The sequence below is a fragment of the Streptomyces sp. IBSNAI002 genome, from assembly GCF_052244475.1.
Classification (GTDB): Bacteria; Actinomycetota; Actinomycetes; order Streptomycetales; family Streptomycetaceae; genus Streptomyces.
In genome coordinates this window covers 1074041-1124503 of the sequence record NZ_JBQPXG010000002.1, presented here as the reverse complement: position 1 = coordinate 1124503, position 50463 = coordinate 1074041, and the positions used below count along the sequence as shown (strand labels likewise).

81 protein-coding genes and 1 pseudogene (2 of these 82 only partly in view) are annotated in these 50463 nt (G+C 70.7%); 7 read left to right on the top strand and 75 right to left on the bottom strand.

Features of this window, described 5'->3' with window-relative positions:
* Together ACTVZO_RS05565 and ACTVZO_RS05560 are read right to left on the bottom strand one after the other, a co-directional pair.
* Positions 1-657, bottom strand: the 5' portion of a protein-coding gene (locus ACTVZO_RS05565) for a glycerophosphodiester phosphodiesterase (protein ID WP_443297297.1). It extends 36 nt beyond the left edge of the window; only the first 657 of its 693 coding nucleotides appear in the window; the start codon lies at positions 655-657; the stop codon falls past the left edge of the window.
* Positions 658-848: 191 nt separating this feature from the next.
* Positions 849-1502, bottom strand: a complete 654-nt coding sequence (locus tag ACTVZO_RS05560; RefSeq protein ID WP_443297296.1) for a PadR family transcriptional regulator — start codon at positions 1500-1502, stop codon at positions 849-851.
* 49 nt (positions 1503-1551) lie between these two features.
* Here ACTVZO_RS05560 and ACTVZO_RS05555 point away from each other — a divergent pair.
* Positions 1552-1734: pseudogene (locus tag ACTVZO_RS05555) on the top strand (LLM class flavin-dependent oxidoreductase); the annotation flags it as partial.
* A 316-nt stretch (positions 1735-2050) separates the two neighbouring features.
* On the opposite strand, the gene ACTVZO_RS05550 reads toward ACTVZO_RS05555, so the two are convergent.
* Positions 2051-2257: a hypothetical protein gene (locus ACTVZO_RS05550; protein ID WP_443297295.1), complete on the bottom strand. Its 207-nt coding sequence runs from the start codon at positions 2255-2257 to the stop codon at positions 2051-2053.
* Between the two features lie 165 nt (positions 2258-2422).
* Between ACTVZO_RS05550 and ACTVZO_RS05545 the strand changes: the two genes are divergently transcribed.
* Positions 2423-2656 carry a helix-turn-helix transcriptional regulator gene (locus ACTVZO_RS05545; RefSeq protein WP_443297294.1) on the top strand — a complete coding sequence of 78 codons (234 nt, stop codon included), beginning with the start codon at positions 2423-2425 and terminating at the stop codon, positions 2654-2656.
* Positions 2657-2699: 43 nt separating this feature from the next.
* Here ACTVZO_RS05545 and ACTVZO_RS05540 read toward each other — a convergent pair whose 3' ends face one another.
* The 36 genes from ACTVZO_RS05540 to ACTVZO_RS05365 form a co-directional block, all read right to left on the bottom strand.
* Entirely contained in the window at positions 2700-2828 is a 129-nt protein-coding gene (locus ACTVZO_RS05540) for a hypothetical protein (RefSeq protein ID WP_443297293.1), read from the bottom strand.
* A 16-nt stretch (positions 2829-2844) separates the two neighbouring features.
* Entirely contained in the window at positions 2845-3399 is a 555-nt protein-coding gene (locus tag ACTVZO_RS05535) for a glycine-rich domain-containing protein (RefSeq protein WP_443297292.1), read from the bottom strand.
* 657 nt (positions 3400-4056) lie between these two features.
* A complete protein-coding gene (locus ACTVZO_RS05530; protein WP_443297291.1) occupies positions 4057-5226 on the bottom strand; it encodes a helix-turn-helix domain-containing protein in 1170 nt (389 codons plus the stop codon).
* A gap of 38 nt (positions 5227-5264) precedes the next feature.
* Positions 5265-5906 (bottom strand): HAD family hydrolase, encoded by a 642-nt coding sequence (locus ACTVZO_RS05525; RefSeq protein ID WP_443297290.1) that lies wholly within the window; start codon positions 5904-5906, stop codon positions 5265-5267.
* Positions 5907-6598: 692 nt separating this feature from the next.
* On the bottom strand, positions 6599-6946 hold the full coding sequence (locus ACTVZO_RS05520; protein WP_443297289.1) for a hypothetical protein: 348 nt from the start codon (positions 6944-6946) through the stop codon (positions 6599-6601).
* A 13-nt stretch (positions 6947-6959) separates the two neighbouring features.
* A complete protein-coding gene (locus tag ACTVZO_RS05515) occupies positions 6960-7343 on the bottom strand; it encodes a hypothetical protein (RefSeq protein ID WP_443297288.1) in 384 nt (127 codons plus the stop codon).
* 3 nt (positions 7344-7346) lie between these two features.
* Entirely contained in the window at positions 7347-8321 is a 975-nt protein-coding gene (locus ACTVZO_RS05510) for a hypothetical protein (RefSeq protein ID WP_443297287.1), read from the bottom strand.
* Between the two features lie 64 nt (positions 8322-8385).
* Positions 8386-8928 (bottom strand): hypothetical protein, encoded by a 543-nt coding sequence (locus ACTVZO_RS05505; protein WP_443297286.1) that lies wholly within the window; start codon positions 8926-8928, stop codon positions 8386-8388.
* Positions 8925-9461 carry a hypothetical protein gene (locus ACTVZO_RS05500; RefSeq protein WP_443297285.1) on the bottom strand — a complete coding sequence of 179 codons (537 nt, stop codon included), beginning with the start codon at positions 9459-9461 and terminating at the stop codon, positions 8925-8927. Before ACTVZO_RS05500 ends, ACTVZO_RS05505 begins: the two co-directional genes overlap by 4 nt.
* Before the next feature lie 8 nt (positions 9462-9469).
* Positions 9470-11779, bottom strand: coding sequence for a carbohydrate binding domain-containing protein (locus tag ACTVZO_RS05495; protein ID WP_443297284.1), 2310 nt, complete (start codon positions 11777-11779; stop codon positions 9470-9472).
* Positions 11776-14196, bottom strand: coding sequence for a hypothetical protein (locus ACTVZO_RS05490; protein WP_443297283.1), 2421 nt, complete (start codon positions 14194-14196; stop codon positions 11776-11778). Before ACTVZO_RS05490 ends, ACTVZO_RS05495 begins: the two co-directional genes overlap by 4 nt.
* A 132-nt stretch (positions 14197-14328) precedes the next feature.
* Entirely contained in the window at positions 14329-14757 is a 429-nt protein-coding gene (locus tag ACTVZO_RS05485; RefSeq protein WP_443297282.1) for a hypothetical protein, read from the bottom strand.
* A gap of 13 nt (positions 14758-14770) precedes the next feature.
* Entirely contained in the window at positions 14771-15274 is a 504-nt protein-coding gene (locus ACTVZO_RS05480; RefSeq protein WP_443297281.1) for a hypothetical protein, read from the bottom strand.
* Between the two features lie 2 nt (positions 15275-15276).
* The gene (locus ACTVZO_RS05475) at positions 15277-16263 is read right to left on the bottom strand and encodes a phage tail tube protein (protein WP_443297280.1); all 987 of its coding nucleotides are present in this window, start codon (positions 16261-16263) and stop codon (positions 15277-15279) included.
* The gene (locus tag ACTVZO_RS05470; protein ID WP_443297279.1) at positions 16263-16469 is read right to left on the bottom strand and encodes a hypothetical protein; all 207 of its coding nucleotides are present in this window, start codon (positions 16467-16469) and stop codon (positions 16263-16265) included. The genes ACTVZO_RS05475 and ACTVZO_RS05470 overlap by 1 nt, the downstream gene beginning before the upstream one ends.
* A 14-nt stretch (positions 16470-16483) precedes the next feature.
* Positions 16484-16948: a hypothetical protein gene (locus tag ACTVZO_RS05465; protein WP_443297278.1), complete on the bottom strand. Its 465-nt coding sequence runs from the start codon at positions 16946-16948 to the stop codon at positions 16484-16486.
* Positions 16949-17785: a hypothetical protein gene (locus tag ACTVZO_RS05460; protein WP_443297277.1), complete on the bottom strand. Its 837-nt coding sequence runs from the start codon at positions 17783-17785 to the stop codon at positions 16949-16951.
* Between the two features lie 13 nt (positions 17786-17798).
* Entirely contained in the window at positions 17799-18209 is a 411-nt protein-coding gene (locus ACTVZO_RS05455; protein WP_443297276.1) for a hypothetical protein, read from the bottom strand.
* Positions 18206-18493, bottom strand: a complete 288-nt coding sequence (locus ACTVZO_RS05450) for a hypothetical protein (RefSeq protein ID WP_443297275.1) — start codon at positions 18491-18493, stop codon at positions 18206-18208. The genes ACTVZO_RS05455 and ACTVZO_RS05450 overlap by 4 nt, the downstream gene beginning before the upstream one ends.
* Before the next feature lie 61 nt (positions 18494-18554).
* Positions 18555-20045 (bottom strand): phage major capsid protein, encoded by a 1491-nt coding sequence (locus tag ACTVZO_RS05445; protein WP_443297274.1) that lies wholly within the window; start codon positions 20043-20045, stop codon positions 18555-18557.
* 2 nt (positions 20046-20047) lie between these two features.
* Positions 20048-21049: an HK97 family phage prohead protease gene (locus tag ACTVZO_RS05440; RefSeq protein WP_443297273.1), complete on the bottom strand. Its 1002-nt coding sequence runs from the start codon at positions 21047-21049 to the stop codon at positions 20048-20050.
* Positions 21049-22422 (bottom strand): phage portal protein, encoded by a 1374-nt coding sequence (locus ACTVZO_RS05435; protein ID WP_443297272.1) that lies wholly within the window; start codon positions 22420-22422, stop codon positions 21049-21051. Before ACTVZO_RS05435 ends, ACTVZO_RS05440 begins: the two co-directional genes overlap by 1 nt.
* Positions 22423-22597: 175 nt before the next feature.
* Positions 22598-24100, bottom strand: a complete 1503-nt coding sequence (locus tag ACTVZO_RS05430) for a terminase (protein WP_443297271.1) — start codon at positions 24098-24100, stop codon at positions 22598-22600.
* Positions 24060-24320: a hypothetical protein gene (locus tag ACTVZO_RS05425; RefSeq protein WP_443297270.1), complete on the bottom strand. Its 261-nt coding sequence runs from the start codon at positions 24318-24320 to the stop codon at positions 24060-24062. The genes ACTVZO_RS05430 and ACTVZO_RS05425 overlap by 41 nt, the downstream gene beginning before the upstream one ends.
* Positions 24321-24590: 270 nt before the next feature.
* A complete protein-coding gene (locus ACTVZO_RS05420; protein ID WP_443297269.1) occupies positions 24591-25031 on the bottom strand; it encodes an AAA family ATPase in 441 nt (146 codons plus the stop codon).
* A 6-nt stretch (positions 25032-25037) separates the two neighbouring features.
* A complete protein-coding gene (locus ACTVZO_RS05415; protein WP_443297268.1) occupies positions 25038-25322 on the bottom strand; it encodes an HNH endonuclease in 285 nt (94 codons plus the stop codon).
* 14 nt (positions 25323-25336) lie between these two features.
* Entirely contained in the window at positions 25337-25915 is a 579-nt protein-coding gene (locus ACTVZO_RS05410) for a hypothetical protein (protein ID WP_443297267.1), read from the bottom strand.
* An 84-nt stretch (positions 25916-25999) separates the two neighbouring features.
* Positions 26000-26299 (bottom strand): hypothetical protein, encoded by a 300-nt coding sequence (locus ACTVZO_RS05405; RefSeq protein ID WP_443297266.1) that lies wholly within the window; start codon positions 26297-26299, stop codon positions 26000-26002.
* A complete protein-coding gene (locus ACTVZO_RS05400) occupies positions 26293-27318 on the bottom strand; it encodes a hypothetical protein (RefSeq protein ID WP_443297265.1) in 1026 nt (341 codons plus the stop codon). The genes ACTVZO_RS05405 and ACTVZO_RS05400 overlap by 7 nt, the downstream gene beginning before the upstream one ends.
* Before the next feature lie 9 nt (positions 27319-27327).
* Positions 27328-27717: a hypothetical protein gene (locus ACTVZO_RS05395; protein WP_443297264.1), complete on the bottom strand. Its 390-nt coding sequence runs from the start codon at positions 27715-27717 to the stop codon at positions 27328-27330.
* Between the two features lie 490 nt (positions 27718-28207).
* The gene (locus ACTVZO_RS05390; RefSeq protein ID WP_443297263.1) at positions 28208-28345 is read right to left on the bottom strand and encodes a hypothetical protein; all 138 of its coding nucleotides are present in this window, start codon (positions 28343-28345) and stop codon (positions 28208-28210) included.
* Positions 28346-28423: 78 nt separating this feature from the next.
* On the bottom strand, positions 28424-29011 hold the full coding sequence (locus ACTVZO_RS05385) for a hypothetical protein (RefSeq protein WP_443297262.1): 588 nt from the start codon (positions 29009-29011) through the stop codon (positions 28424-28426).
* The gene (locus ACTVZO_RS05380; protein WP_443297261.1) at positions 29008-29511 is read right to left on the bottom strand and encodes a hypothetical protein; all 504 of its coding nucleotides are present in this window, start codon (positions 29509-29511) and stop codon (positions 29008-29010) included. Before ACTVZO_RS05380 ends, ACTVZO_RS05385 begins: the two co-directional genes overlap by 4 nt.
* A complete protein-coding gene (locus tag ACTVZO_RS05375; RefSeq protein WP_443297260.1) occupies positions 29511-30371 on the bottom strand; it encodes a hypothetical protein in 861 nt (286 codons plus the stop codon). The genes ACTVZO_RS05380 and ACTVZO_RS05375 overlap by 1 nt, the downstream gene beginning before the upstream one ends.
* A 71-nt stretch (positions 30372-30442) precedes the next feature.
* Positions 30443-30736: a hypothetical protein gene (locus ACTVZO_RS05370; RefSeq protein WP_443297259.1), complete on the bottom strand. Its 294-nt coding sequence runs from the start codon at positions 30734-30736 to the stop codon at positions 30443-30445.
* Entirely contained in the window at positions 30733-31116 is a 384-nt protein-coding gene (locus tag ACTVZO_RS05365; RefSeq protein WP_443297258.1) for a hypothetical protein, read from the bottom strand. Before ACTVZO_RS05365 ends, ACTVZO_RS05370 begins: the two co-directional genes overlap by 4 nt.
* A 135-nt stretch (positions 31117-31251) precedes the next feature.
* On the opposite strand from ACTVZO_RS05365, the gene ACTVZO_RS05360 reads away from it, so the two are divergent.
* From ACTVZO_RS05360 to ACTVZO_RS05350, 3 genes are all read left to right on the top strand, one after another.
* Positions 31252-31578: a helix-turn-helix domain-containing protein gene (locus tag ACTVZO_RS05360; protein ID WP_443297257.1), complete on the top strand. Its 327-nt coding sequence runs from the start codon at positions 31252-31254 to the stop codon at positions 31576-31578.
* A gap of 79 nt (positions 31579-31657) precedes the next feature.
* Positions 31658-31990 carry a DUF6233 domain-containing protein gene (locus ACTVZO_RS05355; RefSeq protein ID WP_443297256.1) on the top strand — a complete coding sequence of 111 codons (333 nt, stop codon included), beginning with the start codon at positions 31658-31660 and terminating at the stop codon, positions 31988-31990.
* A gap of 23 nt (positions 31991-32013) precedes the next feature.
* The gene (locus ACTVZO_RS05350; protein ID WP_443297255.1) at positions 32014-32253 is read left to right on the top strand and encodes a hypothetical protein; all 240 of its coding nucleotides are present in this window, start codon (positions 32014-32016) and stop codon (positions 32251-32253) included.
* Positions 32254-32282: 29 nt separating this feature from the next.
* Here the strand turns inward: ACTVZO_RS05350 and ACTVZO_RS05345 are convergent, their stop codons facing one another.
* From ACTVZO_RS05345 to ACTVZO_RS05175, 35 genes are all read right to left on the bottom strand, one after another.
* Positions 32283-32555, bottom strand: coding sequence for a hypothetical protein (locus ACTVZO_RS05345; RefSeq protein WP_443297254.1), 273 nt, complete (start codon positions 32553-32555; stop codon positions 32283-32285).
* Positions 32556-32649: 94 nt separating this feature from the next.
* The gene (locus ACTVZO_RS05340; RefSeq protein WP_443297253.1) at positions 32650-33357 is read right to left on the bottom strand and encodes a hypothetical protein; all 708 of its coding nucleotides are present in this window, start codon (positions 33355-33357) and stop codon (positions 32650-32652) included.
* 93 nt (positions 33358-33450) lie between these two features.
* The gene (locus ACTVZO_RS05335; RefSeq protein ID WP_443297252.1) at positions 33451-33699 is read right to left on the bottom strand and encodes a hypothetical protein; all 249 of its coding nucleotides are present in this window, start codon (positions 33697-33699) and stop codon (positions 33451-33453) included.
* A complete protein-coding gene (locus tag ACTVZO_RS05330; RefSeq protein WP_443297251.1) occupies positions 33699-34193 on the bottom strand; it encodes a hypothetical protein in 495 nt (164 codons plus the stop codon). Before ACTVZO_RS05330 ends, ACTVZO_RS05335 begins: the two co-directional genes overlap by 1 nt.
* A gap of 100 nt (positions 34194-34293) precedes the next feature.
* The gene (locus tag ACTVZO_RS05325; protein WP_443297250.1) at positions 34294-34503 is read right to left on the bottom strand and encodes a hypothetical protein; all 210 of its coding nucleotides are present in this window, start codon (positions 34501-34503) and stop codon (positions 34294-34296) included.
* Positions 34500-34706 carry a hypothetical protein gene (locus ACTVZO_RS05320; protein ID WP_443297249.1) on the bottom strand — a complete coding sequence of 69 codons (207 nt, stop codon included), beginning with the start codon at positions 34704-34706 and terminating at the stop codon, positions 34500-34502. The genes ACTVZO_RS05325 and ACTVZO_RS05320 overlap by 4 nt, the downstream gene beginning before the upstream one ends.
* Positions 34703-34927, bottom strand: coding sequence for a hypothetical protein (locus ACTVZO_RS05315; RefSeq protein WP_443297248.1), 225 nt, complete (start codon positions 34925-34927; stop codon positions 34703-34705). The genes ACTVZO_RS05320 and ACTVZO_RS05315 overlap by 4 nt, the downstream gene beginning before the upstream one ends.
* A 2-nt stretch (positions 34928-34929) precedes the next feature.
* The gene (locus ACTVZO_RS05310) at positions 34930-35292 is read right to left on the bottom strand and encodes a hypothetical protein (RefSeq protein WP_443297247.1); all 363 of its coding nucleotides are present in this window, start codon (positions 35290-35292) and stop codon (positions 34930-34932) included.
* On the bottom strand, positions 35289-35792 hold the full coding sequence (locus tag ACTVZO_RS05305; RefSeq protein WP_443297246.1) for a hypothetical protein: 504 nt from the start codon (positions 35790-35792) through the stop codon (positions 35289-35291). The genes ACTVZO_RS05310 and ACTVZO_RS05305 overlap by 4 nt, the downstream gene beginning before the upstream one ends.
* Before the next feature lie 80 nt (positions 35793-35872).
* Positions 35873-36343 (bottom strand): hypothetical protein, encoded by a 471-nt coding sequence (locus tag ACTVZO_RS05300; RefSeq protein WP_443297245.1) that lies wholly within the window; start codon positions 36341-36343, stop codon positions 35873-35875.
* Between the two features lie 28 nt (positions 36344-36371).
* The gene (locus ACTVZO_RS05295) at positions 36372-36803 is read right to left on the bottom strand and encodes a hypothetical protein (protein WP_443297244.1); all 432 of its coding nucleotides are present in this window, start codon (positions 36801-36803) and stop codon (positions 36372-36374) included.
* Positions 36800-37219: a hypothetical protein gene (locus ACTVZO_RS05290; RefSeq protein ID WP_443297243.1), complete on the bottom strand. Its 420-nt coding sequence runs from the start codon at positions 37217-37219 to the stop codon at positions 36800-36802. Before ACTVZO_RS05290 ends, ACTVZO_RS05295 begins: the two co-directional genes overlap by 4 nt.
* 15 nt (positions 37220-37234) lie before the next feature.
* Positions 37235-37393, bottom strand: a complete 159-nt coding sequence (locus tag ACTVZO_RS05285; RefSeq protein WP_443297242.1) for a hypothetical protein — start codon at positions 37391-37393, stop codon at positions 37235-37237.
* Complete coding sequence (locus ACTVZO_RS05280) at positions 37393-37827, bottom strand: hypothetical protein (RefSeq protein WP_443297241.1); 435 nt, start codon at positions 37825-37827, stop codon at positions 37393-37395. Before ACTVZO_RS05280 ends, ACTVZO_RS05285 begins: the two co-directional genes overlap by 1 nt.
* A gap of 48 nt (positions 37828-37875) precedes the next feature.
* The gene (locus ACTVZO_RS05275) at positions 37876-38133 is read right to left on the bottom strand and encodes a hypothetical protein (protein WP_443297240.1); all 258 of its coding nucleotides are present in this window, start codon (positions 38131-38133) and stop codon (positions 37876-37878) included.
* 147 nt (positions 38134-38280) lie between these two features.
* Positions 38281-38898: a zinc finger domain-containing protein gene (locus tag ACTVZO_RS05270; RefSeq protein ID WP_443297239.1), complete on the bottom strand. Its 618-nt coding sequence runs from the start codon at positions 38896-38898 to the stop codon at positions 38281-38283.
* Positions 38895-39236: a hypothetical protein gene (locus ACTVZO_RS05265; RefSeq protein WP_443297238.1), complete on the bottom strand. Its 342-nt coding sequence runs from the start codon at positions 39234-39236 to the stop codon at positions 38895-38897. The genes ACTVZO_RS05270 and ACTVZO_RS05265 overlap by 4 nt, the downstream gene beginning before the upstream one ends.
* 651 nt (positions 39237-39887) lie before the next feature.
* Positions 39888-40157: a hypothetical protein gene (locus ACTVZO_RS05260; protein ID WP_443297237.1), complete on the bottom strand. Its 270-nt coding sequence runs from the start codon at positions 40155-40157 to the stop codon at positions 39888-39890.
* A complete protein-coding gene (locus ACTVZO_RS05255) occupies positions 40157-40384 on the bottom strand; it encodes a hypothetical protein (protein ID WP_443297236.1) in 228 nt (75 codons plus the stop codon). Before ACTVZO_RS05255 ends, ACTVZO_RS05260 begins: the two co-directional genes overlap by 1 nt.
* A gap of 307 nt (positions 40385-40691) precedes the next feature.
* On the bottom strand, positions 40692-41273 hold the full coding sequence (locus ACTVZO_RS05250) for a WhiB family transcriptional regulator (protein WP_443297235.1): 582 nt from the start codon (positions 41271-41273) through the stop codon (positions 40692-40694).
* Entirely contained in the window at positions 41270-41512 is a 243-nt protein-coding gene (locus ACTVZO_RS05245) for a WhiB family transcriptional regulator (protein WP_443297234.1), read from the bottom strand. The genes ACTVZO_RS05250 and ACTVZO_RS05245 overlap by 4 nt, the downstream gene beginning before the upstream one ends.
* Complete coding sequence (locus ACTVZO_RS05240) at positions 41509-42135, bottom strand: hypothetical protein (RefSeq protein WP_443297233.1); 627 nt, start codon at positions 42133-42135, stop codon at positions 41509-41511. The genes ACTVZO_RS05245 and ACTVZO_RS05240 overlap by 4 nt, the downstream gene beginning before the upstream one ends.
* On the bottom strand, positions 42132-42425 hold the full coding sequence (locus tag ACTVZO_RS05235; protein ID WP_443297232.1) for a hypothetical protein: 294 nt from the start codon (positions 42423-42425) through the stop codon (positions 42132-42134). The genes ACTVZO_RS05240 and ACTVZO_RS05235 overlap by 4 nt, the downstream gene beginning before the upstream one ends.
* A complete protein-coding gene (locus ACTVZO_RS05230) occupies positions 42425-43150 on the bottom strand; it encodes an exonuclease domain-containing protein (RefSeq protein WP_443297231.1) in 726 nt (241 codons plus the stop codon). Before ACTVZO_RS05230 ends, ACTVZO_RS05235 begins: the two co-directional genes overlap by 1 nt.
* Entirely contained in the window at positions 43147-44181 is a 1035-nt protein-coding gene (locus tag ACTVZO_RS05225) for a recombination directionality factor (RefSeq protein WP_443297230.1), read from the bottom strand. The genes ACTVZO_RS05230 and ACTVZO_RS05225 overlap by 4 nt, the downstream gene beginning before the upstream one ends.
* Before the next feature lie 17 nt (positions 44182-44198).
* Positions 44199-45035, bottom strand: a complete 837-nt coding sequence (locus ACTVZO_RS05220) for a hypothetical protein (RefSeq protein WP_443297229.1) — start codon at positions 45033-45035, stop codon at positions 44199-44201.
* Entirely contained in the window at positions 45032-45268 is a 237-nt protein-coding gene (locus ACTVZO_RS05215; protein WP_443297228.1) for a hypothetical protein, read from the bottom strand. Before ACTVZO_RS05215 ends, ACTVZO_RS05220 begins: the two co-directional genes overlap by 4 nt.
* The gene (locus ACTVZO_RS05210) at positions 45265-45492 is read right to left on the bottom strand and encodes a hypothetical protein (protein WP_443297227.1); all 228 of its coding nucleotides are present in this window, start codon (positions 45490-45492) and stop codon (positions 45265-45267) included. The genes ACTVZO_RS05215 and ACTVZO_RS05210 overlap by 4 nt, the downstream gene beginning before the upstream one ends.
* Positions 45489-45809 (bottom strand): hypothetical protein, encoded by a 321-nt coding sequence (locus tag ACTVZO_RS05205; RefSeq protein WP_443297226.1) that lies wholly within the window; start codon positions 45807-45809, stop codon positions 45489-45491. Before ACTVZO_RS05205 ends, ACTVZO_RS05210 begins: the two co-directional genes overlap by 4 nt.
* Complete coding sequence (locus ACTVZO_RS05200) at positions 45802-46059, bottom strand: hypothetical protein (RefSeq protein ID WP_443297225.1); 258 nt, start codon at positions 46057-46059, stop codon at positions 45802-45804. Before ACTVZO_RS05200 ends, ACTVZO_RS05205 begins: the two co-directional genes overlap by 8 nt.
* Positions 46052-46231 carry a hypothetical protein gene (locus ACTVZO_RS05195; RefSeq protein WP_443297224.1) on the bottom strand — a complete coding sequence of 60 codons (180 nt, stop codon included), beginning with the start codon at positions 46229-46231 and terminating at the stop codon, positions 46052-46054. Before ACTVZO_RS05195 ends, ACTVZO_RS05200 begins: the two co-directional genes overlap by 8 nt.
* The gene (locus ACTVZO_RS05190) at positions 46224-47084 is read right to left on the bottom strand and encodes a hypothetical protein (protein ID WP_443297223.1); all 861 of its coding nucleotides are present in this window, start codon (positions 47082-47084) and stop codon (positions 46224-46226) included. Before ACTVZO_RS05190 ends, ACTVZO_RS05195 begins: the two co-directional genes overlap by 8 nt.
* Positions 47081-47530 carry a DUF6197 family protein gene (locus ACTVZO_RS05185; protein WP_443297222.1) on the bottom strand — a complete coding sequence of 150 codons (450 nt, stop codon included), beginning with the start codon at positions 47528-47530 and terminating at the stop codon, positions 47081-47083. The genes ACTVZO_RS05190 and ACTVZO_RS05185 overlap by 4 nt, the downstream gene beginning before the upstream one ends.
* A gap of 81 nt (positions 47531-47611) precedes the next feature.
* Entirely contained in the window at positions 47612-47788 is a 177-nt protein-coding gene (locus ACTVZO_RS05180) for a hypothetical protein (RefSeq protein ID WP_443297221.1), read from the bottom strand.
* Positions 47785-47997: a helix-turn-helix domain-containing protein gene (locus tag ACTVZO_RS05175; protein ID WP_443297220.1), complete on the bottom strand. Its 213-nt coding sequence runs from the start codon at positions 47995-47997 to the stop codon at positions 47785-47787. Before ACTVZO_RS05175 ends, ACTVZO_RS05180 begins: the two co-directional genes overlap by 4 nt.
* Positions 47998-48231: 234 nt before the next feature.
* Here ACTVZO_RS05175 and ACTVZO_RS05170 point away from each other — a divergent pair, with 234 nt between their 5' ends.
* Complete coding sequence (locus ACTVZO_RS05170; protein ID WP_443297219.1) at positions 48232-48690, top strand: helix-turn-helix domain-containing protein; 459 nt, start codon at positions 48232-48234, stop codon at positions 48688-48690.
* A gap of 66 nt (positions 48691-48756) precedes the next feature.
* Entirely contained in the window at positions 48757-49299 is a 543-nt protein-coding gene (locus ACTVZO_RS05165) for a hypothetical protein (RefSeq protein ID WP_443297218.1), read from the top strand.
* On the opposite strand, the gene ACTVZO_RS05160 is transcribed toward ACTVZO_RS05165, so the two are convergent.
* Positions 49229-50463 carry the 3' portion of a recombinase family protein gene (locus ACTVZO_RS05160; RefSeq protein ID WP_443297217.1) on the bottom strand. 322 nt of this gene lie beyond the right edge of the window, so 1235 of the gene's 1557 nt are visible here — the last part of the coding sequence; its start codon lies off the right edge, out of view — the gene reads right to left on this strand; it ends in the stop codon at positions 49229-49231. The genes ACTVZO_RS05165 and ACTVZO_RS05160 overlap by 71 nt on opposite strands.

The following is a 50463-nucleotide window of genomic DNA, read 5'->3' as shown; positions in this document are numbered from 1 at the left end:
GAAGTCGGTGACGGCGCCGTCCAGTTCGAGCGCCCGCGCCAGCCGCAGCAGGTCGAGGGTGTTGACCGCCCGGCCGGTCACCCGCAGGCCGGAGGCGTGCGCCGCTTCGACGGCCGCCAGGCTGAGCCGCCGGATGTCCAGGGTGACCGCCGCCGCACCCGCGGCCGTGGCCCGGCGCACGACGTCCTCGGCAGCCTCGTCGGGAGCGGCCGCGTGCAGGACGGTCCGGACGCCCGGTACCAGCCGCGCGACCTCGGTGAGCAGCGTCCCGTCGGAGGAGGCCACCTCCACCCGGGCGGTCAGGTCGCGGCGCAGCAGCAGTTCCGCGAGCGCCCCGGCCGCCGCCCGGTCCCGTACGGACACCTGGAGCGGGGTACGGACCGCGTCCAGTACGTCCTCGAACACCGGCACGCGCTCGCCCTGACCGGCATCGAGTCCGCGCAGTTCGGCCAGGGTCAGGTCGGCGACGGCCCCCGAGCCGTCGGTGGTCCGGTCCACCTCGGGGTCGTGCAGGGCGACGAGGGCGCCGTCCTTGCACAGCTGGACGTCCAGGGCGATGACGTCCATGCCGGAACGTTCCGCTCGGAGGTACGACCGCAGGGTGTTCTCCGGTTCGACACCCATGACCCCGCGGTGACCGATGGTGAGGAAAGTCAAGGTTCTCTCGCTTCCGTCGACGGCGGCTCCCCGCGCGGACGCGGTGTCCCGACCGGCCGCGCGCGATGAGGACGCATGCTAGTGCGCCGAAGGTGCGAAGGGACCGCCCGTGCAAGGCCCCGCGGAGGCGCACCGGCCGCTTCCCGTCGGGGTTGTGGGCCCCCGCGCGGGCGGCGGCGGCCGCGTCGCCGTCACCCGGGCGTGGGCGCGTCCCCGTCGGCTTGACGGCCCGCGCCGGGCGGTTCGTCCAGCGCGGCCAGATCGGCGAGGAGGGCTTTGCCGAGCTCCAGTTCCGCCAGGTGCTGGCGCTCGCTCCAGCGCAGCGCCAGCGCGGGGAAGGCCCACTCCGGGACCTCGCCCGCCTGCGCCACGGCCTCCCGTACGGCGGCCAGCTCGGCCCGGGTGCGCTCCAGGTGCTCGCCGACCATCGCGCGCAGCCGCTCGGGTTCGTGCAGGTGGCCGAGCCAGACCCGCAGCAGCAGTCCGTGCTTGAGCACCGGGGGCCCGGCCTCCGCCGCACCGGCGGCCCAGCCGGCCAGCGCCTCGCGTCCCGCGTCGGTGATGGCGTACCGCCGCTTGGCCCGGGCCTCCTCGGGGCCGGAGCGCGCGGAAGCCGCGTATCCCAGTTCCTCCAGGCGGCGCAGCTCGGCGTAGATCTGGCTGATGGCGGGCGACCAGTAGAAGAAGCGGAGCGAGGAGTCCGCCCACTTCTTCAGCTCGTAGCCCGTGCGCTCCCCGGGGAAGGAAAGAAGGCCGAGAACCGCCCACGCGGTCGGCGGCAGCTCCCGCTTCCCGGGCTCCTGCTTCCACGGCTCTTGCTTCTTCGACGTCTGACTATTAGTCATATTCCTCATTGAAGTAAGACCGGGCACAGGACGCAACCCTGGAGGCACCGTGAAATTCTCCGTGATCTTCGAAGCCCAGCTCGCCGACCCGACCGTGGAGCGGGAGCACCAGGTGATCCGCGACTGCGTGGAGCAGGCCGTGCTCGCCGAGCGGATGGGCTTCGACCGGATCTGGGCGGTCGAACACCACTCGCTCAAGTGGTACGCACACATGTCCGCACCCGAGAGTTTTTCATTGCGCATGGGTTCGTGCCGGGGGTTCGGGCTGGCGGGAGGGTCGCAGTCTAAGGCGAGGGTCGGGGGTCGGGCGTATCGGGGCTCGATGTGACGCCGGAGGAGCGTCGCGCCTTACTGGGGGATGAGGTCATCGAGCGGATCCGCCGGGAAGCGGCCGCGGCCCCACCGCCGGACGCGGTCCTGATCGCCGCTCTGCGGAGGATCCTCTCCCGGCCGGCACTGGCCGACGTGGCGCAGGGGCGTCGCGAGGCGGCGTGAGGGCAGCACGAAGCCCCGGGGTGCGGATGCCCCGGGGCTTGTTCTGTAGAAGGTCAGGTCGGGTCGATGAGTTCCCCGATCAGCTGGAGGGCGTCATCGAGGGCGCTGCGGAGGCTCTCGATCATGAGGATGGAGGCGCCAGGTCCGAGGGTGGCGAGGTCGGCGACCCTGGACTGGGCGAGGGCGCGCTTGTCGGCGTCGTGGCGGAGGTGCTGCGATGAGCTGAGCCGCGGTCGGCGAGAGTCCGGCAAATCGTGCACTTTGTATCACCCTGGGTTCTCGTTCTTAGCACCTCTGTCAGCACCCTTACGGGTTCAAGCCACTGGCGCAATGGGTTTCGGTCATGTGATTGGTATGCCCACCCAATCGTTAGATTTACCTGGCCAGGTAAGGACAATCCGCCAAGATCACAACAACGTGGTCGGGTGCAAATCGATCCGCCCGACTGGGTACTCGCCCGCCGCCGGGCCATCGGCGCACGCATCCGAGCCGCCCGCAACGATGCCGACCTCACGCAGGAGGCTCTCGGCGAGAGGGTCGGAATCGACAACAAGACGGTTCACCGGATCGAGTACGCGGTGTCCGACCCGAGCCTCACCGTTCTCCTCGGCATCGCGAAGGCCTGCGGCATTCCCCTTGCGGAACTCGTACGCGAGTAGCCCCGGCCGACGGGGGGATTGCCGGCCGGGGCGGTCTCGCGGGTCAGGACTCGTCGGGCTCCGGCACCATGAATCCGCGCACCAGTTGTGGCCCCCGCCGGTCCGGCTCGGCCTGCTGCTCGCGCAGCTCGGCGACGGCTTCGGCGTACCTCGGATCGATCCACTCGTTCATGCGCGGAGCCTACGCCTCAGCCCTTGGGCTTCGGAATGATGACGATCGGTCCCTCCGGGCCCGAGTGCTGGCAGTTCGCCGCCACGGAGACCGCGGTGTCGGTCGGTCCGCGCCACAGCTCGCGGTCGACGGTGTAGCCAGCTGCCTCGATGGCGTCGATCGTCTGCTCGATGCTGCCCTGCGAGCGTCGGCCCGGGTCGGGGCGCTCCGGGATGTGGTGGACGAAGCCGCCCAGCCGCGCGCACAGGCTCTGGTATAGGCCTGTGTGCAGGATCAGAGCGTGCCAGCCCTCGTCGACCACGCGGGAGGGTACGAGGCCGCCCTCGGTACGTGCGGCGGTGGCCAGGAACGCGAGCGCGTCGACCAGGATGCGGCCCGCGAGGAAGGGGTCCATACCGGGGTTGTTGTCCAGGATCGTGTGCATCACCGCGTTGAAGTCGGCGTCGGAGAGAGCGGCGCGCGGGCTGGCCGGTTTGGCGACCAGCGTGGTGCTGCTGGTGTACGCGGGGGGCGGCGAGGGCTCACCCTTGCCAGCGCTGCACGGAGGCGGGGGAGGTACGGGCGTTGCCATGGTTTCTCCTTGGAGTCGGAGTGCAGGGTCAGCGGATGCCGGTCCGGCCGCCGCGCGGGCAGCCGTCCTCGTGGATGGTGGCGCCGCCCTCGGGGCCGCCCCCGGTAACGGGAGTAGCGCCGCAGCGGGGGCATTTGGCCGGGGCGGGAGGGCCCGGGCGTGCGGTCATTGGAATGCCTCCGGGGCTGGGCAGGACCACACCTCGGTGTTGAGGGTGTGGACGCCCTGCCGACCCGGGACGATGCCGCGCGGCACGGCTCCGGTGGTGAGCTGGCGACCGCACGACACGCAGGCCCGGCCGAGGTACTGGTCGTGGGTCAGCAATGACACGGACGCCGGAAGCGGTGCCCGGTCGCAGCGGCCCGTCATGCAAGGTCCCCGGCGGCCGTGTCGCAGCACGGGTTGCACTTGACGATCGGCCACTTCTGGGTGAAGCCGCGGACAGAAGCTTCCCCGGCCGGGACGAGTTCGGTGCTGACGGCCCCACAGTCCCAACAGGCGTGGCCGTGGAGACGCGCGATGCTGACATCGCCAGCGGATACGACTGGGTTGGTGCTCACGAGGCCGTCCCATCTGCTCGTCTGGTGCGGGCAGAGAGAGAATGACCGTCGGGAAGGGGTGTAAGTACCACACCATGTGGTACCCGCAGCGGTTGACTCAGACGGCGCCGATCCACTCGGCGAAGCTGCTGAGAGACTCGGCGTCGGCGCGCTTGATCCTGCGGATCTTCTCAACGTCCTCGCGGGCCCACGGATGCTCGCGGACATGCTGCGGCGCCAGCCGGCGGGCCACCTTCAACGACTCGAACGCCGCATCCGGCTGGCCAGCCCACAACTGGGCACGGCCCACCTCCACGTAGAACCCGGACTGCCGCTCGGCCGGAACATCACTGCCGGGCTTCCAGGCGCGGGCCACGTCCAAGGCCCGGCCGATGTGGTGCTGACCCAAGCTCACCGCCACGGCCACCTCGTGGATCCGGACGCTCGACGGGCCGAACGCAGTCCCAAGGTAGACGCCCTCGGCCAGGCCGCCCGCGAGCACTCCGGCCCGGGCGAGGTGGGCGTAGGCGGCCTCCGCGGCGCCAGCCCGGGCGGCGACGACAGCGGTGCGCATGAACAGGGCGCCGCGGGCCGCGGCCGCAGCGGTCGTCTCCGGCGCCGGCGACGCGTCCAGGGCCTGCTCCAGTGCCGCCTGCCCGACCCGGTAGGCGTGCGCTGCCAGATAGGTCTCGGCGCTCGTGTACGCCACCGACGCCCGGAGCACGGGGTCATCGGCCTGCACCGCGGCCCACCGCATCACGTCGATCAGCCGGGCAGACAGGTCGTGCGCCCCGTACTTGTAGGCCACCGCGTCCGCGCAGCGGGCCGCCGCCGCCACGAGCCGGGCCGCATCCTCGCGCTGCTCCCCGGCCGAGTGGTGCAGCAGTGCGAGCGTGTCGCGGAGCAGGCCCGGAGCGACCCCAGCGATCAGCCCGTACTGGGCCGCCAGCCGCTGCGCCACGGCGGCCGCCACCTGCTGCCGCAGTTCCTCCCGGCGGCGGGCCGGCCGGTCGAGGCGAATGTCGTAGCCCGCGATGGCCGCGGAGATCGACGGCAGTGCAGCATGCACCCGGTGTGCGGTGCCTGCGAAGGCGGGGTCGAGGCGGGCCGGGTCCACGCCGAGGGCGGAAGCGATCGACTCCAACGTGGACGGGCTCGGCGCGCGGGTGCCCTGCTCGATGTGCCGGATCATGCCGAGGGACAGGTGCGCGGCGGCAGCGAGGTCGCGTTGCGTCATGCGGCGGGACTGGCGCCGCGCCGCGATACGGTGCCCGGGGTGGTCGGCCATACGGGAACCGTACCGCGCGGTGAACTGGCCGTCTGCCGCTACGGGTTGACGATCGACAGCAGGTCGAACAGGGAGTCGATGGAGTAGTCCGCGGCGCCCGTCGCCCGCACCTCGTCGGCCCACCAGAACCCCCACGGGCCCCGCCGAAGGTGCGCGGTCGCCAACCCCGCCGCCCGCGCCGGGCCGATGTCGTTCGCCGGATGGTCGCCGACGTACAGCGTCTCGGCGGCCGGCGCCCCGGACAGCTCCAGCACCCGGTCGAAGAACTCCCGCGACGGCTTGGCCACGCCCCAGTCGCCCGACACCGTCACCACGTCCGCGGGCAGATCGAGCGCCCGCAGCATCGCGCCCGCCTTCGGCGACTGATTCCCCGCGATGACAACCCGCGCGCCAGCGGCCCGGACCGCGGCCAGCGCTGGCCGTACGTCGTCGTACAGGTCGCCCTCGTCGAGCTGCTCCCCGCGGCCAGCAGTCTCCCGGGCGGCGTACTCGGCCGCGACATCGAGGCCCGGTCGGAGCAGGCGGAGCGCGTCGGCGTTGTCCCGGCCGTCGACGACGACGGCGCCGACGAGCGCGGACAGGGTGTGTCGTGGGACGCCGAGCCAGTCGGCCCAGGCAGCCCAGTAGCGGTCGTCTCGGGTGAGGGTCTCGCCGATGTCCAGCACGACAGTCCGAATCATGCCCGCCAGCGTACGGGGCCCGGACACGCAGAAATCGCCCCCTCCGCCCGAAGGCGAGAGGGGGCGGTGTGCTTACGGATACTGGCGACGGAACGGATCCAACGCAGCCTCGGGTACAGGCTGCTGTGCCGGCGGGGGAGCCCCCGTACGCCGGCACACCAACGCATCAGGATCACCGGCAGGCGGCTGGAGCGAGTAGCCCTCCGGACAGGGCTGACCATCACGGCCGTCGGCCCCCGGCGGGCCCTGCTCACCCTGGGCACCCGCAGGCCCGGGCTCGCCCTGCGGCCCCGGTGGACCGGTCGGCCCGGCAGCCCCCGCCCCCGTCGGCCCGACCGACCCGACCACACCGGGACTCCCCGATGGTCCAGGCGGACCCGACGGCCCCGGAGAACCGTCAGCCCCGGGAGCTCCCATCGGCCCCCGCTCCCCGCGCGGACCAGACGGCCCCACCATCCCGTGGCCCGGCTCGCCCCGACTCCCCGGCGGGCCGGCCACCGGCGACGCCCCCAGCCGCTCCACCTGCGTAGCCAGAGCATCCCGCGCCAGGTTCGCCGCACGGAGATCATGGCCCAGGCCCTGCATCAGGATGACCAGGAACGCGAACCCCGCCAGCCCCAGCGCAGCGACGGCAGCGAACGCGACGTCGGTACGCCGATGGTGCCGCGGCCGGACCACCCCGTGGCGACGCTTCATGACCCGGCCCCCCGCGCGTTGATGTACACGGTGAGCAGCAGCATCAGCACGGGGGCGATGATCGCCGTGAACGCCAGGCGCCGGTCGGCTGCCCGCCGGTCGGCGAGCTTCTGTGCATCCTGGCGGGCCTTGTCCGCTTCCTGCTCGCGCGCGGCCTCGATCGCCTTGACCCGCTCCAGCACGATCGCGGCCTGCCCGTCGCGGGCTTGCTGCTCCAGCTGGTACCGCTCCATGCTGACCTTGCTGTCGAGCCGTAGGCCCAGCTCACGGAAATCCTCCTTCAGGTCTTGGCGGACATCCTCGAGGCGACGCATCACCTCGCCGAGCGTCGGGTCATCGGCCACGCGTGCGCTCCGTTCAGACTGCTTGCGGCGGCGCCGACTTGACCGGGCTGCCCTGCTCGATCGCCAGCGCGGCTACCGGGGCGGTCACCTCCCGGCGCATGAGCAGGGCCACGGCGCCTTCGACGGCGGCCATCCAGAGCGCCTGCTGCTCTGCCGCCATGTGCAGGCCGAACGCCATGAACAGGGCGATCGCGCCCTGGGCGAGGTTCACGATGCTCGCCGCGGCGGCGCCGGTGCGGAGCACGATGGCGGTGGCGAGCGCGACGATGAGGGAGAGGACGGCCATGATGGCGCCCTGCAGCGTGTCGGAGACGTCCAGGCCGTAGGCGGCGCTGAGCTTCAGGGTGACGCCGATGAGGGCCAGGATGTAGACGGGCTCGCGTCCGAAGATTCTCATGGGTCAGGACTCCTGCGGGGTCGGGGTTCCAGTAACGGTGACGTCCACGTCGATGACCGCGGCCGCGATGGCGCGCTCAACCGCGGCGACGATCGTGTCGGTGTCGACGTCGTCGTGCTGGCCGAGCAGACCAGCCAGGGTCTGTACGGTGGCGGACAGGCCTGCGAGCTGTGCCTTGACGTTGGTGAGCTCGGCATACAGGACGTTGTGTCGAGCGTCGGAGTAGCCGAGGATGTCGGCGGCTGAGACCTCCCGGCCGTCCGGGAGGCGGACCTTGAAGCTCCACAGGTCTGCGGGGGTGGGCATGTCGTCCTCCTCGGACGTCGGGGGCGTGGTGCCGGAGACGAGCTGCCGGGCGTAGGCGAGGACGAGGTCCATGCGGGTTGCGCCGGGGTCGCCGTGGTCGTTGCCGTCGGGGACGTGCATGTGGCCGCAGTGCCCGCGGAAGCCAGCCCACTCGGCGAGCGTCATCCGGGCCCGGCTGTTGCCGTAGCTCGTCGGGTACGGCAGCCACGGCCGCGGCGTCGAGGACAGCGGTACGCCGTGCTCGGTGTGCAGCCACGCCACGTACTTGGCGTACTCGCGCAGCAGCCAGTCGGGGGCGTCGGGCCAGTAGATGTAGTCGACGCCCGCACGGCGGCTGCCCCAGCTCGTGCGGCGTGCGGGGTCGCACGATCCGACGAGTTCGACCTGGTGGCAGTTGTTCCGGTTGGTGCGCACCGAGGTGTTCGAGTTGTCGACCAGCGCGCGGGCGGACATGTCCGCGGGGAAGTGCGCATACACCTTGATCCGCTTGTCCGGGATGACCGGGAGCAGCGTCGAGTTGGGGGCGCTGACACCGCCGTCGTAGTCCGGGAGTGAGGTGCCCTCGGTGGTGTGGGTGACGCAGCAGTTGATCTCCTGCATCACCCCGGGGTAGCGGCCGTCGTACCGGTACGCCGTCGAGGCCCCGGGGTAGAACTGGGCACCGGTGGACATGAGGGCCTCCAGGCATGAGGAACGCCCCGGCCATCGGCTCGGGGCGAGGGGTATGAGAGGGCGGTCAGGTGACGCGGTACAGACGCAGCCACGACCCGGCGTACACCGTCGTCGCCGTCCCGTTCGAACCGTCCTGGGCCCAGCGCATCTGCATCGTGCCAGCGGTAGCCGCCACGGTCAGATAGCCGCGCAACGTCGCGGCCGTATGGAGGCCGCCGGTCCCGTAGGTACCGACGGACATCGAGCCGCTGGCGGTCGTGTTCGACGTGTACTTCTGAGTCGTCTCCGACACCACGTTGCCGAGGGGACCCCAGCGCAGCACCGCGCTCGCGGGGAGGGTGAAGTCCATCTTCAGACTGCCCGCGCCGAAGGCTCCGTCGTAGTCGACGAACCCGTCGAACAGGTACGTGCTGTTGGCTGCGACCGAGAGAGCCAGGTGAGGGTCGTTGGCCAGAGACGTTGTCGATGTGCGTGCGGTGTTCCCGGACTTGACGACGTGCAGCATCCCGTTGATCAAAGCGTTGATCTGATCGCGGAGCTCCGCATTCAGCTGGGCTGCCGTGACCACCTCGCCAACGACCCAGGTGCGAGGCGTGGCCAGCATCATCTACGGCCTCCCTTCGGACCGGCTACCGGTTCCTCCGGGGCAGGCTCCTCGGGCTGGGGTTCCGCCGGCGTCGGCTCCGCAGGGGCAGGGTCCTCCGGCGGCCCCGGGTCCTTCCCCGGGCGCGGCGGCCGGGGCCGGTCCCATGCCGTGCTGTCGTCGTCGTGCCACCAGTTCCGCTCATGCGGTGCTCGCGCCGCCACCTCCGCCTCGGCCAGCTCCGGCTTCTGAGGGAACACGACCCGCGCCCAGCCGTAGCCGCACTCCGGGCACGCGAACCGTGGATCATCCGGGGTGACCACCTGCGCGCTGCCACATGGGCAGTCGCCGACCCACCTGCCGTGGTTGATCCGGGCGTAGATACTCGCGCCGATCAGCGTGCCCGCCGGCGGGGCGACACGGCGCTGCATCTGCTGCTCGTACCACCGCCACACCCGCTCCGCTGGCGGGACCAGGTCCCACGCATCGGGGCGGCTGCTGGGGGGCGGGGTGTAGAAGTGCTGGGCCCGCCGCACCGGGGTGTCTCGCTGTCGCACCAGGCCTCCTAGTAGCCGAGCCGGGTCGTGGACCCGAGGACGCTGTACGTGTTGGAGTCGAGCGTCCACGCCGCATCCGTCAGCCCCCGCGAGGTGTGGAACGCGATGAGGTGGGACTCCTGGCTGATGTCCTCGACGTAGCCCTCCACCCGGGCGGTCACCGTGTCGGACGGCGCCTCATCCGGCATGTCGGTGACTTCGAGCAGTGCGGAGATGTCCGCGTTCAGGAGCGCCCGGTAGGACGCGAGGGGGAGTGTGTACGCCTGGACGGGGAGCTCGCGCACCTCCGGCTGCCCGACGGCGTAGCGGGATACCTTCCAGTTCGCGGCATCCAGTACCTCGGAGTCCGTCATCTTCAGGATGGTGTCCTCCTTCGGCGCAGGGCCGAACGCCAGGACGGACTGGGCGGCGACGACACGCTGTGTGGCGCCGCCGGGCCGCGAGACCTTGTACTGGTTGACCAGCTTCTGATCGTCGTCAGCAAGGGACACGCCGTCGGTCTCCACGTCGGCGTATGCCAGGCTCAGCGCGACGGGGCTGGAGTAGCGGACGGTGCGGCTCTGGAAGAGCAGCGCATGCCCGTCACGGTGGCTGGCCAGCCGGCCGCCCTCCGTCGCCTCGACGACACGCATCATCTCCAGCGCGCTCGACCCACCCCGGCCCTGGGACGCGACCGGCGAGAAGTCACCGACCGCATCGAGGGCGACGATGCCCGCATAGCCGGCCAGGCGCATGACCCGGTCGTCGGAGTCCTCGCCGGAGTAGCCGGTGATCCCGGCGTCGTAGTGGGCGGCGATCACCGCGGGGACGGTGTTGCCGGTGTAGAGGACGACGTGGGCGACCGAGCCGTCCCACATCTGGTTCGGGTAGCCGGCCACGGACAGGTACTTCAGGGCGAGCATGGGTACGACCGTGACGGTGATCGGGGCGCCGCCGTCGATGTAGACGTGGTCGTTCAGCTCGTCGTACACGACGTGGTGCCAGGCCCCGTCGGCCAAGTTCACGGCGTTGACGGTGGTCACGGTCCGGGCGGCGCCCGTCTCGGTGTGCTCGATGACCAGATAGCCGGAGGCGTTCAGCCCGAACACGATCTCGTGCTGGAACGTGTCGCTCCTGATCGCCATGAAGTAGCGGCTGACGGTCGAGGTCTGGAACCACGCCTCCAACGTGATGTTCGTCAGGGTGGTCTGCTCCTCCGCATACGGGCCTAGGTGGGAGTCGAGCCGGATCCCGTTCGACGCGTTGACCGGGGCGAACTTGAGCACTTGCGCCTCGGTGGCCGCAGGGCCGGCGGCCTCGGCGAAGGTGACGGTGCCGCCGCTGCCGACCTGCGCCTGAACCAGGCTGCCTGCACCCGTGCCGCCGATATCCCCGGCAGACGCCGAGGTCGACGGCTCTGTCAGCGGGTAGTAGGCGACCGGGTTCAGCTGCTTGATCTCCTCGGCGAGGAGTGATTCCAGCTGCGGCTGCTTGGACAGCGCCTTGAAGAAGTCCGTCGCCGACAGGCTCACCTCGCCCTGCAAGCCCTTCCAGCCGGAGTTCCACTGGTTGACCAGACCGTAGAACCGCCAGTGGATCTCAGCGCCGTCGTCATCGAACGACGTCGCCGACGACCCGACCTCCAACTGCACGTCGTCCAGCCACACCTGATCCCCGAACGTTGGGGACGTGAGCGACGTGGTGAGCTGCACCGTGTGGCTGGTGCTCGTCGCCGTGAACGTCTTGGTGATCTGCGTCCACGCGTTGGTGACTGCGGACGCGGTGCCGGCACTGCCGCCGTCGATCAGCCAGCGTACCGCCGGGTCCCCGACGGGTACCCACACCCAGCCGGACAGGGTGTAGGTCTGCCCGACGTCCAGGCCATACACGGTCTGCTCGACGACCCCACCGGTCCCGGTGTTTTCCCAGGCCACGAGAAGGGAGTAGGTCCCCGAGTGGGCGCGGGCGGTGTCCGGCAGGGCAGCGAACACGGGCGTGAACACGCTGTTCTCCCAGCCCTCCATGCTGTCGTCCTCGAAGGCGGGCGTGCGGATGTGGTTCTTCCCGGCGAGGGTGACGATGCCCAGCTGGATCGGGCAGCTGGGCCGCACGTAGGGGTAGTACGGGCTCGTCGCCAGCCCGGCCGAGAACCGGCCATCCGCGTTGTCGAGCGTCACGCTCAGGGTGCTGGGCTGGGTCTGCGCCAGCTCGTCGGAAGCGCCGCGGGTGCAGCGGATCCCCTTGGCCAGGTCGACCCACTGACTGATGTCGGTCCAGGTGACCGAGGTGGCCATCGACGCGAAGCCGAAGGCCACCCGCAGCACAGGTCTGATCGTCACCTTGAGAGCACCCCCGCCGGTAGGCCGTAGGACCGCTGGAGTTTCAGGAGCATGCGCTCCAGCTGCTGCGCGACGGCGACCGGGTCCATGGCGCCTTCGACGGTGATGTGGTTCTGGATCACTGTGCCGCCCTGCATGCGCGCAGCTGGCAGGGATCCGCCGCCCGCCGACATGCCGGCCGTAGCCAGCGATTCGCCGCGCCTCAGGGCGTCCAGGCTGGCGACACCCACGCGGTCCACGACCGAGGCCGGGAGCACGTATTCGCGGTTGGACAGCATCGCGGGGATGCTGTCGGAGGTGGTGGTTCCCGGTCCCTGGACCAGGCCGCCGGTGCTGTACTCGCGGCCGCCGGAGGGGCGGTAGGGGGAGCCCGTCGTCTTGTAGTGGGTGGTGACGGAGATGTTCACTGTCTTGTCCCGGACCGAGGCGATTTCGCCCTTGGCCTCGGCGATCTTCCGTTCCAGTTCGTCGATGTGAGCCAGGAGCTTGGCCCGCTTCTCCGGGGGCACCGAGGCGAGCTGGCCCTTGGCTACAGCGAGCTGGCTTTCCCAGCTGCTGATATTCATCTTCAGCCGGTTCTCGGAAAGTCGCGGCAGCACGCTATCCGCGAATGCTTTTGTCTTGTCTTCCGCCGACTGGAGGCCGGTAAGGAACCCGGTCTTGAACTTGTCGAACTCGGTCGACGCGAGCTGTAGTTTTTCGCCGACTCCGGGAATCCAGCCGAAAGCAACCTTGGCGCCACCCAGGATTGCATCGAAAGCGCCGAGGATGATGATCGACATAAACTTGGCTGCATTCACCAGGGCCGGAAGGTGTCGGATGAATCCCTCGGCTATGGTGAGCATGACGTTCGCGCCGATACGGGCGTATTCCATGAGCCCGAGTTTGTTTTCCTGGACTAGCGTGTGCAGCCGCTGTAGCGGGCCACGCACGTTCTCGACGCTCGTGCCCGCCGGGAGGAAGGCCTCCACGACGGCCTTGCCCGCGTCCTTGAAAGCGGAGCCCATCTCCTTGCCGATGATCCAGGCAGTTCGGATCCCGAACGACAGGTCGTCCATCACGGGCTTCAGCCCGCGGGCCGCAGCGCCGAGCATGTCCATCGCCCGGCTGCCGACATTCCCGAAGAGCGTCATCTGCTCGCCGAGGAACGGCCCGAAGGTCCGCGACACTTCGCCCGACAGGCGGCCGAGTGCGGGCAGCAGGTTGTTGATCATTCCGAAGAGGCCGTCGAGGAACTTCGAGGAACCCTCGACGCCCCGCTCCATCCCCTGAAACATGCCAGGCAGACCCTTGGCCAGCAGATCACTCAGGCCACCGGAAAGAGACCGCAGGGTCGGCTCGCTTTTCGCACCGAAATCAATGAACCCGCGCGTCAGCCCACCCAGTCCACGAGTCAGGTCCTTGACGAAAACATTCCCCAGCTCAAGAACCCGCGTGAAATCCTTCTGGAATCCAGCATCCTTCATCAGGCGGCCCACCCCGGCCGCAGCGTCCCCGAACCCCTTACTCATCTCGGTCATCGCCGTGCCGAGAATCTTCACGAACGGACCGGAATCCTTCAGTGCCTGAGTAAACCCAGGAAGCATCACCTTCTGGATTTCAGGCGCGAGATCCGTGAACTTCTTCTTCGTCTCGACGAGCGTCTCAACGAATTCACGAGCCGGGGGCGGCAGGGCTTTCAGCGCAGCCGCATACTCCTTCTTCCCCTTGGTCGCAGCCTCCATCGCCCCGCTCACACCACGGAACCCGAGCGACATCGTGCCCGCCGCCACACCCAGCCCCGCGACCATCGGAACCAGGGCGCCGATCGACGGCAGGAACGACAGCGCGGCGATCGCGGCGACGGCCCCCATGGACCCGCCCATGCCGCCGCCCTTGCCGCCTATCTCCGCCCCCGTCTTGCCCGCCGCCTTGCCGAGGCTGGCAATCGACGGCCGTGCACGGTCCGCACCCTGACCCAGGTCCCGGACCGCGGCAGCGCTGCTCCGAGACTCGGCGCCGACGATCCGGATCTCCGGCGCCGTCCCCGCGGCCTGACGGGCCAGCAGATCAGCTGACGCCGCCGCCGACAGGAAACGGCCGCGCATGTCACGGATCCGGCCGCTGGAGTCTCGGGTGAACGTCTGAACCTGGTGGGCCGCCCGGTCGGCGGCGTCCCCGACCTGAGCAATAGCCGGGGCCGCCTGCCGCGCCTCGTCGCCGAGCGCGTCCGCTGCCCGGCCGGCGGAGTCCATGCTGCGTCCGAGCTCCTGAAGCCCGCCGCCGGCCGCGCGGGTGAACGCGCGGAGCTCGCCGCCGGACTCGTCGACTGCCTCGTTGATCCGGCGGTGGAACCGCTCGGCGGACTCCCCGATCCGGCGGAAGACGGGAGAAAGGTTGTCGTCGCCGTCGAGGATGAAAGCCATGCGTTCAGCCACTGGATGCCCCCTTAGCCGCGTCGGCCTGGTGTCGGTCGATCCAGTCGCAGTACGCGTCGAACTCGTCGACGGTCAGGAGGTCTACGTCCCTGGCGCCGAGGTTGAGCAGGTAGGCGAAGAGACCCAGGTACTTCAGGCGTCGGTCGGTGAGGTCTCCGTCGTCGGCTCTTTTGGGGAGCCCGCTGCTTCCTTCACGGCCAGGTCCACAGAGTCCGGGTCCTCGACGTAGGCCTTCATCTCGGCGATGGCCCGCGCCCGCTGTTCCTCGGGGAGGGCCACGATGTCCGCTGCGATACCGGCGATCTCCCGCGCGTCGAACTTGCTGGTGAGCTCGTCGATGAGCGGGTCGAAGTCCGACCACCGGAGCGTGGGAGTCTCCCGCTTGAGGAGGACCCAGACGACGCCACGTAGTGCGGTCGGGTCGTCGTCGCGGACACCCCGCTTGATGTCGCCCCACTTCAGGTCCGTGGTGCGCTCGACGATCTGCGCCTCCGACGTGCGGACGGACCGGACGTCGAAGCGGCGCTGCTCGCCGTCCTCAGGGCTGTACAGGATGATCAAGGTGTGCTCCTGGCTATTCGAGGCGCTGGCGGACGTCACGCAAGATCCGCTCGATCTCGCGCTCCATACGGGGCCGGTGCTGGCGGATGGTGGACTCCCACCACAGGGGGGTGGTGGTCTGCGTGGCCCAGCGGCGCCGGTTGCCGAACACGGGGTGCCGGATGCGGCCGGTGTTCATGACCTTGGGCATGCCGCGCAGGTCGGGCGGCAGGGCAGCGCGGTCGATCCAGATCCGGGCGCCCGGGTTGCCGCCGGTCCGGACCGAGATGCGGATCGCCGCGGCGATCGTGGCGCGCAGGGGGCGCGTCGTCGGGGATGGGCCGCCGCGGCCGGCGGCGCCCTGGCTGCGGATCGGCAGCCCCCGCACGGTGCGCTGCAAGTCGTTCCGCAGGGGCTCGGCTGCTCGCCGGATGCGGCGGGTCATCGCCGCCCGGACCGGCGGCCCCGCCGCGGCGTTGAGCCGGCGCGACAGCTCAAGCAGGGCGCCGGTGTTCATGATCCGGATGTCGCGGGTCACGGCTACACCGCGGTGTCGGTGGACATGTACTCGATCGATGCCGGGTTGGTGCCGTCGTACAGCGCAGTGAAGCTGTAGCTGGGCTTGATGACCTCGAACCCGTCGATCACCGGCGGCGCCTCATCGATCTTGATGGCGGGCAGGGTGATCCGGAACGTCTCGGCGTAGCTGGTCTCGATCGTCGGGCCGACGAACTCCCAGACCAGCGACGTTGCCGCGTCCGACGTGTGCAGGTCGTCCAGCGTCGTCGCGACGTAGTCCGTCTCGATCGTGCCCGTGATCTTGACCAGGTCATTCGCGATCGGCTGAGCTTTCAGCCCGGACGCCCCGGCGTAGAACCGGTCTGTCGCCATGGGCCGCTCGATCTTGATGCTGACCTTCCGCACCCCGTCCAGCGCGGCCTCGGAGTCGAACGTGCCGGTCTTGACCGCCATCTGCCCGAAGTGGAACGGGCGCCGCGACGGGTAGGAGGCGCTGGCCAGAGACTGGCTCTCTGAGCAGTCCCGGCCGTCGATCTCCCACGACGACATCAGCATGCCGCCGACCTCGCACGAAAACTCCGCTCCGACGACCTTGCACCCGACGAAGGACTTGTCGGTGACCGTGCCCGTGGTCAGCGGCACGCCCTTCTGGATCGTCAGGAACTTGCCCCAGCTGTCCGCCAGGTTGTGGGTCTGGAGATACGCGGCCGTCGACTCCTGCTGAGCCGGGGTGACCGTCGTCCCCATCAGCGCCTGAAGGAGCAGGCCCATCCCCGAGTTCGTGACCTCCATGTCGATGGAGCCCGCGACCTCCTTCTGCGTCAGGACACGCCGCGCCGACAGCGCCATCAGCCGCCCGGCCGCCACGCCAGCGGACTGCTCGGTGGTCTTCTTGAGGACCAGCGATTCCTTCGTGAACTCCAGGAACCTGGTCGGCGCCACGTAGGTGCCGTAGGTGGACTCGGCGACGATGCCGAGCTGGCCGCCGAGGCCGGATCCGATCGCCATCAGTCGTCACCCTTCACGGTCTTGGCCGCGGCCTTCTTAGGCGCGGACGTCCTGGGTTCCTCGACGGGCTCCCAGTTCACGGGCTGGCAGACGTAGCCGTCGTACCGGGCATCCGGCACCTCGACGACCTCGTCCGGCTGGACAGTGCGGCTGCCGAGCTCCGGCACCGTCACCGGCACCGGACCGACATAGCGGACCTTGGCCATGTGGATCTCCTTGATCAGATGCGGGCCCGGCAGCGGACCGTGAAAGAGAGCCCAGCCAGCGCCCCGTCGGACTGGGTCTGGAACAGATCGGCGGCAACCAGGTGCGCCCACAGCACGGTGCCGCGCAAGGTCGGAGCCTCCGGCTCGGCATCGGTGGCACGCAGCGCGTTCTCCACCTCGGCCAGCAGCGCGAACGCCTGCCGGCGCTGCACGCCCATGTCGGCGCCGCCCGAACGGGACTCGAGGTAGCAGCCGATGTCGAAGTCCTCGTCGCGGGTCCGGGCGCCGGCAGAGTTGAACTGCTGCGTCATCGACACCGCGGAGTCCGCACCCGGCTGGTAGCAGACGAACAGCAGGTCACCGGTGGGCAGGTTGTTTGTGGGAGGCCCGTCGAAGACGCGCACCGAGTGCAGGCCGGGCGCCGCACGGAGGATCTCCGCCAGAGCATCGACGGCGGCCGGGACTGCCGAGGTGGCCATCTACCCCACCGCCGGCGGCAGGCGGTGCGGCTCCATCAGCTGCATCGCCCGGTTTGGGATCGCGTACCCGAACCCTGCGATCGGCTCCGTCACGGCGAAGTCCTCGCCGCCGCCCAGACCGGCCAGCGCCCGCGACGCCCCGTACTGGGTGCGCCACAGGTGCTGGAGGATGATGCGCGCCGCCGACGAGAGGTTCGCCGGTACGACGGTGCGCCCCGCCACGTAGGTGATCCGGAGCAGCCCGTGCAGCAGGCCGCCGTCAAGGCGTCGCAGGATCCCATTGCTGTCCACGGTCAGGGCGACCGCATCGTAGGAGGGGCTGCCGGTCAGGACCTCGACCGCCGAGGTGACCGACAGGACCGGTACCCGGCGCAGCGCCAGTCGCGGGACGCCGCCCCTCTGGATGTCGTAGTCGTCGACCACCGTCCGGCGCACGACCGGCCCGCAGAAGCTCTCCACGAGCTCGGTCACCGACTCCAGCCAGCCGCGCATCTGCTCGTCAGCCGCCGTGTCACCAGCGGGTATCTGAAGGTGCCGGCGACCGTCGGCCAGGGACAGGATGAGCGGCGGCGCGGCAGCCCGCACATCGAACATGTCGGTGAACGCTGCGCCCGGGGTGGTGAAAAGCCAGCGGACGCCGTGGCGGCCTGCCTGGACGGTCGGATAGTCCACCCTGTATTCACCGGCGCTGGCGGGCGGGTTGGTCACGCTGGGCGTGGCCGTGGTCCCGTCCGGCAGTGTGATGGTGAGGGTGGCGGCGGAGGCGTTGGTGAGGGTGCCGCCCGGGTCCCGGCACTCAGCTGTCAGGCGGACGGTGTCACCGAGATCGAACGGCACGGCTCATCACCCCCTACGCGCGGACCGGCGGCCGCGTGCGGCCCCAGCCCAGGAGCACGATCGCCCCGTAGGCGCCGCCGGTGGACGGGCTTCCCGTCACGGTGGACACCACCCGGAGGTACCGCTGGTGGCCGGTGTAGCCGATCTCGTGAGTCCGCTCGTCGTTCGACGAGGTGACCGCAGGCTCAGAGCCCTGAAGGAACTCGGCGGTAACAGCCGTCCAGTCCGATCCGTTCGGTGAGTCCTGGACCTCGATGGTGTGGGTGCCGTCCGTGACGGTCCCCACCGGCAGCACGACCATCGCCGACCGGGCGGCGTCACCGTGCACGAGGAGGTCAACAGCCGAGCCCTCGACGGTGGTGTCGTGCACGGCGGGCAGGATCGATACCCGCGAGACGATCGTGTTGTAGACGCTGTTCCTCACGGCGACTCCTCGGCGTCGTCAGTGGCGGCGCCCTTGCGTCCGCCGCGGCCTCGACCGCCGGCGGTCGGGCGGGGCAGGGTTACGGCCCGCTTCTCGGCCGGTTCCGCAGTAGCCGACTCGGCTCCGCCAGGGCGCCGGGCCATGTGGGTGTTGATGTCCTCGAACAGGGCCTCGCGGCCCGAGATGAGGGGGTCGTCGGAGTCCATGAGCTGGCCGACTGTGATCACGACGGGCATCCCGTCGCGGTAGGCGACGAACGATGCGGTGCACCGCTTGATGGGCATGACGCGTTCCTCTCCTGCCAGAGGGCGGCCCCGCGACGGGGGCCGCCCAACTGGGCACGTGTCAGGCCGTGGTGGCCACGTTGAGGACGCGGAACGCGGCGTCGTTCACGGAGTCGGCGCCGACGCGGTAGTACGCGTACCAGCCGCGCTGGCCGGTCGGCCGCTGGTTCGCCCCGACCAGGTGCGGGAGGAACTCCACGGTCATCCCGATGCGGTCGGCGATCACGTAGTTCGAGAAGTCGCCGTACAGCAGCAGGAAGTTGTCCGCGGTCGCAGCCGCCGAGAACGCGCCGTCCATGTCCTCGGACTCCAGCGCCCGCCGGCCGAGGAGCATCGGCGGGACGTCCGCTCCGATCCGCTCCCACAGCTGCGCCCCGCCCTGGGTGTCGAACTGGCGGATCAGGTTGTAGATCGCCCGGTTCGCCATCCACGACGCGCCCTGCCGGTAGCGGGCGGGCAGGGCCCCGTCGACCTTGTAGACGTCAGCCGCGGCGAACGTCTCGACTGTGGTCGGGGAGACCACGCTGGAGCCGCCGGCGAGGGCGGTGATGATGCCGGTGGGCTGGCCGGAGCCGGAGCCCGTGATGAACGCTGCGGCCTCCAGGGTGTCCCGGCCGAACGCCAGCAGCCGCGCCACCTCCTGGGTGACGTTCGCCTCGTCCTCCAGGGCCTCGATGCTGATCGGCACGAAACCGGCCGCCTTGTGGACCGGCACGGTCGGCTGGGCGAAGGTCGTGCTGTCGTCGGAGACCTGCGCGGCTTCCGCGTCCCAGCTCCAGGACACCGCGCCGGAGGAGACGCCGTTCCAGACGTCGCCGGTCGCGACGACCTGACGGGCCACGGTGCGCATGAAGTTCGCCGACCCGTTCGACGTGATGATCACCGTCGGGTCCAGCTGGAACGGGACGAGGTAGCCACCGGCCGAGTCCGTAAGCGACATGGCCCGCTCCAGGGCCCGCTGCTCCTCCGGCGTGATCATGTGGCCCTTGCCTGCGGCCATCTTCGACCACGCCCGCATGTACTCCGGCGAGGACGTCGCCAGGCACATCCGGGAGATCCTCCCGTCGCCGTCGTCCCACCGCTCGATGATGTCCGTAGCCGTGGACCGCACCCGGTCCGAGGCCCCGCCCATCTTTTGAACAGCGGACAGCGCACGGGCCCGCAGCTCGCGGCCGATCTGCGCCTTCGACTGGCCGAAGGTACGCATCTCGGACAGGTCCCACGGGTTGCGGAACCGGGCGTCCTCAACGGAGTCGGGGTTCAGGATCGGGTCCGCGTCGTAGCCGTCCTGGCCGAGCGACGTGCCGCCGGTAGCGCGGACGGCGGCGGCGGACGGGCGGCGGTCGCTGACCGTGGAGGCGGTACGGACCCGCTCCAGGGCGGCCATGCGCTCCAGCTGCCGGCGGTGCTGGTCGACCTCGCCGAACTCCCTGGTGAGCTCGTCGAACTGCTGCTCGTCCTCGTCGGTGAGCTCCGGCTTCGCGCCGAGGCGCTCCAGCTCGGCCTCAATGTCCTTCAGGCGGATCTTCGCCTGCGGGTGGGAGAGTTCCATGGTTACGCGTCCTTCGCGTCGATGAGCGCCAGCGTCTGGGCCATGCGGCCCCGGACCTCGCTGATCTGGGCCCGCAGGCGCTCGCTGGCAGGGGATGAAGACGGGTGCCCATCGGCGGGCGGCGCGTCAGTCGTGCTGGGGGCAGGCGGGTGCTCTGTAGTGAGCGGCGCGCCTTGGATATGGCGGAGGGAGTCCAGTACGGCCGCCGCCGTACGGTCGGGGTCGAGGTCGTCGCTGATGTCGACGACGAGGTGCGCGCCGCGCTGCAATTGCCCGGGTCGGCCGAACAGCAGCGAGGTGGCCACCTCGCGGCGCAGCTCGGGATCCTCCGGAACAGCGGGAGCCGCGGCGTCCCGGGCCAGGGACTGGCGGATCTTCCGGGTGGCGTGCCCGTCGTGCGCGAGCTCGTCGGCCATGCCGCGGGCCCGCACGGACACCTCGGTCCCGCCGTAGGCGGGGAACACCACGGGGCCGAGCTCGCGGCACTTCACCTCGATGATCTCCCGCTGGAGCGGCCCGCGGTCGCCGGGCATCCACAGCAGCTCACCGACCAGCTCGGGCGGAACCAGCTTCCCCGCGGCGTCGCGCCACTCCTCGCGGATTACCTCGAACCGGAACGACATGCCGTTCACGGTCTTCTCGGCGATCGCGTCCCGGATCGGCTGCATCAGCCAGTTGTCGGAGATCCGGCCCTCGACGTACAGGCCGTGATCGTCCTCGCGGAGATCGGTGATCGCGCCGATCGGGATCGACCCGATCAGCGGGTGCCGACCGTGGTCGAACTGCATGACCGGGGTCGACTCGCGGATCGTCTTCCGGAAGGCGCCCTTGCGGATGGTCTCCGTGAACGACCCCTCCCAGGAGTCGATCTCGGTGCTCTCGCCGAACACAGCGGCGTAACCGGCCAGGGTGCGGCCGTCATCGGCCTCCCCGTCCGGCGCCGCCTCGGCACGGAACGGCGCGGACCTCACCAGGTCGCGCGCGACGGCTTGGACTGTGCCCATCACGGGCCCTCCTCGTCAGTCGGTGGCGCCGGCGTGGCCGTCGGCAGGGTGGAGCCCGGGGGCTGGAGCATCACGGAGAACAGCCCGGTGTGGACCAGCAGGCTGAAGTCCTCGGAGTCGACCGCCCGGACCGCCGACTCCGCCTCGAACCCGGCGTCGACGAGCGATCGGAGGGTCTGCGCGCGCCGCCAGGCGATCTCAGCGGCGTCCTTGCGGTCCTCCCTCAGGAACGGGACGTCGCGGGGGTCGCACCACAGGCGGACGGAACCGCTCTTGCTGGAGAACGTCGGGCGGACCAGGTGAGCGAAGGACCCGGCGACGTTGGCCCACAGCGGGTGGATCGTGCCGTCAGCGAACCGGCGGCGCGCCTGGCTGTAGTTGGAGTACGTCGCGGCCGCCAGGCCCTCGGACAGGCCGACGATGACCGGCGGGACGCCGGCCGCGGCCGCGATGCGGGTCTCTCCAGCGCCCTGGACGCGGGAGAAGTCCATCTGGGAGAAGGAGTTGCCGACGACCTCAACATCGGCCCCACCGCCCAGATAGAGCGTCTTGTACGCGTTCGCTGCGCCCTTGTGACCGGCGTCCATCTTCGCGCGGAACCGCTCGAAGGCGTCCGGGGTGATCTCGCGCGGCATGGTCACGACGAGGTTCGGCGTAGCCGCGTTCTCGAAGAACTTCTGCTTGTGCGCGGACATCAGCCCGTCGCTGGTCGTCTCCCGGATGATCGGCGTCATCCACGACATGCCCCGGTAGGTGGCCAGAGGGTCCGGCCGTGGCGCGAAGTGCGCAACCTCGTCCGGAAGGAACGGGACCGGATCGGCACCGGAGTTCGGGCCGTTTTCGGTGTACAGGTAGCCGATCCGACGCCAGCCCAGCACCCCGTCGCGCATCCTGCGCTGCTCCAGCACGATCTGCACCCAGTCCGGGCGCATCCGCACCAGTTCATCCCCGTCACGCGCCCAGTAGCTGTTGCCGGCCAGGTCGGCATCCTGAATGACCCGCCCCAAGAGATCTTGCGTCGTGCCGCCCGGCCACGGCTGCTCTAGGAGCCTCAGATCGGCCGTCCCGAACATCTCCGACGGCCTGCCCTTGTTGATGCGCTGCCAGGTGAACCGGGTGCTGCTGAAGACGTCCTTCCGGACGTCCATACAGGCGCTGAGCACGCCGTTTCGTGCCGCCCGGACCGCGTAGGCCACAAAGTCGTTCGGAACGGGCTCTGTGGCCTGCCCGGGCATCGTCTGCTGGACGCCCTGCGGGTAGTACGCGGAGCCCCCGAACTGGAAGCTGTTGATGTAGTCCTCAAGGCTGGCGATCTGCCGCTCAGCCGCGGCGGCCGGGGGGCGGCCGCGGCTGGCTTGCCACAGGCTGGTCACGGGCTACCCCTCTCGGTACGCCGGGGCGGATCCACGTCAGCCAGGAGCAGGCAGTACGTCACGAGCCCCGCCCCGGCCGTCACCAGCCCGAAAGGCAGGCCCCAAGCGAGTCCGATGCCGACCGCGATGAGGATGCCGCCCCACGCCACACCGAGCCGCGCCCACACCACCCGGCTCACCCGAATACGGCCCACGGCTCCGGCTCCTCTACCTCGTCAACCCGAGTCCGCAGCCCCCACGCGGCCAGCGTCGAGGCCACCAGCGGGCTGATATCGACCGAGACACCACGCCGCGCCCACGCCCAGGCCTCGCCCAAGTCCCGCTTCCTCGCCCCGGCCAGCGCCGCGGCGAGCGGCGCCTGATCGAGATGAGAGAGGGTCTGCTCGGTGACGGCGTCGTAGAACTGGCCGCATGCCTGGGCAACTTCCCGAACCCGCGGCACGGTCACTGTGAGTCCGGCCCGCTCCAGGTCGGGGATCAGCGCCCCGGCCGGGCCGCCCGCATCGACGACCCACGCGCACGGATTCCAGCGTTCTTGCAGGTCAACGGCACGTTCCACGATCCATCCGACGCCAGGCCGGTGGTCGACTACCTCAACGTGGACGCCGGCCCCGGTGGTACCGGCCACCGCGATGGCAGCGTGTGACCGCTCAGGAGTCATGTCGATGGCGAACGCCACCGGGTCCGAAGGCTTCGACTCGGCATCGGCCAGCGCCCGCCACGCATCCTGGCCGATGACCGACCAGGTGTCGGCCCGGTCGGAGGGGTAGTCGCCCACGCCGAGCCGCTCCCGGCCGAACACCTCGGACGACATGGACAGCCGCTCTCGGGCCACGTGCTCCTCCGAAATGCGGATCCCGAACGCCGGGTTGGCCCGCGCCCAGGTTGCCGGGTCCGCAGGGTCGTCGTGCGCCGTGCAGTCGGCAGGGCACTCTGCAAGGTGCGGGTCGACCGACCACTCGCAGTAGGACAGCGCCGGGTCCGGGGGCCCTTCCTGGGAGTGGAGGGCCCGCTCCCGCAGTCGCCCGAGCTGCATGGACGGGCCGCCGATGCCTGCACTGCCGAAGTACCAGATCTGCGGGTTGGGCCGGGCGGACATGGTGGGCATCAGCGCGCCGACGGCCTCGTCGCCGAGGATCATCGCCTCGTCCCAGATGTTGCAGTCACCGGAGAAGCCACGCCCGGAGCCGCCGGAGCGGGCCAGGAACCGCAGGCGCTGCCCGGTGAGCAGCTCGACGCATTCCTCGCCGGTCGTCCGCCGTACTCGAGCGACCCGCTTGCGCAGGGTGTCGGTGTTGGTGACCAGGGCGACGATGCGGCGGAAGGCCTCGATGGCCGTCTTGAACTCGTGGGCCGAGTGGAGGATGAGCTCCTCGCCGAGGAGGAACAGCCCGGCCAGCTCCCGGGCCTCGATGATCGCGCCCTTGCCGTTCTGGCGGGGCACGTTGACGGCCACCTCGAAGGCGGCCCACCGGCCGTCGGCGCGCTCGCCGAGACCGACGTCGAGGACGTGCTGCTGCCAGGGGTCCAGCTGGAGTCCGGCCATCGCGGCCAGCTCCACAGCCTCCTGGCCGGAGGAGGAGACGAACGGGGGCGCGGTGAACAGGCGGGGCTTCTGGGAGCCGAGGCGCCCCAGGTCAGGCACCGCGCCGTGTGGCGCGTCGAGCAGCGAGGTCATCGAGGACGTCCCCCTCCGCCTGGCCGGGTGCGACGGCGCGCAGCTTGTCGAGGGTGGCCCGCAGCTCTCGGGCGACGGCTGCGGCGCTGGTCGGTGCGTCGGTCTCGTCGAGGTGCTTGGCGAGGGTGATCGCCAGAGCGCAGAGGCCGGGGGCGATGGTGGTGACGCCGAGCGTGATGATCTCGTCGCGAGTGGCCGTCTCGTTGTCGATCTTGGCCACCCCCAGTCACATACGGTGACGATCACGGAGAGTCGCTATTTACCGAGTTCGAAGTTCCCGGTGACTAGGGCGCTCATTTGAGGCACGCAAAAAATCGGGCGACAGGAGCGGTTTGGGTCGCCCTGGATCCCGATTTCTCGCGGGACCAGGTGCCACCCCCCTGTCGGGTCCGGCCCCTGCCTGTCACCCTTCGCGTTGATCATTTGATCGTGATCGCGATGGAGATCGCGGCGACTGTTCGGGTCGCGTGGTGGCTGCCGGCTTCCGGTCTCACCAGGCGCGCGATGCCTGGGCTGCCGTCGCCTCACCGACCGGCCGGCGGCGCTGGGTGTACCACCGGGTGGCTACCGCCTCCATGCCGGGGTGGCGCATGTCGCGGACGCGCTGCATGACGATGTCTCTGCCGGGGTCCACTACGACGATCTTGGCGCCGAGCCGGGTGTATCGGGCGGTGGCCTTCTGGCTGGGCATGGTGTGGATGAGGAAGACGTTCACCTTGTCGCGGTGGGTGACTGCTTCGTCGATGGCTGCGAAGCGGGCGCGGTGTGCGACCTTGAGTAGGGTCTCGTCGTGGTCCCAGGGCTTGGCACCGGGGCCGGCGAGGGCGAGGGCGATGCGGTCCAGGTCGATGACGATGTCGCCGGGGGCGGCGTGCGCGGTGATCCAGGAGGTCTTGCCTGCGGCTGGCGGGCCGGTCACGACGTAGAGCACGGCATGTCACCACCTGCGCGACGAGCCGTCGATACGGACGGTGAGCCGGTTCCCGCGGGCGCTGTTGCACCGCCTGTGCGCCGACCGGGCGTTGGCCGGGTCGAGGAGGTCTCCGCCCTTGGACAGGGGCAGGAGGTGGTCGAGGGTGAACGCCCACTTGTTGCGTCCGGCCTCGGGTCCGGTGATGTCGTAGAGGATGTCGTGGCCGCAGATCCAGCATGGCAGGCCGAGCGCCCGTTGCCGGGCGCAGAGCTCGCGGTAGGGGCGCCCGTTGCGGGGGTTGCCGGCCACGGGCGCCTCCTCGGCTACTTGGGCGGAATGACCCACTCTGCGGGCTCAGGGAGGACGCTGCTGGTGTAGAGGATCTTCGCCGGCCGTTGGTTGCCGGGGACGGCGAACACGGTCTTCCCGCGGATGCAGTCACCGGCCTTGATGTCGGCTTCCGACGGGTACTCGGGCTTGGGGAAGTCGCCGTAGGTGACGCCGCTCGGCTGCACGCGTGCGCCGTCGGTGTAGGCCAGGACCCAGGGGTTGCGGGTGACGCCGACGGTGCCCTTGGTGGAGCACACCTTGATCTCGATGGCAGCCCAGACGTAGCCGCTGGTGCCGAACTCCTCGTCGGCGGTGGTGCTGGCCTTGATGCCCTGCTCGTACCCGAGGACCGTGACGGTCGCGCCGGAGTCGGCGTCGTCGTTGCTGATGGTCGTCCCGAGCGCGCGTGGCGCTTCCGGGGTGGGGGACGGTGTCGGGGAGGTGGACGCGCTGCTTGCGGGTGCGGCCGGTGTGCTGGGCGCTGCTGGGGTGTTGGTGGTGCTGTTGCAGGCTGTGGCGGCGAGCAGGAGTACGGCGGCGGCCGTGGTGGTGATGGTGGTGCGGGTGTGCATGGGCCCCCCTGGCTGTGTCTGTGAGGGAGCATCATGCGCCGCCGGGGCCTGCCCGGCGGCGGGTGTTACCGGGTCGTGACGTGCTCAGACCACGGTGAGTGTGCCCGCGCGCCGAACGATGAGCTCATCGTTCGGGGGGTCGATGCGGATCCAGACGTGCCAGTCGCCGCGGCTGAGCGCCGTCTCGCCGCCTGCGGGGCCGATGAGGATGCGTGCGGTGGTGTCGTCCCACTCGCCGGTCAGCCAGTCGCCGGAGCTCGGGTTGGCGCGGTTGGTGTCGGGGAGGATCGCAAACTCGGGAGGTGTGCCGCTGAGGTCGACGCCGGCCGGTGAGGCGGTCACGTCGACACTGAGGTACTCGAGGCTGCTCGCGGGGATCACCACGGGGCACCGACCTCCCACCTGCTGTCCGGTCTCGCGACGGCCCACTCCGTGTAGAGCTGGCCGATGGTGACGCTGACGTCTGGATCGAAGACCTGAAGCGCGGGCGCGTGCACGACCGTGGTGGATCCGATGCGGGCCGGGGCCAAGGTCACCGCGCCCGGGGCGAGCGCGGGCGTGTGCAGCACGGCGGTGGGCTCGACGCGGCTGGGGGTGAGCGTGATGGTCCCGGGGGCGAGGCTGGGCGTGTGCAGCACTGTGGTGGACGCGAGGAGGCTGGGGGCGAGCGTGACCGTGCCGGGCGCCAGCGTGGGTGCCGGGATCGTCGCGGTGGGCTCGATACGGGCCGGGCTGGCTGTCTGCTCGGCGGGGGCGACCGCGAGTGTCCAAGCGGAGCCGAGCGCGGTCTGGTCGGCGCTCCAGGAGCGGGAGCCGATCGTGCCGGACACGGCGGTGTCGGAGTCGCCCCACGCACCGGAGCAGGATCCGGAGGCGGCGGTCGTGAACGCTTGCCCGCGGCGTGTGTGGCCTGCGGGGGCTGTCCATGCCGAGGTGTTGGGGCTGGTGGCGCCGCGGGAGTCCCAGACGACGCCGATCTCCCTGCTGGCCGCGCCTACGGAGCCGAGGGACGGGGTGGTCTTCGTGGTGGCCGAGGCGGAGGTGTTGGAGGTGGCGGTGACCGGCGCGGAGGCCAGGGCGCCGCGTACCCGGCCGAGGAGGAGGACTTGGCGGATGTTCCCGGTGTTCGGGGTGACGGTGATGAGTGCGCCGAGGTCTCCGGCTTCGGCGATGCGCCACCACAGCTGGGACATGTGTCCGGCTTGCGTGGCGGTGCCGAGGCTGGTCCAGGCGCCGGCGCCGCCGCTGATGGAGAAGGTGCGGCTGCCGGAGGGCATGACGCATGCGGCGAGGAGGAGGTCACCGGCGAGGACGCTGCCGTCGTTGGGGACGGTGGCGGCGGCCGAGCTGCTGGTGGAGAGGGTGACGGTGTCGGCGAGGTGTGCGAGTTGACCTACGGCCATGGCGCTACCTCACAGTGCGAAGATCCCGGAGGCGTTCCACTGGATGGTGATGTCGCCGCCGTTGGGGGTGACGGAGACGCCGTCGATGTAGGCGATGAGGTCGGCGGTGGCGTCGGAGCCGGTGTGTTTGTACAGGACGATCGCTTCGACGCTGTCGCCGGTGACGGCGCTGAAGGTGGTGTCGGCTGCGTCGAAGACGCCGCCGGTGGTGGTCTTGGAGCCGAGTGCGGAGGATACGGCGACGCGGGCTCCGCCGGGGACGTCGGCGAGGAAGTCGTGTGCGGCGCTGTAGGTGTAGTCGGCGGTGTCGACGATGACGGCGCGGATGTCGTCGGCGGCGAGGTCGATGTCTGCGGTGAGGAGCAGGGCCTTGAAGCTGGTGTAGAGCGCGCTGGCCATGCTGGCCTCCTAGGGGTTGGTGGGTTGCCGCCCGGGGCCCTCGTCCCGGGCGGCTGCACCCCGCGCCCACTCGCACCGAGTGGCTTGGGGACGCGGAAGGCCCCCACCGGGTGTGGTGGGGGCCTCGCGTCGGCTTGTTTCCGGGCATGCCGGAACTGGAGCCAATGATGGGGCACAGGTGTCCGGACTCGCAACTAGGTGGACTCAGGTGCCCTCAGGTGGACTGGATGGATTCCGGTCATGACGCGGTGCTCCTCGTACACCCGGCGAGCCTCGTCGTTCGGCACTGTGCCCGTGGAAAGGCCGCAGGTACACGTAACGGTTGCCTCGTTGGGCGCCCGGAAGGGCCCTGATCCTGGTTGCCCCTCACGCTGTTCAACATGGGCCTCGAAGCGGAGGTTGTGGCGGGAGGCCGGAGTTGGTGGCTCGGTGGGGGTGAACGCGCCTCTGCTGTTGTCGAGGGTGAAGCGCAGCTTGCTCATGCCGTCCATCATGCCTTCTTCGGAGCGCCCGGGACGGGCTTCGGTGTCGTCGGGTAGTGCCCGCCGCGGGACGCCGAGTATGTCGTCTCGTGCTTCGGGTCCGGCTTCGTGCCGGGGGCCATGGGCATGGTCTTGCGGAGTGCCATGATGGCGGTCCTGTCTCTCGTGAGGTGACGGGGTCCCGGGGCGGCCGGGTTGCTGCCAGGCGGCGGCCGCCCCGGAGTTCAGACGGTGTACGCGCGGCGCTCGCCGGGGACCCGGACGACGCTGCCGCTGTGGCCGATGGGCTCTACATGCAACCCCTCTCGGCCGTCCGCCGACGCATCGTTGTTGGCGTTGGTGTTGGCCGCTGAGCTGCACAAACAACCCCCAGAAGGGGCGCCGTCCCCGGCGCCGGGGAGGGGCGGCACATCTTCGTGGTGGACGCCGGGCCCGTTCTTCCCGGCCGCTCGTACCCCGTCGCGGATGCGGATGCCGGCCTCGTTGAGGAGCGCTCGGACGGCCTTCGTGTCGGGTAGCCCGGCGGCCTCGGCGAGCTGGGTGAGGCGGACGTGCTGACCGCCCTCGGCGAGGCGTTGCAGGGTGCTGACGATGTCGACGGGCTCGGCGTCCGCGTCCGGCTCTGCGTCGGGCCACTGGAACCGGGCGGCCAGGGTGCGGCCGCGTCGCACTGCCTGGGTGGCGAGCAGTCCGGCCACGAAGTAGGCGGACTCCGGTATGGCGTAGGCGACGGTGCCGGCGGCGGCCAGGCCGACGGCCAGCACGCAGCCGCCCGCGACCCGGTTGCCTCCTGGTTCCTCCTCGGCGGTCATGAGAGGGCTCCGGTCAGCCAGACCCCGGAGATGTTTGCCGCGGAGGCGAGGGGAACGGCGGCGTATCGGGCGACGCTGCCGGTCAGGGCCAGGCCGACGCCGGAGAGCCAGCCGCGCCACTTGGATCCCCTGGCCCCGTGCTTGCGGCGGGCGATGAACGCGGCGAGGACGAGGACGGTCATGAACAGGCCGCCCTCGGTGAGGGGTGCTGCGGTGGAGCCGGGGGCGGTGCCGGTGCGGGCGCCGACGCCGAAGATGAGGACGCCGTCGCCGAAGGTGTTGAGGCCCCAGAGGGCGATGTCGCCGAAGAACCCGACCAGGCCGCCGACGACCATGACGGTAAGGGCGCCGATGGCCCAGCAGAAGAGGAATGGGAGGAGGCTGCCGAGCTGGGGCAGGGCGTTGTTCTGGAGGGTCTTGAGGCCGGGGTACCAGACGGCGATCTCCCAGACGAGGAAGATCAGGCCGAAGAGGACGGCGCCGAGAGTCGGGGTGATCATCAGTTGTACGGCCCCTTCTGGGCGTTGCGGGCGCGGCGTACGGCCGCGGCTACCGACGGCTCATGAGCGTCTGGTCGGATCGCGAGCACGGCGAGCACGGCGGTCGGGTTGTCGTCGCTGATCGCGACCTGCTCGCGAGCCAGATCGGCGATGCTCGGCTGCTCGCGATCGGCGATCGTGCTGGTCATGGCTGGTTCGCGGCGCTGCGCGACCGGTGCGCTCGCGATCTGCTCGCGAGGCTGCTCGGCGATCGCGAGCGGTGATCGGCGTTCGATCGCGCGGGCCTTGTCGATGCGCTCCAGCCGGATCTCGGCGTCGGCGTCGTCGCGGGCGAGGGTGATGCGGGCCTCGGCGCGGATACGGGCGATCTCGGCGTCGGCGGCCCTGTCGACGTGGTCGAGCTTCGCGGCGTGGAGCCGGGCCTCGTACTCGCTGTCGCGCATGACCGCAGCGATCTCGGCCTCCTGGTCCGCGGTGAGGGCGGCCGGGTCGCGGAGCGCGGCCAGCGCGAACGTCCACACGACCTTGCCGACGAGGACGACGAACGGGCCTGCGATGGCCTGCGCGGTGCTGCGCTCGTCGTGGCCGTGGAGGACGAGGAGCGCGGCGACGCCGAGGGCGATGGCCCATCCGGCGGGAGCGGCGCCGTACGCCTTGTCCTTGATGCGGATGGTGACGCCGCGGTACTCGGCCCACAGGACGGTGATCCAGCCGATGTCTCCGGCGATGGCGACGGAGAGGCCGAAGCGGCCGGAGTGCATGAGGTCGGTGATGGCGTAGCCGGACCAGATGAGGGAGAGGCCGGCGAGGGCGTAGGCGCCGTAGAGGATCGGCGGCCGGTCGAGGGCGGGGCGCTTCACGGAGTGCTCCGGGGCGTTGGAGGGCCGGGCTCACGCGGGGGGTCAGCGTGGGCCCGGCCCGGTCGGTGGGGTCAGGCGCGGACGGAGGCGCGGAGGCGCAGTGCGTACTCGCCCCTGGTCTCGCCGGCGTACGGGGTCGGCATGACGGCGAGGAGCGCCCGGAGGAGTTCACCGGCGCGGTCGGAGTCCATGGCGTTGTCGTGGATGCTCTTCGCGGAGGCGAGGTAGAGCCGGGAGGCTTCGCGGATCTGGTCCATGGGCCGGCTGGTGGTGAGGTAGTCGGCGACCTCGATGATGAGGCGGCAGACGGTGTCGTCGTGCTGGGCGCGGCGGAGGCTTTCCTCGGCCTGCTGGCGGGCGCTCACCGGGTGCCAGCCGATGCGAGGAGGCCGCGGATGACGGGCACCGCGCGCATGTCGTCCTCGTCGGGGTCGTTGTGGTCCCAGTCGCAGGAGGCGGTGACGGTGCCGAGGCTGGGGATACGGATGGTGAGGGTGACCCGGGTGAACTCGGCGAGGGTGCCGTCGAAGAGGGGTTCCAGGATGGTGCGGCTGGTGATGGTGCCGCCGCGGTGGTCGTAGATGTCCTGGAGTTCGCGGGGGGACCAGACGTTGATGTGGAGCGCGGTCTCGCCGAGGTGGTGCGCGATCGCGGTGCCGCGGAGGCCGAGGGCGCGGCGGGCGCGCTGGCCGAGGAGGGTGCGGGCACTGTCGCGGTGGTGGAGCGGGCGGATACGGTTGCGCATGGCTGTTCCTCCTGGTTGGTGCAGGTGGAGTGGCTGGCCCCGGCAGAGCTGTCACTCAGCCGGGGCCGTCTTGCATCAGCAGCGTGGACTGCTTGTAGCCAATGTATGGGCGCCCATACGATGGAGGCAAGCGGCATGCCCGAAACGATTGAGGACGGGATGGCCGAGGACTCGATCCCCGAGGAGGTGCAGCGCGTGACCGCAGCACTCGACGGCGTTGTGGAGATGGACGACCCCGTCGCCAGAGCGCGCGCCATCAGCAGCGTGCTGAAGGAGCTGGCAGACCGGAACCGCCAGTTCTACGAGCTGCGCCGGCAGGTGGTGCTCGACCTGCGCGCGGAGAAGGTCTCTTACCGGAAGATCGCGGCTGTGCTGGGGGTGTCGCTGGGCACGGTGCAGGACATCGAGCGCGGCTCAGGCCGCTGGAGCGCCCGGCCGAAGAAGGACGTGCCGGTCGAGTAGCCGTGCGCGCCTGAGCCCCCGGTCCCTGGCGGATCGGGGGCTCTGTGCTGCCCGCCGGACGGCGCGTACAATCGAACGTGTGTCCGATCTGCCGCCAGACCTGCCCCGCCTCCGCACCCTGGAGACGTGGCTACAGCTCAGCCTCGACCGGATCCGGCAGCAGATCACCGCAGAGGAGCAGCGCCTCGCCGCGGAGGCCGCGCGCCGGGACCCGCTGCCGACACCGGGCTGGCTGATCGAGCACGGCATCGGCGTAGGCCGGGCCCCGGTCCGTGTCCACGCTGGGGGCTGCTGGGACACCCGGTCCCGCTGCAAGCCGGCCGACCGGGACACTGCACGCCGGGCACTCGCCGAGGGCGTTGAGGCGTGTACCCACTGCCGGCCGGACACCGCGCTCGGCGTGCTGGACTAGCCGCGGCCCCGCAGGCTGGAGGCATGGGCCATGCACCGATCCTCGTGCACCGGATCTCCGCGACGGGCGGCCGGCGGGTCGTCATCCGGATCCGTGGCGTCGACACCGTCCTCGGCGTCGCCCATAGCGATGCGGACCTGATCGAGTTCCTGCGGCGCATCGACCTGCCCGACCCTGAAGACCTCGTCCTCGGGGACTCACCGGCCATCGCCTGGCAGGGCGGGCAGCCGCATCAGTACGCGGTGGAGGACGACGAGTCGTGACTGCCTCTCGAGGAGTCCGCTGGCCTGGGCTACTTTCGGGCGGCGTCCTCCAGCATCTTCTCCTCGCTGAACCGGCCGTTCTCGTCCGTCCAGCCCAGCCGCTCCATCGCCGCGCTCGCGGCGATCACGCCGTAGTCGTCTTCCTTCACGTCCGAGCAGGCGGCGGGCTTGCCCGTCTCGCCTTCAGGGCGTTCGACGAGAACCTGGCGGCACTCCTTGACGATGTCGTCGTAGCTTTGGCCGCAGCTGGCGAGGAGCAGCGTGGCGGCGGTGAGGACGGGGAGCGCGGTTCGGAGGCGCATGGGTGTCTCCCAGGGGTTCGGGCTGGGCTGCATCATGCAGCTGGGGCGGTGCCGGGCGCAGGGGTTCGGGGGGATTCCCCTGCGCCGGCAAGGGTCAGGCCGCGATCACGCCGGTCTCCGTCCACAACGCCCCGCACCCGGTGCAGCGGGCGCACGGTGTCGCGCCGCCCCCGCCGTAGACCTCGATCGTGCCGCCGCACGCGCACGTGTGGCCGGGCCCGAGCTCCGTCCGCCGGTCGCCGTCGGTGTCGAGCGCTGCCTCCGCCCGGCGCAGCGCCTCCCTCGCGACGGTCCGGATGTACTGCTCCTGCACGTCGGTCAGCGCCCGGAAAGGGCCGGGCCGGCGTTCGACGCGGGCGAGGAGCCACAGCGCGGTGTACGTGGCGGGCGGGGTGCCGGGGCGCTGGAACCGCCAGCGCCGCCGGTCTGCGAGGTCGGCGCGGGAGGCGGCGGTGCGGCGGGCCCGGTCGGCGGCGGGCCAGTCCGGTCCGGGGAGCGGGATGGGGTCGATCTGTACGGCGGCGGCGGTGACTTCGGCGCAGTGGGCGAGGGCGGCTTCGATGGCGCGCATCGTGTCGTACAGCTCGAGGTTGAGGGGGACGGGCCGGGCGCCGAGTTGCGCGGGGTCCCGCTCTTCGGACCGGAGTGCTGCGGCTTCAGCGGGGTCGTGGTGGTCGATGGCGGCGAGGTAGCCGCGGAGGCCGAGGCCGAAGGCGCCGTGGATGGGGCGGTCGCCGAGGGCTGCGTGGAGGTCGGGCCAGAGGGTGATCAAAGAGCGGAGGGTGGTGGCGGTGGTGGTCATCGTGGCTCCGGGGTGCTGTGGGGCGGTACGGTGATCAGCACCTGTGGGGCGTGCCCGGTCTTGGCGGACGGTGGGCGCGCCCCTCGCGCATGCTCAGGCGGGCTGCCAGCTGACGGAGCCCTCTTCGACGTAGCCGCAGGCGCGGCTCCTCCCGGTGGGCTTGAACGTCTCCTCGTCCAGCTCGGCCAGGTAGTTGGTCCAGAACGTGACGCGGGCGCGGGCAGCGCCGATGGATCCGTACGGGCCTTCGTGCTTGGTCGTCTCGGTGCCGTCGCGGTCGGTGATCGTGATGACGGCGCGGAACACGGAGGCGTCGGCGGCCATGCCGATGGAGCGGGCCATCAGGACTCCTTGGGTTCGAGGGTGGCGCGTGCGGTGGCGAGGCGGGCGCAGTGGTCGCAGGGGCTGCCGTCCTTGTCCCAGCGGCCGGGTACGAGGTGGCAGTGGCGGGGGCCGTCGTAGTCGAGGAGGTACCGGAGGTGGTGGCGGGTTTCGGTGAGCGCGGCCTCGACTTCCTGCACGCGTATGACCTTGGTGTTGAACGCGCGGCACGCCTTGTCGCGTTCGGCTTCCGCCTGCTCGGCGCGTGCCAGGACTTGGCGGCTCAGGTCGGCCTCGGCGGCGAGGGCGTCGCGGGCGCCGCGGAGTCGGCCGAGGGTCTCCTCAAGGTGCCCGGCGGTGAGTTGGAACCGGCGCTCGGCCGTCTCGGCGCGGTCGTAGAGCGCGGTGAGTTCGGCGTCGCTGAGCTGGTCGAGGAGCTTACGGACGGGCTGCTGTTCGCGTTCGGACTGCTGCTGTCGGGCCCAGTCGACAGGGCCGCGGGGGTGTTCGGTCATCGCCAGTCCTTCCAGGCGCGGTAGAGGGCGTAGATGCCGCCGCAGAGTCCGGCGGCGAGCCAGACGACGGCGATCCAGGCGCCGGCGGTGAGGGCGGTGCTCATCGGCTGCTCCCGTCGGTGACGAGGTGGAGCGGTGTCGACGGCGGGCTGGTCTGCTGCCAGCCGTCGAGTTCGAGGACCTCGGCGAAGACCTCGGCCGCGGCCGCCCGGGTGATGGGGGTGTGGTCGTCGGTCCAGGAGTCGGTGAGCGCCCAAGCGCGTTCGAGGGCGCGGGCCCGCAGGCCGGCGAGTTCTGCGGCGGTGGTCATCGGGCGCGCTCCGCTGTCAGGCCGAGGTCGGTGGCGTCGAGGAGGGTGAGGGCGTGCTGGAGCAGGGCCCGGCAGATCGCCCGCTCGCGCGGGTCTGTGGGGACCGCGAAGTCGATCGGGTAGACGCCGTAGGAGCCGTCGATGTTCTTGGTGCCGTGGTAGGTGAGTGCGGGCAGGGCGGGCGGTTCGGTGGGTTCGGTCATCGGTGTCTCCGGTGTCGTGGCTGCCCGTGTGCGGGCGTGTCGGGTGAGGGTGGGGCTGCGGGGATGTCGCGGCCCCAGGACGCGGCGCGGCGGGCCGCCTGACGGGTCTGCCGGTCCTGCTCCTCGCCACGTCGGACCAGCCGGCCGAGGGCGAGGCCGACGAGGAGGCTGCCGCAGAACATGGCGGCCAGGCCGCCGGCTACGAGGAGCAGGGTCAGCACGGCTACTCCCCGGGCCCGTCGAGGAGCGGCTCCCAGGTGGCGCGCATGGTCTGCGCGCACTCGGTCAGCCAGACGCGGATCGCGGGCTCGTCGGCCGGCGTGACCTTGATCGTGTGGGAGCAGAGGTAGCCCTTGCGCTGGATCACGAAGAACAGGTCGAGGGTGTGCTCGGCGGTCTCGTCGTCGTGCTGCCAGTCCCAGCGGACGAGGTAGTTCATGTCGCGGTCGCCGGTGACGAACAGGGTGTCGTTGCTGAAGTCGGCCCAGCTGTGCCACGAGGTGTGGTTGCGGCCGTAGTGGTTGGCCTGGGCGCAGTAGTACGGGTGGTCGATCTCCCAGAGGTGCACGGCGGGCTGCTGGCTCACGCTCCGGCCCCCTCGGCGGCGGTGGTGCGGGCCAGGATTTCGGTGATCTCGTCGTCGCCGAAGCCGTCGCGGCGGAGGCTGGCGGCCATCTCGTCCACCTCGGGCGGATCGATGTTGAGGGCGCGGAGGACCGCGGCCAGCACCGTCCCCGGGTCGGCGCCCTCCTCGCAGGCGGTGCCTTCGACGGCGTGCCAGGCGGCGTCGTGCTCCAGCTCGGTCAGGCGGCGGCGCGGAGCGGGCGGTGGCGTGAGCAGCACGGTGGGCCGGATCAGCTTGCTGTCCTTACCTCGGACGCTGCTCCCACGCTGGAGGTACCAGATGTCCGCGTAGCCGAGCGTGCCGCCCTGGCAGTCCATCTGTGGCGGGCACGTGGTGCTGGCGCCGGGCCGGGCGAGGCAGAGGCAGCGGTGGAAGCGGTGTGGGCCGTGCTGGATGGGCTGCTCGCATTCGCCGTCTCCGGCGGTGTGGACTTCGTGCTCGCAGTACGCGCAACGGGCCATGGCGTGAGGGTCCTTCCGGTGGTGTGGGTGGTGTCCGGGCCGGCCGCCCCAGGACGGGGGCGACTGGCAGCGGGGCGGGGTCAGGCGGCGGGAGCGAGCGCCGGGCAGGGGGCGGTGGAGTACTCGCCGTCGTCCTGCCGCTGGCAGGAGCAGGCCCGCTCGACGCGGATGTGGGAGCAGCGGTCCAGGCCGGGCAGGTCCTCGCCGTCGTCGTCGAAGTACTCCTCGCAGTCCCGTTCCAGGCAGTCGAGGCCACCGACCCAGACGGTCACTGGCTGGTGCTCGACGTCCGGGTCCGGGACGGCGCCGTCCTTGGGGCGCGCGCGGTCTCGGCTCCGGCAGAAGGACCACGGGACCATCTCGCCCGCTTCGAGGGAGCAGGCCGGGCAGCCCAGGCCGGCGGGCTTGTCGCGGCAGAGGTGTCCGTCGTCGTAGGTCGGGTGCTGGTCGGCCCAGGTGTCCCAGGCGTCGCCGTCGAGCACGTTGTCGGGTTCGGGGTGGGGGCAGCTGTCGGCGTTCTCGTAGAAGGGCTCGGGCTGGTGCTCGGTCATGTGGGTTTCTCCTTGTGCGCGGGTCGGGTCAGGCGGACGGGTCGGCCTGCTGCTGCGCCCACCACTCGTCGTGCGCGTCCATCCGGCACAGCACGCACAGGCCGTCGTGGCGGGTGACGGCGGCGCACTCCCGGCATTCGCTGGACGGTTGCTCGGTGTTGCGGCTGACGCCTTGCATTGCGGCGATGCAGTCGGGGCACAGGCCGTCGGGGAGGGGGTCGAGGCTGTGGGCGTCGGTGAGGGGTTCGGTGGGGACGACGGCGAGCCGGTCGCAGTCGGTGAGGACGAGGGCGCCGGGGCGGGGGTTGCCGAGGGTTGAGGGCAGGATGTGACGGACGTCGGGTGTTGCGGTGGCGAAGGGGCTGCTGGGGTTCGGGGTGAGGCTCATGTGCTGTTCCTGGTGGATGCTGGTGGGGTGGCCGGCCCCGGCTCCCACGGGGCCGGCCGTCTGCGTGGTCACGGGGTGTGCGGGTCCTGGCTTCCGGGCGGCCGGTGTCCGGCGGACTTCGCGCAGCGACCGCCGCCCACGAACATGACGTCGCAGCGACCAGCGGGCGGACGTCGGTCGAGGTCGGACAGCCACGCGGCGCACACCGCCGCGACTTGGACCAGCTCGGCGCGCAGCGCGGGCGGGTCGGACTCGGCGAGGGCTTCGTACACCTCCTCGAGGAGGATGGCCCGCCAGTCGGGGCCGCCGTGCTTGGCGAGGAACTGGCACTGGTTGCGGGCTTCCTGCGCGCGGGCCTGCATGACGGGGCCGCCGGTGCCGTCGGGGTGGCGCTGGTCCCCGAACTTGGCGAGCTGCCTGCCGCGCTCGGCGTCGAGTTCCTCGGCGAAGCGGGCGAGGCCGGGGGTGGTGAACAGGCTGGGGTACATGGCGTCTCCGGTGGGCTAGTTGTTGTCGAGCCAGACGAGTGCGGCGATCCCCAGCCACGTCAGGAACGCGGCGAGGGCGCCGACTAGGCCAGCCAGAGCGGCGCTGGCGGTGAGGGCGTAGGTAATGGCGCCGGACAGGGCGCCGAGGACCAGGCCGAGGACGACAACGGGCATCAGCTGCTCCTGGTGGCGGAGTTCGGACGGGGTACGAGGTCGAGGACGAGGGCGGTTGTGCACGGCCAGCGGACGGGCCGGGTCCAGCGGCTGGGCTGGTAGGCCTCGTCGTAGTGCGTGGTGGTGGTCTGGCAGCGGGGGCAGATGTTGCCGAGGGCGCGGCCATCGACGAAGCCGAGCGCGGGCCGGTGGCCGTGGTCGTCCTCGCTGGCACCGAGCGCGGAGGCTCCGGGGAGGCAGACCCGGCAGGGTGTCTTGCCGTCCGCGAGGGCCCGGCTGGGCGTGGTTTCGGTGATCTGCCAACCGCGGCCGTGGGTGCAGTAGCCCCAGCAGTCGCAGTCGTAGTCGTGGATGTTCTGGCCCATCTCCAGGGCCGGGCAGCTGGAGATGCGGTGGTAGCGCTCACCGCCAGCAGAGGCGTACACGGTGGTCATCGGGGTGTCTTTCCTGGGCGCGAGGGCGGGCATGAACCGGAGCGGCGGTCAGGCGGCGGTCTGGAATGTCCACCAGCCGTCGTAGCCGTTGGGGATGGCCGGGTAGGCGGCGAGCATCGGTTCGAGCAGTTCGAGGTCCAGTGCCATGCGGAACGGCTCCTGCGCACCCCAGTAGCGTTCGCCGTCCCATCGGCCGTTGCAGTTCCCGCCGTAGCGGCCGTCGTTGTGCGCGGCGAGGAAGGCGTGGATGTCGGTGGGCGTGGTGTCCTGAAGGTCGCGGAGGGTGCCGGTGCAGGCGACGGTCACGCCGCGCCGACGCCGGAACCAGATTGCGTCGACCTCGGCCCACACTGAGCCGTGCGGGCTGGGTTCGGTGACGCGGAGGCTGTTGAGGTCGAGGCGTAGGGCTTGCGGCTGATGAGGAAGCGGTCCTCGCGGATCATGGGGTGCCTTTCAGGCTGCGTCGGGGTGGCTGCGGGCGCCGTGGGGCTGTTGGCGGCGGGTGCCGGCCTTGGCGGTGGTGCAGTGCTGGCCGGGGCGGGCGCCGCACTGGGGGCATCGGTGGGCGAGGGCGCCGTCGGGTCCGCGGCGGGGCCAGGTGGGGGCGAGTTGCTCGCGGATGTGGTCGGGGACGTAGCGGCCGACGGCGGCGAGGCGTTCCTCGACCTCGGCGGGTACGGCGTCGGGGCCGGTGATGGCTGCGAGGGGGGTGGGCGGCTGCTGGCCCATGATCACGGCCTGGCGTTCGGTGCGGAGGGTGTGCATGAACCCGGCGACGTCGTCGGGGTCGAGCTCGGGGTAGCGGGTGGGTTCCAACGTGCCGGTGTGGCGGTTCATGCGGTCGCGGACGTGGGCACGCCAGCGGCTGGCAATGTCGGACGGCTTGATGGGGAAGGGGGATTCGGCGTAGTGCTGGCCGACGGCCCACATGGCGAACTCGGCGGGGACGTCGGCGAGGACGCCGGCCCAGAGCGCGGACAGGCCCACGATCTCCTTCTTGTCCTCGGGGAGGATCCGCGGGTCGGCGTAGCTGACTTGCTTGAGGAGCTGGGGGATCTGCTCGGGGTTCACTGGCTTCCTCCTGCTCGGAGTTGGGCGGCGAGTTCGTCGAGGTAGTCGCGGGACGCGTTGCGGCGGGCGACGGCCGGGCTGGGGGCGGGCGCCGGGGCGGAGCGGAGCGCGGGGAAGCGCGTGACGCCTTCGGGGGTGTCGTCGACGACGACGGCGAGGTCTTTCCAGCCGGAGATGAAGTAGCGGCCGTAGGTGATCTGCCGCTGCTGGCACTGCTCAATGGCGAAGCGGGCGAGGCGTTCGGCGCCGTGGGCCTTGATGAGTGCGTGGATGATCAGCCACTCGTTGCCGTCGAGGTTGTTCCAGCGGAGCGTGTCGTATCCGGCGCGGTTGATCATCGCGACGAGGGGGTGCGCGAACGCGGGGATGGCTGTCGCGGCGGCGGGCGCGGGCGCGCTGTCTTGCTTGCTTCCACTCCTGGTAGGAGTGGTCTGGTGAAGGGGCCCTGATTCCGGGCCCCTTGAGGCCCTGATTCCGGGCCCCCCCGGCCCTGATTCAGGGCCCCTAGCGTTTTCGCTACCGGCCCTGATTCCGGGCCCCTGCTCAGAGCTAGGGGCCTCGATTCCGGGCCCCTCGGATTCGCGTACCGGCCCTGATTCCGGGCCCCTAGAACCGGGCGCGGGCCGTACGTAGCCGACTGCGAAAGGCAGCTGGTACGTCGCTGCACGGCTCCCGACGGAGGGTGCGACCTCTACCAGCTCCCCGGATTCGAGGGCCTTGTCCACGGCGCTTTGCACGACCGACCGGGACGCGTTCAGCCGGGCCCGCAGTTCGGTGGTGCCCATGCGGGTCTCGCACTGCGCGTCGACGACCTTGTCGGCGACGGCGAGCAGCACGAGGCGGACGTTCCCCTTGGTCTGGGACCGGTTCCACACCCAGTGCATCGCGTCGATCGTCACGTGCGGCCTGCCTTCGTTCGTTGGGGCGGTGGTTGGTGCCCGCCCGGGGCGTCGAACCCCGGGCGTCGGCCTGGCCGGGCGGGCTATGGATCAGTCGTCGATGTACTCGGTGATGAACTGCTGTTCCTCGGCGGCTTCCTTGTCGTGGCAGGGCACGCACAGGCGGCGCGGCATGCGGTCGACCTGTGCCTGGCACCAGAGGTCGCCGTTCTCCTCGATCCATGCGAGGTGGGTGGCGGCGTCGACGAGGTTGACCGAGCCGACGTCCTTGATGCAGTCGTGCAGCGGCTTGTAGATGAAGACCGGCCGGGGCTGCTTGCAGCGGCCGCAGCGGCCTTCCCTCGGCTTGGGAGCGGGCATCAGAGCTGTCCGTTCTGGTAGGCGGCCGCGGTGCGGGCGGCGCGCTGGGCGAGGGCCGTTTCGGCGCAGACCTTGTCGGCGGGAAGGCCGTCGTCGTCGCGCAGGAAGGTGGCGGCCCGGCAGTACCGGCAAGGGGCTTGGGTGCGGGCCCAGTGGCGCCGGTCGGACCAGTCGAGGACCCCTGTCGGCGGGGCGGGCGGAGCCCGGCGGGGGCGGCGGCCGGTCATCCGAACAGCCCCGGCTGCTCCAGCTGACGAGGCGGTTTCGGAAGGTGGCAACGGTGGCAGGTGCAGCGGGCGCGGCACGTCGGTCCTGCGGTACGGACGGCGGCGCGCGGCGGCCATGCGAGGCCGGGCCCGTACACCCCCTTCTCCCAGTCGGTGAGTTGGCCAGGGCATGCGTCGTGCGAACCGGCCTGGCAGGGGCCGCAGACGCTCCGGGCGGCACACGGGCAGGGGCCGCCCGCGCGGGGGCCGAAGGACGCCGCGGACTGGACGAGAACCGTGTCGCGGATCCAAGCCGCGGCGGCCGGGATCACGACGCCCGCCGGTAGCGATCGCGGGCGACACGCATGTTCTCGTCGCTCAGGTGCTCGGCCGCGACACACGCACTGAACCCGCACTCCGCGCGCAAGACTCCGACCGGCTCGCGCACGGTCGCCAGTGCCCAGGCCAACTGCTTCCCGGTGTACTGGCGGCCCTGGGACACGACGTTCCCGTTGGTCACGGTCCACAGCACGTGGCCGTCGTCGAGCGCCTCGGTGCGACGCAGGTACCCGTCGAGCAAGGTCGGCGGCTCAGGCACGTTGCGGCGCTGGCGCTTGTATCGGGCGGTGCGCTCCTGGATGGTGAGCCCACCCCGGACGCCGGCCCGACCGTTCTCGACGTGGCCGTACTCCGTAGCCATGGCGTCCGCGAGGCACGCTTCGAGGACGGGGCAGCGGGCGCAGATCCGCTTGGCTTCTGCCACGCTGGCGACAGCCTCCAGGCTGAACTCGTTCTGCGGCAGGAACAGCGTGCCCTTCCCCAGGCAGGCGGCCTGATCCCGCCAGTCAGGCGCACGGCCGGCGGCGGAGGGGGCCCTGCCGTACCGGCGCGTGTAGATGGTCGTGGTCATGAGGCACCTCCGCGGGTCCGTTCGGTGAGGCGGGCACGTTCGCGGACGGTCGTGCCGCCCCACACGCCGTGCTGCTCGCCGTTCGTGACGGCGAAGTTGAGGCACTGCTCGCGGACACGGCAGGCGCGGCAGAGGCGCTTCGCCGTAGCGGGGGAGGCGCCCTTCTCGGGGAAGAACTCGCCGGGGTCGGTCTGGGCGCACAGCCCTGCCGCCATCCACGCGGTCGCGGTGGACGTCATCGGGTCACCGCCTTGTCGAACCCGGACCAGTCGCAGCCGGCCAGCGCGCGGGCGTGGGAGGCGGGAACCTCGGCGAGCGGGTAACCGAGGTGATGCAGGCCCATGGCGAGGAGGACGTAGGCGTCGGCCTCGTCGTACCGGCAGCGGCCCTCGGTGTGGATGTTGTACCGCTCGGCCACGGCGTCCCGCACCATGCCCTTCAGCGCGGGCCCCTTGACCCGGGCACCGGTCTCGTCCTTGTGGACGGTGGACCCGGTTGCGTAGGTGATCCGCTTCGTGGGGGTGATGATCACGTAGGGGATGCGTCGCTTCCACAGGTCGTGGCGGACCATCCACCGCATCGCGGCCAACGCGTCGGCACCCTGGTTGTTCTTCGAGTAGGCGGCACCCTCGAGGACGACGTACTCGGCGTTCCGGTAGAACGAGGCGAGGCCGTCGAGCTGGTACGCCATGCGGGAGTGGGTGTTGGTGGTGGTGCAACGGACGTGTTCGGTCCAGCCGTCACCGGCGACACCGGACGCTCCGATGGCGACGTCGAGGCCGATGACGAGGGGGCGGCGGTTGGTGCCCGCGGCCGGGAGGGTGGGCGGCATCCCGGTCGCGGGGGTCACGGTCAGGCTCACGCCGCCACCCCCGGCAGCGACATGTTTGCCTGCTGGAGCAGCTCCAGCCGATCGGCGAGGAGCGCACGCGCACCTTCGGAGGCGCGGGCGTAGGACGCTGGGACCCAGCCGACGCCCAGCGGCTCCACCTGAGTCGCCTTCGGGCGGAAGGACAGCTCGAGGATGATGTCGTCCCGTGCCTCTCGCGCCGCAGTCTCCGCAGCCAGCTGCTTCATGAGCTCGGCGTTCTCCTTGAGGAGCCGGGCGTTGTCCTCGACGAGGGCCTGGTGGCGGCGTCCGGATACACGCATCACTGTTCTCCGTCCTGCTGGTGGGGGATGAGGGGCCAGGAGCCGTCGACGACGGCGCTCGGGTCCGTCTTGCGGAAGTGGGCCTGGAGGCCGCCGCAGTGCTCCGCCCGCCAGCGCTTCTGCTGCGCGAAGAGCGAGGCGGGGTTGTAGTCCGCGAGGAGCGGGAATCGCCTGAACTGGGCCTCGGCGATGAGGAGCGCGGCGAGCGCGTCGGCTTCGGCGGTGTGCCAGTCGGTCAGCTCGACTCCGTACCGCTCCGCGGTGGGCTTCAACTTCCGCATCCCGGAGCCCTTGACGTACCGGTCGAACTGCTTGTCGATGACGTGCGGATCGATCAGCCCCGGCACCGCACCCTCGGGCAGGCGCTCGGCCATCGTTGGCAGCCGATGCCGCTCCAGGTCGTAGGCGAGGATCGACCAGTCGAAGGACAGGTTGAATGCGATCACCGGCATGCCGTAGGCGATGGACTTGGCGAGCAGGTCGGCGATGTCGTCGAGGGCGTCGGCCGGCGCGGCGCCGGTGGCGGCCTTCGCGTCGTCGATGCCGTGAACCTCGGTTGCCTCGGCCGGGATCGGGATGCCGGGGTTGATGAGCCACGACATGGTGCGGTCGGGGCGGCCGCCGCCGCGGGCGACGAGCGCCGCGGTGACGATGCGGTCGTTGAGCGGGTCCGGGCCGGTGGTCTCGGTGTCGAACGCCAGCTTGCGGACGTCGGCGAACTTCATGAGCGTGCCCCCGATCCGGGCTGCGCGACGGCCGGCCAGTCGGACGTCGTCGGCGGCTCGTCGTCCTCGACGATCTCGACGTCCATCACGCCGTCCTCGTCCAGGCCGTCCGTGTCCTCGCCGTCGTCCAGCGCGCCGGTCTGCGGGTCCACTCCGCGGGCGATGTCCGCGGCGATCCGCTTCAAGTCCTCCAGCAGCTCCGGCGAGCCGTGCCCTGCCTGGTCGGCCTTCCGCCAGACGGCGATCACTTCGGCCTCGGTCCGCTGGCTGCGGGCCTCGGCCAGGTAGTCGGGGCGCGGCGCCTCGATCGCGGGCCTGCCGACGAGGACGCCCGGGTCGAGGGCGGCCGCGGTCGACAGCGGCCCGGACAGGGCGTGCCGGAGCTTCGGCAGTGACGGCACCACCATGACGACGGGGAAGTTCTTCGTCTCGCCGTCGGCGACGCGGGTGCGCTGCTCGATCCACATGCGGACCGGCATCATGCTCTTGCCCTCGGTGGCCTGGAGCACGGTGTCGACCCCGCCGGCCATCGCGTCGGCGGCGTAGTAGCTCTTGGACTCCAGCCGCCACACGCCCAGGTCGGGCAGCTCGGGCAGCATCACGTTGATGCGGCTCGTCGGCCGGCACACCTCGCGCGGGGAGCGGAGGTGCCAGTTCTCGCCGTAGCGGGCGAGGCACACGCAGGGCTGCCGGGTCTTCTCCTCGAACTCGCCGTCGCAGCGGCGGGCGCAGCCGCCACCGGACCACATCTCGTACGACTGCGACAGCGGGTCCCCGGCGGGGAGGATCGCCCGGATCTCGCTCGCCTTGGAGATGACCCGGTACTGGGCGATCTTCTGGTTCTGCGGGGTCCACGTCTCCACCTCGCCGCCCCACAGCTCCGCAGCGGCGGCCACGTAGTCGCGGGAGTGGGAGCTGAACACGAACGTCGTCGACTTGACGGGGACGGGCCGCTTGTTCGGGTCGCGGTGCGGGCGGCTGTAGCCGGTACGGATGCGACCGAGCTCGGCGGCCTGCCGCTTCATGGTCATGATTCGGGAGCCCATGGTCAGGCTGCCTTTCGGTCGGAGCCCGGCGCCCACGGCGGCAGGATCGACGGGTATGCGGAGGGCTTCGGGGCGCCGTGCAGGTAGCGGGCGGTACGGACCGCGCCGAGGAACGCCCGGAACACCGGGCGGCCGGACGGCACTTCGATCAGCCGGTGGCCGTGGGGCCGGAGGTTGAGAAGCGCGGTGCGGTGCACGCGCGGTGCCTCGATGTCCGTGTCGTCGGCGAGGAGCGCGACCGGTGCGTGCCGCAACGCGGCCAGCTGCATCGGCTGCTCGGCGTACACGGTGGTGACGGGCTTCTTCGCGCTGGTCTTGTAGTCGATCAGCCACAGTTGACGGCGCCGGAACCGGCCCGTCGGGAGCCACAGCCACAGGTCGCCGGTGCCGGCGTAGCCGTACCGCCGGTGGAACACGGTGGTCTCGGTGGCTTCGATGTCGCGGTCGAAGTCGACCTGCCACAGTCGGAAGAACCGAGCCAGCTGCTGCGCGTACGGCTCGACCTCAGGGTCCGCCGGGTACGGCGTGCCGAGGACGAGGTGCACAGCTCGGACGTGGACGCGGGTGCCGAGGTTCGCAGCCCGCTCGGCAGTGCCGCTGGGCAGGGCGACGAGTTCGCGCCGAAGGGTGGTCTTCTCGGTGCGGGCCCGGCGTGCGGTGCCGATCGGGTCGGCGATGATGCGGTCGGCGACGAGGCCGGCGCCCCAGGGGACAAGCGCGAAGCTCTTGTTGACGGCGCAGCCGAGGACATTGGTGACGGAGATGAGGTCGGGGCCCCCGGCGGGGTCGGTGTAATACCGACCCTGCTCGGTGTCCCGCGCCAGGCGCGGATCGGTCACGAGGCCCCACCGGCCCCAGCTACGGACTGCCACTCCCGGTAGTGCGCGAAGCAATCGCCGCGTGGCGTCTCGTCGATCAGGGCTGTGGCCGCGGCGAGGGCGAGTGTGGCGTGGACTTGTGCGGCGGCGATGGTCCGGTCCGCCTCGCAGTGCCCCTCGTCGTTCGGCCGGAGTTCGGTCATGGACTCGGCCAGGAGCTGCTCGGCTTGGCGGTAGTGCTCTGGGCCGGTCATCGGCTGGACTCCCGGTTCAGCTCGTAGGTACGCCCGTTGTCCGGGCCCCGGCGGGTCAGCAGCCCTTGCCGGGTCAGGCGTTCCAGGTCGTCCCGTACGGTTTTGCGGGCGGTGGCCAGGCCGTGGGCCTGGCAGTACCGCCACACCTGGCCGGTCGTGAGGCGGCGGGTGCCCTGCTGGAGGAACAGCTCGTGGATCCCGGCGGCCCGGGTCAGCGGGCTCACGCCGCGTTCCCGCGCTGCTCGGGGACGGTCCGCGCCCGGCCCAGCTCGGCGAGCCGGGTGCCAATACGGACGGCTTCCTTGCCGGTGAGGCGGACCTTCGTGGCGAGCCGCTCAACGAGCGCCGCGTGCAGCTCCTCGACGGCGTGCCCGTCGGCTGTGTCGAGCTCCATGAACGCGTCGATGAACTCGTCGGACGAGAGGAGCGTCAGGAGGTCGTGGACGTTGTTCGAGACCAGCGGGCTGGCGTCGAGGGTGACCATGAGCGGGGTGGCCTCGACGTACAGCGGGCCACGGACGGGACGGGGCTGCTCAGACATCGGCGGCACCGCCGTCCGTGTCACCCGACACCACCGGGAAGACCTTGTCGAGCATCTTCCGGATCTCGTTGGCGTCGCGCTCTTTCAGCTCGACCCGGAGGAGGTTCTGGCTGGAGCCGTTGTACTTGGGTCCGGCGAGCCGGTAGCCCCAGCCGGAGTCGTTCTCGTCGAGCCCGACGATGTTCAGCTGGAGACCGTTGGTCCAGCCGTCGCGGTCGACGTCCATCATGATGCGGGTCGGGTCAGCCACGGCGGGCCTCCAGGCGGTAGGCGCGGCGGATGCGCATGCGGGTGAGGATCTGGCGGGAGGTCGGGGCCTCCCAGGTGTGCATGCCAGCGGCCGAGTGCCACTGGTGGCCGTGATGGCCGAGGGGGTCGCCGCAGTGGCGGCAGCCGTACGGGGTGATCTCGCGGTCAGCCACGGGGCATCTCCGGGAGGTCACGGCCCTTGGCGTAGGTGTGATGCAGCGGGGAGTCGTGCGGGTCCTCGGTCATGCGGGTCGCGGTGCGGACGGTGCCCGCGAGGGGCTCAGGGTCCGGCCGGTCGCCGCATGGACCCTGGTGCGCGACCCGGCGGTAGCAGCTGAAGGGAAACTCGGTACGGCCGAGATCGGCGCCGCAGTAGCGGTACTCGTCCTCGGTCGATACCCGCAGCGGGATTCCGGTCAGGGCTCGGATCTCGCGCTGAGTCAGGGTTCGCTCTGAAACCAGACGCTCACCCCTCCAGTGCTGGCCGTGCTGCATGGCCTCGGCGAGGCGCTCCCGCCCGGTCTCCAGCTCGGCGATCCGGTCCCGGTTCTCCCGCAGCTGCTCGGCCGCGTCGGACAGGGCCTCGTTCGTGACGTGCCGCTCCGACTCCAACTCGGCCACCCGGGCCAGGAGCTCGGCCACGCGCTTGCGGTGCCACTCCATCTCGTCCCACGGCGGGCTCAGCAGCCAGCAGTGCCCAGCGTGGGACTGCGGGGTGTCCTTCCACGGCTCGCCGCAGGTGCAGCCGCTGTGCTGCGCGGCGAACTCCCGGGCTCGGGTGCACCACGAACTGTGGGGGAGAACGCATCCCTCGCCGTCACAGCCGCGGGCAGAGGTCTCCAGCTCGGACACCCGGGCTTGCAGCCGTTCGTTGTCCTTGGCCAGCCGAGCCAGTTCGGCCGCCGTCTCCGGGGACATGTGCCGGCCCGCCGCATCGACCGCGAACGCGATCCCCATCGGAGTCCGGTCCTGCTCCTGCGCCCGAAGGATCAAGTCCGCGAGCGAGTTCAGCGCCTTCGTGTTCACGCCACACGCTCCGCCGGGCTCGTTGCCACCAGCTCCAGCAACGCAACGGCCTCGTCCGTCGTCCGACCGGGCTCGTCGCCCCACTGGTCGACATGCGCCTCCAGGCTGAACAGGTCGCCGTAGAAGGGGCCGTCACCGATGGCCAGCGCGAGGACGCCGACCGCCATGTCCGCGAGCTGCGTGCTGCGGTGCGGGTTCCCGGAGACCACGCAGCGGATCGCGGCCACGATCGACATCGGGCGCAGGCAGTGGGGAATGCACATCTCCCGGTCGAAGACGTCCGGGACGTAGTCGCCCTGCCACAGACCACGCTCCTGAAGGAGCCGGGCGGCGGCGAGCAGAGTGCCCTCGACCGTGGTCGGCGCAGTGGGCCGGACCGGGAGGGCGACCAGGACCGTACGGCGGGAGCCGTGCGGCAAGTTGGTCGGGTTAGTCTGGGGAATCACGGTGTACCTCTCGTCTCAAAGTGCGAGGTGTGCCGGAGGGGCTGTACGGACCAAGCCCGGTCTGTGCGGCCCCGCTTTGTGTCAGGCGGCCGACGACTGCTCGGTGTCAGCGGCGGGCGCCGGGTTGGCCGGCCGGGTGAGGATCCGGCGGAGGGCGGCGATCAGTTCGGGGCTCGGCGGCGGGGCCGCGGCGGCCTCGGCGCGGATGCGGGCGATGACGTCGGGTCCGAGGAGCGCGAGGCGCTCGGCCGGCGTCACGCGGCGACCTCTTCGATGAAGTCGTCGACCGTCCCGCCGTACGTGTGCTTGAGGACCAGCAGGGTCTCGACGAGCGGCTTGGACCTGTGGTTGAGGAGCTTGGAGACGTGGCCTTCGGTGAGGCCCGTGCGCTTCGCGATGGCGTACTGGGTGGTGTCGCCGCGTCGTTGGGCGGCGTCCCGCAGTCGTTCCAGGTGAAGCCGGTACATAGGTCACCCCCTTGGTTCTGCCTACCGAGGCTGTTCTGCCTTGGTAGGCAGACTCTACGACCAAAACACCCTGTCTAGCAAGCAAGGTTGCCAGCTAGAAAGGTAATGATTTCGTGGAGAACACTCGTTCGAGCGCCGGTGCGAGCTGCTCTAATGCTTCTACCTGCCGAAACGCGACCCTTGCTTGCTAGCAAGGGTGCTGCATCTTCCTACCTGGGCAGATACCTTGCAGGCATGCGGAGTGTCGATGAGAAGGTGCGACGGCGGTTCGGCAGGCTCATCGCCGACGCCGCCCGAGCCACGGGCAGGTACGACCTGGATAGCCACGGAGGCAAAGCCGCGCTCGCGCGCGCCGCCGGCCTCTCCGAGAGCAGTATGGGCCGCGTCCTACGGGGAGACGCCATGCCCGATCCACGGTTCTTCGAACCGCTTGCCGCGGCCGTGGACCTCGATGTGCGTGACCTGCTCGTCGAGGCAGGAATCGTTTCACCTGAGTCTCTTTCAACCCAGGTACAAAACCAGCCATCACGGGTAGGCTCGGATTCAATCACCCTCGACGAAGCGGCAAATGCCCTTGGTCTATCCGATCCCGTCGCGCGCGAGATGCTCCGCGCGGCGGTTGAGCGGCAACGGCGAGTTCGGGACGCCGACCGCGGCGCCGACGACGGCGGGGGTGTAGCAGCCCAGGGATAGGCGGGGGTACGGATGGACAACACGGCAACACGAGCCAAAATCGGAGCCCTGGCGGCTGCTCTCACGATGCTCTTCGCAGCCGGCGTCGTCGCCTACGGCATCGTGGACGATCATCTCGCCTCCTCAGTCGGCGGAGGCCTCGCGGGCCTCGCCGCCGCCGCCCTGCTCATCCTTGCGAAGGTCCGACTCTGGACCACCGACACGAGCGCGGAGCGCGCCGCCCTCGCCGAGGACCGCCGCAACGCTGCCGACGAGCGCAACCGGTACGTCGCCGCGCAGGGCGCCCAGATGCAAGAGCACGCCCGCCGCATGCGCGACCTCGAAGCCGAACGCGCCGCCCTCCTGACGCAGATCCAAGCGGAGCGCGTCCGCCTCTACGAGGAGCTCGAAGACGAGCGGACCACGCTCAAGATCACGTCCTACCTCGTCGGAGTCGACCACGGCCGCCGCGGTATCCTCGACGCCCCCCTCGGCGACACCCAGCCAGCGGGGCAGGTAGTCCCCTTCCCCAACCCCGCCAGCCCCATCCGCGAGCGCGCTACAGCCCACCCAGCCGACCCTGCTCCGGCACCTCAGGCAGCGCGTGACCGCGGCGCCGGTCGCCCATGAATCCCGGCTGACCGGCATACGACAGAGTCACCCGCCCTGGCTCGATAGACCGGGCACCCTTCCGCGACGCAGTGAACAGGCGGACGGTGACGACCAGCCTTATCGCCGCCCGCTGCTGTTGCAGGTCATACTCCGACCACAGCGCGGACGGGTCCTTCGCCTTCAGCAGGTCATCCAGCACGCGCGGAACCACTCGCGGCCGCGCCGCCTTGCGTGCCGCCGCGATCAGCGGCGTCAGCCGCGACTCCATCGCCATCAGGGACGCCACACTCAGCATCGGCAGCCCGTCAGGGGTGAACGTGGTGGCAGCCTCCTGAGCTTGCTCCAGCTGCTCCTCCAGCGCCTTCAACCGTGCGCGTGCTGCCTCCCAGTCGCGGTCCTCCGCCTGGGCCTGGAACACCTCCCGGGTGTGAGGCGAGGCCAGATAGGCGAGCACGGCTTCCTCGACGTAGGCCGTCAGCTTCGCCTCGTTGATCGTGGTGTGCGCCCGCAGGGAGCACTTCATCGACGGATAGGCCCGGTTGACATACCCCCGCAGCACCGGCTCAGAGTTCGTCGCTTGCAACTCCGGATGCTCACCGCACAAGCCGATGCCCGACAGCAGATGCCGCGGCGCCAGGTCGGTAGCCCACGCACGACCCTCCATCGCGAGGATCGCCTGCACTGCCTCGAAGCGCTCCGGCGTCACTAGCGCCGGCCACGTCCCCTCCTTGAAGTCCTTGCCCTGGTACTTGCGGCGGCCCATGTACTGGGGATTGACCAGGATGGTGCGGACATGCCAGACCTGCCACTCCTTGCCCTTCTGGGTGCGATGGCCACCCGCATTCAAGTCGCGGGCGATCGAGCGCAGGCTCTTCCCGGACTCGGCCTCCTCCCAGATACGGCGTACGAGCGGCCCCTGGTCGGGATGCTCGAACTGCTCGGCCAACGCACCGGTTTCCGGGTCGTACCGCCGCTTGTAGCCGTCGGGCGCCTGCCCCCATGGCTTACCCGCGTCGGCGGTCTGGCGGGCGGTCCTGAGGTTCCGGTCGCGGATGTCGTCGGCCTCGCTCTCGGCCTGCACGGCATCCATCGCGGTGGCCTTGCGGTCCGCTGACTTGCTCAGGTCGTAGACCTGGCCCTTGTAGTAGAGCAGGACGCCGGCGTCGTGGCAGGCCTTGCGTA

Bases quoted from the DNA above. Each gene is read 5' to 3' on its own strand.
- ACTVZO_RS05560 (WP_443297296.1), bottom strand. From the start codon at position 1,502: ATGACTAATAGTCAGACGTCGAAGAAGCAAGAGCCGTGGAAGCAGGAG.
- ACTVZO_RS05540 (WP_443297293.1), bottom strand. From the start codon at position 2,828: ATGAACGAGTGGATCGATCCGAGGTACGCCGAAGCCGTCGCCGAGCTG.
- ACTVZO_RS05535 (WP_443297292.1), bottom strand. From the start codon at position 3,399: ATGGCAACGCCCGTACCTCCCCCGCCTCCGTGCAGCGCTGGCAAGGGT.
- ACTVZO_RS05530 (WP_443297291.1), bottom strand. From the start codon at position 5,226: ATGGCCGACCACCCCGGGCACCGTATCGCGGCGCGGCGCCAGTCCCGC.
- ACTVZO_RS05525 (WP_443297290.1), bottom strand. From the start codon at position 5,906: ATGATTCGGACTGTCGTGCTGGACATCGGCGAGACCCTCACCCGAGAC.
- ACTVZO_RS05515 (WP_443297288.1), bottom strand. From the start codon at position 7,343: ATGAGAATCTTCGGACGCGAGCCCGTCTACATCCTGGCCCTCATCGGC.
- ACTVZO_RS05510 (WP_443297287.1), bottom strand. From the start codon at position 8,321: ATGTCCACCGGTGCCCAGTTCTACCCCGGGGCCTCGACGGCGTACCGG.
- ACTVZO_RS05505 (WP_443297286.1), bottom strand. From the start codon at position 8,928: ATGATGCTGGCCACGCCTCGCACCTGGGTCGTTGGCGAGGTGGTCACG.
- ACTVZO_RS05475 (WP_443297280.1), bottom strand. From the start codon at position 16,263: ATGGCGATCGGATCCGGCCTCGGCGGCCAGCTCGGCATCGTCGCCGAG.
- ACTVZO_RS05470 (WP_443297279.1), bottom strand. From the start codon at position 16,469: ATGGCCAAGGTCCGCTATGTCGGTCCGGTGCCGGTGACGGTGCCGGAG.
- ACTVZO_RS05465 (WP_443297278.1), bottom strand. From the start codon at position 16,948: ATGGCCACCTCGGCAGTCCCGGCCGCCGTCGATGCTCTGGCGGAGATC.
- ACTVZO_RS05450 (WP_443297275.1), bottom strand. From the start codon at position 18,493: ATGCCCATCAAGCGGTGCACCGCATCGTTCGTCGCCTACCGCGACGGG.
- ACTVZO_RS05445 (WP_443297274.1), bottom strand. From the start codon at position 20,045: ATGGAACTCTCCCACCCGCAGGCGAAGATCCGCCTGAAGGACATTGAG.
- ACTVZO_RS05440 (WP_443297273.1), bottom strand. From the start codon at position 21,049: ATGGGCACAGTCCAAGCCGTCGCGCGCGACCTGGTGAGGTCCGCGCCG.
- ACTVZO_RS05430 (WP_443297271.1), bottom strand. From the start codon at position 24,100: ATGACCTCGCTGCTCGACGCGCCACACGGCGCGGTGCCTGACCTGGGG.
- ACTVZO_RS05410 (WP_443297267.1), bottom strand. From the start codon at position 25,915: ATGCACACCCGCACCACCATCACCACCACGGCCGCCGCCGTACTCCTG.
- ACTVZO_RS05400 (WP_443297265.1), bottom strand. From the start codon at position 27,318: ATGGCCGTAGGTCAACTCGCACACCTCGCCGACACCGTCACCCTCTCC.
- ACTVZO_RS05395 (WP_443297264.1), bottom strand. From the start codon at position 27,717: ATGGCCAGCGCGCTCTACACCAGCTTCAAGGCCCTGCTCCTCACCGCA.
- ACTVZO_RS05390 (WP_443297263.1), bottom strand. From the start codon at position 28,345: ATGGCACTCCGCAAGACCATGCCCATGGCCCCCGGCACGAAGCCGGAC.
- ACTVZO_RS05385 (WP_443297262.1), bottom strand. From the start codon at position 29,011: ATGACCGCCGAGGAGGAACCAGGAGGCAACCGGGTCGCGGGCGGCTGC.
- ACTVZO_RS05380 (WP_443297261.1), bottom strand. From the start codon at position 29,511: ATGATCACCCCGACTCTCGGCGCCGTCCTCTTCGGCCTGATCTTCCTC.
- ACTVZO_RS05365 (WP_443297258.1), bottom strand. From the start codon at position 31,116: ATGCGCAACCGTATCCGCCCGCTCCACCACCGCGACAGTGCCCGCACC.
- ACTVZO_RS05360 (WP_443297257.1), top strand. From the start codon at position 31,252: ATGCCCGAAACGATTGAGGACGGGATGGCCGAGGACTCGATCCCCGAG.
- ACTVZO_RS05350 (WP_443297255.1), top strand. From the start codon at position 32,014: ATGGGCCATGCACCGATCCTCGTGCACCGGATCTCCGCGACGGGCGGC.
- ACTVZO_RS05345 (WP_443297254.1), bottom strand. From the start codon at position 32,555: ATGCGCCTCCGAACCGCGCTCCCCGTCCTCACCGCCGCCACGCTGCTC.
- ACTVZO_RS05340 (WP_443297253.1), bottom strand. From the start codon at position 33,357: ATGACCACCACCGCCACCACCCTCCGCTCTTTGATCACCCTCTGGCCC.
- ACTVZO_RS05335 (WP_443297252.1), bottom strand. From the start codon at position 33,699: ATGGCCCGCTCCATCGGCATGGCCGCCGACGCCTCCGTGTTCCGCGCC.
- ACTVZO_RS05330 (WP_443297251.1), bottom strand. From the start codon at position 34,193: ATGACCGAACACCCCCGCGGCCCTGTCGACTGGGCCCGACAGCAGCAG.
- ACTVZO_RS05325 (WP_443297250.1), bottom strand. From the start codon at position 34,503: ATGACCACCGCCGCAGAACTCGCCGGCCTGCGGGCCCGCGCCCTCGAA.
- ACTVZO_RS05320 (WP_443297249.1), bottom strand. From the start codon at position 34,706: ATGACCGAACCCACCGAACCGCCCGCCCTGCCCGCACTCACCTACCAC.
- ACTVZO_RS05305 (WP_443297246.1), bottom strand. From the start codon at position 35,792: ATGGCCCGTTGCGCGTACTGCGAGCACGAAGTCCACACCGCCGGAGAC.
- ACTVZO_RS05300 (WP_443297245.1), bottom strand. From the start codon at position 36,343: ATGACCGAGCACCAGCCCGAGCCCTTCTACGAGAACGCCGACAGCTGC.
- ACTVZO_RS05290 (WP_443297243.1), bottom strand. From the start codon at position 37,219: ATGTACCCCAGCCTGTTCACCACCCCCGGCCTCGCCCGCTTCGCCGAG.
- ACTVZO_RS05285 (WP_443297242.1), bottom strand. From the start codon at position 37,393: ATGCCCGTTGTCGTCCTCGGCCTGGTCCTCGGCGCCCTGTCCGGCGCC.
- ACTVZO_RS05280 (WP_443297241.1), bottom strand. From the start codon at position 37,827: ATGACCACCGTGTACGCCTCTGCTGGCGGTGAGCGCTACCACCGCATC.
- ACTVZO_RS05265 (WP_443297238.1), bottom strand. From the start codon at position 39,236: ATGATCAACCGCGCCGGATACGACACGCTCCGCTGGAACAACCTCGAC.
- ACTVZO_RS05260 (WP_443297237.1), bottom strand. From the start codon at position 40,157: ATGCCCGCTCCCAAGCCGAGGGAAGGCCGCTGCGGCCGCTGCAAGCAG.
- ACTVZO_RS05255 (WP_443297236.1), bottom strand. From the start codon at position 40,384: ATGACCGGCCGCCGCCCCCGCCGGGCTCCGCCCGCCCCGCCGACAGGG.
- ACTVZO_RS05250 (WP_443297235.1), bottom strand. From the start codon at position 41,273: ATGACCACGACCATCTACACGCGCCGGTACGGCAGGGCCCCCTCCGCC.
- ACTVZO_RS05245 (WP_443297234.1), bottom strand. From the start codon at position 41,512: ATGACGTCCACCGCGACCGCGTGGATGGCGGCAGGGCTGTGCGCCCAG.
- ACTVZO_RS05235 (WP_443297232.1), bottom strand. From the start codon at position 42,425: ATGCGTGTATCCGGACGCCGCCACCAGGCCCTCGTCGAGGACAACGCC.
- ACTVZO_RS05230 (WP_443297231.1), bottom strand. From the start codon at position 43,150: ATGAAGTTCGCCGACGTCCGCAAGCTGGCGTTCGACACCGAGACCACC.
- ACTVZO_RS05225 (WP_443297230.1), bottom strand. From the start codon at position 44,181: ATGACCATGAAGCGGCAGGCCGCCGAGCTCGGTCGCATCCGTACCGGC.
- ACTVZO_RS05215 (WP_443297228.1), bottom strand. From the start codon at position 45,268: ATGACCGGCCCAGAGCACTACCGCCAAGCCGAGCAGCTCCTGGCCGAG.
- ACTVZO_RS05205 (WP_443297226.1), bottom strand. From the start codon at position 45,809: ATGTCTGAGCAGCCCCGTCCCGTCCGTGGCCCGCTGTACGTCGAGGCC.
- ACTVZO_RS05175 (WP_443297220.1), bottom strand. From the start codon at position 47,997: ATGTACCGGCTTCACCTGGAACGACTGCGGGACGCCGCCCAACGACGC.
- ACTVZO_RS05170 (WP_443297219.1), top strand. From the start codon at position 48,232: ATGCGGAGTGTCGATGAGAAGGTGCGACGGCGGTTCGGCAGGCTCATC.
- ACTVZO_RS05165 (WP_443297218.1), top strand. From the start codon at position 48,757: ATGCTCTTCGCAGCCGGCGTCGTCGCCTACGGCATCGTGGACGATCAT.